At 72.1% G+C, this 49,240-nt stretch carries 41 protein-coding genes and 1 pseudogene; 14 read left to right on the top strand and 28 right to left on the bottom strand.

Features of this window, described 5'->3' with window-relative positions:
- Positions 1 to 134: 134 nt before the first annotated feature.
- From ACTHLI_RS13445 to ACTHLI_RS13430, 4 genes are read left to right on the top strand one after another with little or no spacing between them, the layout of a single operon-like run.
- Positions 135 to 1,004 (top strand): ThuA domain-containing protein, encoded by an 870-nt coding sequence (locus ACTHLI_RS13445; RefSeq protein WP_440184596.1) that lies wholly within the window; start codon positions 135 to 137, stop codon positions 1,002 to 1,004.
- Positions 1,005 to 1,063: 59 nt separating this feature from the next.
- The gene (locus tag ACTHLI_RS13440) at positions 1,064 to 2,680 is read left to right on the top strand and encodes a DUF5597 domain-containing protein (RefSeq protein WP_440184593.1); all 1,617 of its coding nucleotides are present in this window, start codon (positions 1,064 to 1,066) and stop codon (positions 2,678 to 2,680) included.
- On the top strand, positions 2,677 to 3,459 hold the full coding sequence (locus ACTHLI_RS13435) for an SDR family NAD(P)-dependent oxidoreductase (RefSeq protein ID WP_440184591.1): 783 nt from the start codon (positions 2,677 to 2,679) through the stop codon (positions 3,457 to 3,459). Before ACTHLI_RS13440 ends, ACTHLI_RS13435 begins: the two co-directional genes overlap by 4 nt.
- A complete protein-coding gene (locus ACTHLI_RS13430) occupies positions 3,449 to 4,465 on the top strand; it encodes a Gfo/Idh/MocA family protein (RefSeq protein WP_440184588.1) in 1,017 nt (338 codons plus the stop codon). Before ACTHLI_RS13435 ends, ACTHLI_RS13430 begins: the two co-directional genes overlap by 11 nt.
- A gap of 20 nt (positions 4,466 to 4,485) precedes the next feature.
- Here the strand turns inward: ACTHLI_RS13430 and ACTHLI_RS13425 are convergent, their stop codons facing one another.
- The gene (locus ACTHLI_RS13425; protein WP_440184585.1) at positions 4,486 to 5,745 is read right to left on the bottom strand and encodes a four-carbon acid sugar kinase family protein; all 1,260 of its coding nucleotides are present in this window, start codon (positions 5,743 to 5,745) and stop codon (positions 4,486 to 4,488) included.
- A gap of 104 nt (positions 5,746 to 5,849) precedes the next feature.
- Here ACTHLI_RS13425 and denD point away from each other — a divergent pair, with 104 nt between their 5' ends.
- Together denD and ACTHLI_RS13415 are read left to right on the top strand one after the other, a co-directional pair.
- Complete coding sequence (denD, locus tag ACTHLI_RS13420; RefSeq protein ID WP_440184582.1) at positions 5,850 to 6,860, top strand: D-erythronate dehydrogenase; 1,011 nt, start codon at positions 5,850 to 5,852, stop codon at positions 6,858 to 6,860.
- The gene (locus ACTHLI_RS13415; RefSeq protein WP_440184580.1) at positions 6,857 to 7,750 is read left to right on the top strand and encodes an NAD(P)-dependent oxidoreductase; all 894 of its coding nucleotides are present in this window, start codon (positions 6,857 to 6,859) and stop codon (positions 7,748 to 7,750) included. Before denD ends, ACTHLI_RS13415 begins: the two co-directional genes overlap by 4 nt.
- On the opposite strand, the gene ACTHLI_RS13410 is transcribed toward ACTHLI_RS13415, so the two are convergent.
- Complete coding sequence (locus tag ACTHLI_RS13410) at positions 7,744 to 8,604, bottom strand: helix-turn-helix transcriptional regulator (RefSeq protein ID WP_440184577.1); 861 nt, start codon at positions 8,602 to 8,604, stop codon at positions 7,744 to 7,746. The two genes, ACTHLI_RS13415 and ACTHLI_RS13410, sit on opposite strands and share 7 nt — an antisense overlap.
- Positions 8,605 to 8,691: 87 nt before the next feature.
- Between ACTHLI_RS13410 and ACTHLI_RS13405 the strand changes: the two genes are divergently transcribed.
- Complete coding sequence (locus tag ACTHLI_RS13405; protein ID WP_440184574.1) at positions 8,692 to 9,372, top strand: SDR family NAD(P)-dependent oxidoreductase; 681 nt, start codon at positions 8,692 to 8,694, stop codon at positions 9,370 to 9,372.
- Between the two features lie 13 nt (positions 9,373 to 9,385).
- Here the strand turns inward: ACTHLI_RS13405 and ACTHLI_RS13400 are convergent, their stop codons facing one another.
- Positions 9,386 to 9,973: a hypothetical protein gene (locus tag ACTHLI_RS13400; protein ID WP_440184572.1), complete on the bottom strand. Its 588-nt coding sequence runs from the start codon at positions 9,971 to 9,973 to the stop codon at positions 9,386 to 9,388.
- Between ACTHLI_RS13400 and ACTHLI_RS13395 the strand changes: the two genes are divergently transcribed.
- The 3 genes from ACTHLI_RS13395 to ACTHLI_RS13385 all read left to right on the top strand — a co-directional run bounded on the left by ACTHLI_RS13395 (position 9,963) and on the right by ACTHLI_RS13385 (position 11,669).
- Positions 9,963 to 10,190 carry a hypothetical protein gene (locus ACTHLI_RS13395; protein WP_440184569.1) on the top strand — a complete coding sequence of 76 codons (228 nt, stop codon included), beginning with the start codon at positions 9,963 to 9,965 and terminating at the stop codon, positions 10,188 to 10,190. The genes ACTHLI_RS13400 and ACTHLI_RS13395 overlap by 11 nt on opposite strands.
- 94 nt (positions 10,191 to 10,284) lie before the next feature.
- Positions 10,285 to 11,088, top strand: a complete 804-nt coding sequence (locus ACTHLI_RS13390) for a hypothetical protein (RefSeq protein ID WP_440184566.1) — start codon at positions 10,285 to 10,287, stop codon at positions 11,086 to 11,088.
- Positions 11,085 to 11,669: a hypothetical protein gene (locus ACTHLI_RS13385; RefSeq protein WP_440184563.1), complete on the top strand. Its 585-nt coding sequence runs from the start codon at positions 11,085 to 11,087 to the stop codon at positions 11,667 to 11,669. Before ACTHLI_RS13390 ends, ACTHLI_RS13385 begins: the two co-directional genes overlap by 4 nt.
- A 49-nt stretch (positions 11,670 to 11,718) precedes the next feature.
- Here ACTHLI_RS13385 and ACTHLI_RS13380 read toward each other — a convergent pair whose 3' ends face one another.
- The 5 genes from ACTHLI_RS13380 to speB all read right to left on the bottom strand — a co-directional run bounded on the left by ACTHLI_RS13380 (position 11,719) and on the right by speB (position 17,204).
- Entirely contained in the window at positions 11,719 to 12,960 is a 1,242-nt protein-coding gene (locus tag ACTHLI_RS13380) for an MFS transporter (RefSeq protein ID WP_440184561.1), read from the bottom strand.
- A gap of 96 nt (positions 12,961 to 13,056) precedes the next feature.
- On the bottom strand, positions 13,057 to 14,502 hold the full coding sequence (locus tag ACTHLI_RS13375; protein WP_440184559.1) for a purine-cytosine permease family protein: 1,446 nt from the start codon (positions 14,500 to 14,502) through the stop codon (positions 13,057 to 13,059).
- Positions 14,502 to 14,810, bottom strand: a complete 309-nt coding sequence (locus tag ACTHLI_RS13370) for a cupin (protein ID WP_440184556.1) — start codon at positions 14,808 to 14,810, stop codon at positions 14,502 to 14,504. The genes ACTHLI_RS13375 and ACTHLI_RS13370 overlap by 1 nt, the downstream gene beginning before the upstream one ends.
- Positions 14,807 to 16,165 carry an amidase gene (locus tag ACTHLI_RS13365; RefSeq protein ID WP_440184554.1) on the bottom strand — a complete coding sequence of 453 codons (1,359 nt, stop codon included), beginning with the start codon at positions 16,163 to 16,165 and terminating at the stop codon, positions 14,807 to 14,809. Before ACTHLI_RS13365 ends, ACTHLI_RS13370 begins: the two co-directional genes overlap by 4 nt.
- A 70-nt stretch (positions 16,166 to 16,235) precedes the next feature.
- On the bottom strand, positions 16,236 to 17,204 hold the full coding sequence (gene speB / locus ACTHLI_RS13360; RefSeq protein WP_440184551.1) for an agmatinase: 969 nt from the start codon (positions 17,202 to 17,204) through the stop codon (positions 16,236 to 16,238).
- A gap of 93 nt (positions 17,205 to 17,297) precedes the next feature.
- On the opposite strand from speB, the gene ACTHLI_RS13355 reads away from it, so the two are divergent.
- Complete coding sequence (locus ACTHLI_RS13355) at positions 17,298 to 17,882, top strand: helix-turn-helix domain-containing protein (protein WP_440184548.1); 585 nt, start codon at positions 17,298 to 17,300, stop codon at positions 17,880 to 17,882.
- Between the two features lie 54 nt (positions 17,883 to 17,936).
- On the opposite strand, the gene ACTHLI_RS13350 is transcribed toward ACTHLI_RS13355, so the two are convergent.
- Both ACTHLI_RS13350 and ACTHLI_RS13345 read right to left on the bottom strand, forming a co-directional pair.
- The gene (locus ACTHLI_RS13350) at positions 17,937 to 19,013 is read right to left on the bottom strand and encodes an FUSC family protein (protein ID WP_440184546.1); all 1,077 of its coding nucleotides are present in this window, start codon (positions 19,011 to 19,013) and stop codon (positions 17,937 to 17,939) included.
- Between the two features lie 143 nt (positions 19,014 to 19,156).
- Positions 19,157 to 19,933 (bottom strand): alpha/beta fold hydrolase, encoded by a 777-nt coding sequence (locus ACTHLI_RS13345; RefSeq protein WP_440184543.1) that lies wholly within the window; start codon positions 19,931 to 19,933, stop codon positions 19,157 to 19,159.
- Between the two features lie 94 nt (positions 19,934 to 20,027).
- Between ACTHLI_RS13345 and ACTHLI_RS13340 the strand changes: the two genes are divergently transcribed.
- Both ACTHLI_RS13340 and ACTHLI_RS13335 read left to right on the top strand, forming a co-directional pair.
- A complete protein-coding gene (locus ACTHLI_RS13340) occupies positions 20,028 to 20,864 on the top strand; it encodes a helix-turn-helix domain-containing protein (protein WP_440184540.1) in 837 nt (278 codons plus the stop codon).
- 172 nt (positions 20,865 to 21,036) lie between these two features.
- Complete coding sequence (locus tag ACTHLI_RS13335; RefSeq protein ID WP_440184538.1) at positions 21,037 to 22,095, top strand: polyprenyl synthetase family protein; 1,059 nt, start codon at positions 21,037 to 21,039, stop codon at positions 22,093 to 22,095.
- A 36-nt stretch (positions 22,096 to 22,131) separates the two neighbouring features.
- Here the strand turns inward: ACTHLI_RS13335 and ACTHLI_RS13330 are convergent, their stop codons facing one another.
- From ACTHLI_RS13330 to ACTHLI_RS13245, 18 genes and pseudogenes are all read right to left on the bottom strand, one after another.
- The gene (locus ACTHLI_RS13330; RefSeq protein ID WP_440184535.1) at positions 22,132 to 22,437 is read right to left on the bottom strand and encodes a Dabb family protein; all 306 of its coding nucleotides are present in this window, start codon (positions 22,435 to 22,437) and stop codon (positions 22,132 to 22,134) included.
- A 108-nt stretch (positions 22,438 to 22,545) separates the two neighbouring features.
- Entirely contained in the window at positions 22,546 to 23,397 is an 852-nt protein-coding gene (locus ACTHLI_RS13325) for an NAD-dependent epimerase/dehydratase family protein (protein WP_440184533.1), read from the bottom strand.
- An 88-nt stretch (positions 23,398 to 23,485) separates the two neighbouring features.
- Positions 23,486 to 24,865 (bottom strand): annotated as a pseudogene (locus ACTHLI_RS13320) (alpha-L-fucosidase); the annotation flags it as partial.
- A 12-nt stretch (positions 24,866 to 24,877) separates the two neighbouring features.
- Positions 24,878 to 25,039: a hypothetical protein gene (locus tag ACTHLI_RS13315; protein WP_440184531.1), complete on the bottom strand. Its 162-nt coding sequence runs from the start codon at positions 25,037 to 25,039 to the stop codon at positions 24,878 to 24,880.
- Positions 25,036 to 27,042, bottom strand: coding sequence for a beta-galactosidase (locus ACTHLI_RS13310; RefSeq protein WP_440184529.1), 2,007 nt, complete (start codon positions 27,040 to 27,042; stop codon positions 25,036 to 25,038). The genes ACTHLI_RS13315 and ACTHLI_RS13310 overlap by 4 nt, the downstream gene beginning before the upstream one ends.
- Positions 27,043 to 27,256: 214 nt before the next feature.
- Positions 27,257 to 29,587, bottom strand: coding sequence for an alpha-xylosidase (yicI, locus tag ACTHLI_RS13305; RefSeq protein WP_440184527.1), 2,331 nt, complete (start codon positions 29,585 to 29,587; stop codon positions 27,257 to 27,259).
- Positions 29,588 to 29,702: 115 nt separating this feature from the next.
- Positions 29,703 to 30,335: a DUF624 domain-containing protein gene (locus ACTHLI_RS13300; protein WP_440184524.1), complete on the bottom strand. Its 633-nt coding sequence runs from the start codon at positions 30,333 to 30,335 to the stop codon at positions 29,703 to 29,705.
- Between the two features lie 72 nt (positions 30,336 to 30,407).
- The gene (locus ACTHLI_RS13295; protein WP_440184520.1) at positions 30,408 to 32,204 is read right to left on the bottom strand and encodes an ABC transporter substrate-binding protein; all 1,797 of its coding nucleotides are present in this window, start codon (positions 32,202 to 32,204) and stop codon (positions 30,408 to 30,410) included.
- A gap of 43 nt (positions 32,205 to 32,247) precedes the next feature.
- Positions 32,248 to 33,183: a carbohydrate ABC transporter permease gene (locus ACTHLI_RS13290; protein ID WP_440184517.1), complete on the bottom strand. Its 936-nt coding sequence runs from the start codon at positions 33,181 to 33,183 to the stop codon at positions 32,248 to 32,250.
- A gap of 9 nt (positions 33,184 to 33,192) precedes the next feature.
- The gene (locus ACTHLI_RS13285) at positions 33,193 to 34,203 is read right to left on the bottom strand and encodes an ABC transporter permease (protein WP_440184514.1); all 1,011 of its coding nucleotides are present in this window, start codon (positions 34,201 to 34,203) and stop codon (positions 33,193 to 33,195) included.
- 299 nt (positions 34,204 to 34,502) lie between these two features.
- The gene (locus tag ACTHLI_RS13280) at positions 34,503 to 35,522 is read right to left on the bottom strand and encodes a LacI family DNA-binding transcriptional regulator (protein ID WP_440184512.1); all 1,020 of its coding nucleotides are present in this window, start codon (positions 35,520 to 35,522) and stop codon (positions 34,503 to 34,505) included.
- Between the two features lie 113 nt (positions 35,523 to 35,635).
- Complete coding sequence (locus tag ACTHLI_RS13275) at positions 35,636 to 36,520, bottom strand: oxygenase MpaB family protein (protein WP_440184510.1); 885 nt, start codon at positions 36,518 to 36,520, stop codon at positions 35,636 to 35,638.
- Between the two features lie 58 nt (positions 36,521 to 36,578).
- Complete coding sequence (locus tag ACTHLI_RS13270) at positions 36,579 to 38,276, bottom strand: MFS transporter (RefSeq protein WP_440184508.1); 1,698 nt, start codon at positions 38,274 to 38,276, stop codon at positions 36,579 to 36,581.
- A 187-nt stretch (positions 38,277 to 38,463) separates the two neighbouring features.
- On the bottom strand, positions 38,464 to 39,126 hold the full coding sequence (locus ACTHLI_RS13265) for a flavin reductase family protein (protein ID WP_440184505.1): 663 nt from the start codon (positions 39,124 to 39,126) through the stop codon (positions 38,464 to 38,466).
- Positions 39,127 to 39,667: 541 nt separating this feature from the next.
- A complete protein-coding gene (locus tag ACTHLI_RS13260; protein WP_440184502.1) occupies positions 39,668 to 39,994 on the bottom strand; it encodes an alpha-L-rhamnosidase N-terminal domain-containing protein in 327 nt (108 codons plus the stop codon).
- Between the two features lie 109 nt (positions 39,995 to 40,103).
- The gene (locus tag ACTHLI_RS13255; RefSeq protein ID WP_440184499.1) at positions 40,104 to 41,531 is read right to left on the bottom strand and encodes an NAD-dependent epimerase/dehydratase family protein; all 1,428 of its coding nucleotides are present in this window, start codon (positions 41,529 to 41,531) and stop codon (positions 40,104 to 40,106) included.
- Complete coding sequence (locus ACTHLI_RS13250) at positions 41,528 to 46,648, bottom strand: family 78 glycoside hydrolase catalytic domain (protein ID WP_440184495.1); 5,121 nt, start codon at positions 46,646 to 46,648, stop codon at positions 41,528 to 41,530. The genes ACTHLI_RS13255 and ACTHLI_RS13250 overlap by 4 nt, the downstream gene beginning before the upstream one ends.
- A gap of 23 nt (positions 46,649 to 46,671) precedes the next feature.
- Positions 46,672 to 48,021, bottom strand: coding sequence for an MFS transporter (locus ACTHLI_RS13245; protein WP_440184492.1), 1,350 nt, complete (start codon positions 48,019 to 48,021; stop codon positions 46,672 to 46,674).
- A gap of 99 nt (positions 48,022 to 48,120) precedes the next feature.
- Between ACTHLI_RS13245 and ACTHLI_RS13240 the strand changes: the two genes are divergently transcribed.
- Positions 48,121 to 49,101, top strand: coding sequence for a LacI family DNA-binding transcriptional regulator (locus ACTHLI_RS13240; RefSeq protein ID WP_440184490.1), 981 nt, complete (start codon positions 48,121 to 48,123; stop codon positions 49,099 to 49,101).
- Positions 49,102 to 49,240 lie beyond the last annotated feature (139 nt).

Below are 49,240 nucleotides of genomic sequence, written 5' to 3'. Positions count from 1 at the left end.
CATCGATGCCGCGCGGGTGGGGCCGGGCGCCGACTCATCCGATCCCGCGATATTTGCACGGAATCGACAGAAATGACTAGGGTCGGAGCAGCATCGGCGAAGGCGCCGCTGCGTGGCGAGGAGAGGCGGTCCGCATGGCCGACACCCTGGACGTGCTCATCCTGTCCGGGCACATGACCCGCGAGCACGACAACGAGTTCCGCAGCTTCCGCCAGCACAACATCTGGCTGACGACACTGCTCGAGGACACGGGCCGCTTCCGCGTGCGGGTCATCGAGGACCCGCGCGGACTCGGCGCGGAGATCATCGACAAGTACGACGTCGTGGTCGTGGTCTTCGAGGGCCGGGACGGGTACTTCGACACGGCGGTCGGCTTCGGCCCGGAGACCGACGCGGCGCTGCTCCGATTCGTGCACCAGCGCGGCAAGGGCATGGTGTGGTTCCACGGCTCCGCCGCCCAGGAGGACGACTGGGGCTACCCGGAGGAGTACAACGTCATGCGGGGCGCGAAGCTGAGCGTGCCGACCGGCCTCCGACCCCGCCCGTGGGGCGAGGCGCAGCTCGAAACGGTCGAGCCGCGCCACCCGATCACGGAGGGCATCAGCGACCGCTGGACGGTCACCGGCGACGACATCCTCACCGGGGTGGAGCTGTACGAGGGCACCCGGGTGCTGCTCACCACCTTCGACGACCTCGAGTCGTACGAGCGGGCCCCCACGTACCCGATGCCGCACTACCCCGTCGCGGTGCCCGACGAGGGGCTCGCAGCGCTGCCGGGGATGAACACCGACCAGCCGATCGCCTGGATCAACCAGTACGGCGCGGGTCGCTGCTTCACGATCACGATCGGCCACGACATCGACACGTTCCGCCGGATCGAGTTCATCCGGATGTTCCCGCGCGGGGTCGAGTGGGCGGCGACCGGAGCGGTCACGCTCAGCGGCCCGGATCGACGCGGGGAGCGACGCTTCCTCCCCTGGCCGTACTACAACCGCGAGGGCTGATCGCCGTTCGATCCCATCGCCCGAAGCCCCGATTGCCACCGAAGCGGAGAAGCAGAACCATGGTCGACCCCGCCGCCGGCGCACGTCCGATACCCCGAATCGAACGCAGCGCGCACGGCTTCCAGTTCATCGTCGACGAGCGCCCGACCCTTCTGCTCGGTGGCCAGCTGCACAACTCGACGCCGACGGACGTGACGCTGCCGGACGTGCTCGGTCGAGTCCGGGCATTGCATGCTTCGGTCGTCATCGGCTCGGCGAGCTGGTCGCTGGTCGAACCGACCGAGGGACGATTCGACTTCTCCTCCGTCGACCGCGAGCTGGAGGCCGCGCGGAGAGCGGGACTGCGGCTGGTGCTCATCTGGTTCGGGGCGTTCAAGAACGCGACCTCGACCTACGCTCCCACCTGGGTGCGCGCTGACCCTGCCCGGTTCCCGCGCGCCGTCGTGCGCGGCGGGCGGAAGGAGGCCTTCACCCATGGCCACGCGACGTCGAAGCCCGTGCTCTCGGTGTTCTCCGAGTCGCTGCGCGCCGCAGATCAGCGCGCCTTCGTCTCGCTGATGGACCATCTGCGAACCGCCGACCCTCAGCACACCGTCCTGATGGTGCAGGTCGAGAACGAGGTCGGTCTGCTCCGGGACTCCCGCGACCGCTCGGAGACGGCAGACGCGGCGTGGAGCGGTCCCGTACCGGACGCGATCGCGAGGCTGGTCCTGGAGCAGCATCCCGACCTCCTGCGGGCAGGCGCGACCCACCGCTCCGGCACCTGGGCTGAGCTGCTCGCCGAGAGCTGGGAAGCCGATGAGCTGTTCATGGCATGGCATTTCGGGACCTATCTCGACCGCCTCGCCGTCGCGGGGAAGGCCTCGAAACCGCTCCCGATGTTCGCGAACGCGTGGCTCGGGCCGCAGCCCGGCCAGCCGGAGGCAGGGGACTACCCGAGCGGGGGCCCGACGGCAAGAGTGCTCGACGTCTGGAAGCTTGCGGCGCCGAATCTGGACTTCCTCTCCCCCGACGTCTACATCGACGACGGGAAGGCGGCGATCAGCGCGTATCGACGCGCCGACAACGCCCTCTTCGTGCCGGAGTCGCGCGTCGCGACGGGCAACCTCTTCTGGGCCCTCGGTCTCGGGGCATTCGGCTTCTCGATGTTCGGCGTCGACGACATCCGCGCCGACAGCCGGCTGGGGCTCGCGTACGGACTTCTCGACGGAATGGCCGACGTGGTGATCGCCGCCCAGGCCGAGGGACGCATCGCCGGGATCCTGCTGGAGGAGGACGAGCGCCAGGACCTCGAGTTCGGCAGCCTGCGAGTGGTCGTCCAGGGGGCGCGCGCGCTCCTCCAGCGAATGCTCCTCGATGCGGGTGTGCAGGCGCCGCCGGCGCACGCGTCGGCGCCGAGCGAGACGGGGCGCGGCATCCCCGCGCCCGCAGACACGCGGGCGTTCGGCCTGCTGATCGAGCAGGGGCCCGACGAGTTCATCGTCGTCGGCCAGAACCTCGCGGTCGACTTCGCCGTCGAGGCGGGCGCGGTGGAGATCGATGCTGTCGAGGCGGGGTATTTCAGCGACGGGACCTGGACGTGCACACGGGTCGTGAACGGCGACGAACGCCTTGCAATCGTGCCGCTCGACGAGGTCGGCGTCGCTCGAGTCCGTCTCCTGCGGCTGTCGACGTGACCGCACGACGGCTCGATGGCCGGGTGGTGGTCGTCACCGGAGCGGCGAGCGGAATGGGACTGGCCGACGCGCGGCTCGCGGCCGACGAGGGGGCCATCGTCTGGGCGACCGACGTCGTCGAGTCAGCAGCGGCCGACGACGACCGCATCACGAGCCGCCGGCTCGATGTCACCGACCCGCTCGGGTGGGAGCGGCTCGCCGCCGAGATCCGGGATCGGGACGGGCGCGTCGACGGACTGGTGAACAACGCGGGCATCGCATCGCGCGACCGCCTTCCCGACGTCGTGCTGAGCGCATGGCACCGCACGCTCGAGGTGAACGTGACCGGCCCCCTGCTCGGGATGCAGGCGCTGCGTCCGCTGATGCATCCCGGTGCATCGATCGTGAACATCGTCTCCATCGCCGCCCTCGGCGGTCACGCCGCGGCCGCGTACACGACGAGCAAATGGGCGCTGCGTGGCCTGTCCCGGGTCGCGGCGCTCGAGTTCGGCGAAGCCGGCATCCGGGTCAACGCCGTCTTCCCCGGACTCGTCGACACCCCGCTCATGGACTCCGCATCACCCGCGTTCGCGGCGGCGGCGATCGCGGAGACACCGCTCGGTCGCTCGGGCGCACCGGCGGACATCGCGCCGTTGGTGGTCTACCTCCTCTCGGAGGAGTCCGCGTTCATCACCGGCGCGGAGATCGCCGCCGACGGCGGTCTCACGAGCCACGTGTCGCACAAGCGCATCGCCGATGCGATCCGACCCACGAGCGAGGAGCACCTCGATGAGCCCTGATCCCGACTCCTCAGGCGGACCCGGACTCCGGATCGGCATCCTCGGCGCGGCCGGGATCGCCGAACGGGCGATGGTCGAACCCGCGCGGGCGCAGCGCGGGGTGCGCGTCCAGGTGATCGGATCGCGGGATCCGGCGCGCGCCCGCACGCTGGCGGACCGGCTCGACGTCCCGGACGCGGGCGACTACGACACCGTCCTGCACCATCCCGACGTCGACCTCGTCTACATCGCTATCCCGCCGACGTTCCACGCCGAGTGGGCCGTTCGCGCGCTCGAGGCGGGGAAGCACGTGCTGTGCGAGAAGCCGCTCTCGGCGAACGGGACGACTGCGGCCCTGATCGCCGAGACGGCTGATGCGACCGGCAGGCGCGCCTTCGTCGGGTTCCACTACCGATTGCACTCGTTCACGCAGCACCTGCTGACGCACCTCGCCTCCGGCGCACTCGGCTCCGTCGAGCGGGTGGACATCGACTTCAGCATCCCCCACTTCGTCGTGAAGCCGGGGAACATCCGGCTGGACGGCGACCTCGGGGGTGGCGCGTTCATGGACGTCGGGTGCTACGCGATCGATCTGCTGCGCGCTGCCTGGGGCGAGCCCGCGGTCGTGTCGGCGACCGCGATCGTGTCCGACGACGACCCGCGCATCGATCTGCAGACCGACGTGGATCTGGCGCTCCCGGGCGGCGTCCCGGCACGGGTGCGGGCGTCGTTCATCGGCGACGACACCGGCAGCATGACGCTGCGGGTCACCGGATCCGAGGCCGAGCTCGACGCCACCAGCGTGATCGTTCCGCAGTGGGGCGCCGCGCTGCGCATCATCTCGCCCGCGGGGCTGCTGCTGGAGGAGCGGGCGGCGCCGGGCGAGAACAGCTACGCCCGGCAGCTCGCGCACATCGCCGAGGCGCTGCGCGACGACGCACCCAGCATCCTCGACGCCGCGCGGGGCGTCGGGACCATGCGGATCGTGGACGACGTCTACCGGGCGGCCGGGCTGCAGCCCCGCTGAGCACCGACCCGGCGGCCCGCTCACCCACGGTGGATCGCGGCCACCACGTCGAGGAGGGTGGCGGGTCCGCCGACGTTGCCCGGCACGACGACCGTCGTCGGGGCGGTACCCGGCTCGACGTCGAGATCCCAGACCGACACCCCGGCGAGCACCTGTCCCCGCACCCGCGCCCGGGCGGCGTGCAGCGCGTCGGTCGCGATCGCCGCCGAGGTGATCCCGCCCTTCGTGACGACCACGTCGACCTCCCGAGCGACCGCAGCGGTCGCGCGGACGAGCGCCGCCATCACGCGCTCGCCGTGCTGCAGCGTGTCGTCCTCGGCTCGGCGCACCCGCTCGGACTGGAGCACGACGACGCGGCTCCTGCCGAGGGCCGCGCGGACCTCCGGCACCGCCGCGGCCGCAGCCGCCTCCGGGTCCAGCAGGGCGGCGGCCGTCGGGATCGTCACGGCCTCGACGACACCGCCCGCCGCACCGAGCGCGGCGAGCTGCGCCGTGGAGGCGGCGGTGTGGGAGCCGCACACGACGAGGACGGCCCGGTCGGTCTCGGCGATCGGGCGGCCGAGGAGCCCGTCGCTCGCGACACCCGCGAGGACCGCGGCGAGCGGCGCCGCGCTCCGCACCACGACCCGGCGCCCCCGCCGCCGCGCCTCCGCGAGCCCTGCGGCCACGAGGACGACGTCGTCGTCCGTCTCGACGTCCGGGGTGACGAAGGCGCCGACCGCTGCGCGCACGAGCGCGTCCGCGACCGCCGTCCCGCTCGTGGTCCGCACCGCGTCGAGGACGACGGGCACGGCCTCCCGCCCACCCCGCTCGGCGACGAAGCCGGCGAGGGAGGAGCTCGTGTACCCGAAGACCGGGTCCCGGGCGAACTCCGTCTCCCCCACCGGCACCTGCACCCCGTCGACCACGAGCCGGTGGACCCCGTCGACGGTCGTGCGGCCGCCCTGCGGGAACGCGGGCACGAACAGCACCGCGGCGTCGTCGCCGACGAACACGTCCGTCTCCGCGAACACGTGCCCGCGGAGCGTCGAGTCGCCGCGGAGCACCACCTGCACCTCCGGATCCACCTCCCGGCGCACCCGGTCGATCTCGCCGCGGACCCGGTCGCAGAGCGCGACGGCGTCCGCCTCGCTCACGGCCCGCGAGTTGGTCTGCAGGTAGACCGAGTCCGTGCGGCGGAGGGTGTCGACGAGCAGGTCGCCGTCCCAGACGAGCAGCACGTCCACCCCGGTCGCGGACTGCGTGCCGGTCGGATCGTCGTCGAGCACGACCGTCTTCATGGGCGACCTCCTCCGTCGCGGCGCCGCTCGTCCGCGGGCACGGACCGGATCGCCGTCGACGATCAGATCATCCCGCTACGGTCGGCGGGAACGAGAGGACGGACATGGCGGTCCACGATCCAGCGCCCGGCGTGCGCGTCGTCGTCACCGGAGGCGCGGGCTTCCTCGGCACGATGCTCGTCGAGCGCCTGCTGCAGGAGCCGTCGCAGACGTTCGGCGGGTCCCGGGCCCGCGTCGCCGAGATCGTGGTGCTGGACCTGCAGCCCCCGCTGCCGCGCATCGCCGATGATCCCCGGGTCCGCGTGCTGATCGGGCCGCTCGAGGCGTCGCTCGCCGCGGTGCCGGACGCGGATGTCGTCTTCCACCTGGCCGGGGTCGTGAGCGGCGCGGCGGAGGCGGACTTCGACCTCGGGATGCGCACGAACCTCGAGGGCACGCGGGCCGTGCTCGAGTGGGCGCGCGCCATGCGCGTCCCGCCGCTGCTCGTCTTCGCGAGCTCGCTCGCGGTGTTCGGCAGCGATCCCGCGATCGGCCCGATCGGGGAGGTCGACGACGACACGATGCCGCGCCCGCAGTCGAGCTACGGCACGCAGAAGCTGATCGGCGAGCTCCTCGTCGCGGACTGCACACGGAAGGGGTTCGTGCGCGGCCGGAGCGTCCGCCTGATGACCGTGTCGGTGCGGCCGGGGAAAGCGAACGCGGCCGCGTCGAGCTTCCTCTCCGGCATCATCCGCGAGCCGATCGCGGGTCTCCCGTCCCGATGCCCCGTGCCGCCGGACACCCCGGTCGCGCTCTCGTCGCCCGCGCGGACCATCGAGGGTGTCCTCGCCGCAGCAGCGGCGGACGAGGCGACCTGGGGCAGCCGGACCGCGATGAACCTCCCCGCGCTCGCCACGACGCCGCGCGAGATGGCAGCCGCCCTCGACCGCGCGGTGGAAGGCGGACCCAGCCGCTTGATCGAGTGGAGCGTGGACCCGGAGGTCGAGCGGATCGTCGCGAGCTGGCCAGCCCGCATCCGCACCGATCGCGCCGCCGCGATGGGGCTCACCCCCGACGGCTCCTTCGACGACGTCGTCGCCCAGTACCTGACGACGCTCGCCGGAGCGACACGATGAGCGCCCCGGTCCCGGTGGCCTGGATCGGCCTCGGCGCGATGGGCATGCCGATGGCGTCCCACCTGGTGCGGAGCGGGTTCCCGGTGGTCGGGTACGACCCGGCGCCGACCCTCCGGTTCCCGGAGGACGTGTCGATCCGCACCGCCGCGAGCCCGGCCGCCGCGGCCGACGGCGCCTCGATCGTGGTCGTGATGGTCGCCACGCCTGCCCAGGCGGAGGCCGCACTGCTCGGATCGGACGGCGTGCTCGCCGGTCTGCGGGAGGGCGCGACCGTGGTCGTCACGGCGACGATCGGCCCGGAGTCCGCCACGGCGCTCGCGACGGCCGTCGCGGAGGCGGGCGGGGCGTTCGTCGACGCACCGGTCTCCGGCGGCGTCGCCCGGGCCGGCAGCGGCGAGCTGCTCGTGATGGTCGGTGCCGACGAGGCGGCGTTCGGCGCCGCACGGCCGGTCCTCGACGCGCTCGGGGCGACCGTGCATCACGTCGGCCCGAGGCCGGGCGACGGCCAGCGCATGAAGCTCGTGAACCAGCTGCTCTGCGGCGTCCACATCGCCGTCGCCGCGGAGGCGCTCGCGTACGCGGAACGGCTGGGCATCGATCCGGCTGCGGCGCTCGAGGTGCTCGGCGGCGGCGCGGCCGCCTCGTTCATGCTCGGCGACCGCGGGCCTCGCATGGTCTCCGGCGAATTCGAGCCCCCGCGGAGCGCGGTCGACATCTTCGTGAAGGACCTCGGCCTGGTGCTCGACGCCGACCCGGACGCCGCGCTGCCGCTCGCCCGCGCCGCGCGCGGCCGGTTCGTGCAGGCCGCCGACGCAGGGATGGGACGGCTCGACGACTCGTCCCTGATCCGGCTCCCGGACCCAGGGAGGCGAGAGGGGGCTCCTCAGTAAGCAGCCGGTGCCGGCGCAGCGGGCCGCGTGTCGAGCCCCGTCCCGGCGACGCGCAGCAGGTCGAGCTTCGAGGCGTCCTCCGAGCCGGGCGCGGCCGTGTACACGACGATCCGCAGGTCCGCGCCCGGGACGGCCAGCACGTCGCAGTCGAGCGTGATCGGCCCGACGGGCGTCCGCGTCGCGGTCTTCCGGCTCGATCGGTGCTGCGCCACGTGCGCCTCACCCCACCGGGCGCTGAAGTCGGACGAGGTCGCGCGCAGCCGCGCCACCAGGGTCCGGAGGCGCCGGTCGGCGGGGTAGCGCCCGACCGCACCGCGGAGGTCGGCGGCGAGGTCACGCGCGAACTCCTCCTCATGCCGTTCGTCGAACCGCATCCGTTCGTGGCCCGCAGTGAAGTGCTGCCACGCCACGTTCCGCTCGGCGGGCGGCTTCGCGGCCGGGTCGCCTCCGATCGCCGCCCACAACGGGTTCCACTGCAGCACGTCCCACGCCGCGGAGAACACGGCCATCGGCACGTCTCCGAGCCGGTCCATGATCCGCTGCACCCCGGCGGGCACATGCAGCGGAACCTCGCTCGGGCCGGGCACGGCGGCACCGCCGACCCGGAACAGGTGCGCGCGCTCCTCGTCGGAGAGGCGGAGGGCCCGCGCGAGCGCACCGAGCAGCTGCGCCGACGGATGCACGGCCCTGCCCTGCTCGAGCCGCACCACGTACTCGACGCTCACGCCCGCGAGCGCGGCCAGTTCCTCGCGGCGCAGCCCGGGTGCACGACGGCCGGGCCCGGCGGGCAGCCCCGCCTCCTCCGGACGCATGCGGTCGCGCCACGACCGCAGCACCGTTGCGAGCTCGTCCACGCCACCATGCTGCACCCGGCAGAGCCCGCGGGAGTGGTACCGGCAGTGCCTACCCTGCGCACGGCCTCGGGCCGCAGGCTCGCATTCATGACCACGACACTCATCACCGGGGCGAACAAGAGCCTCGGCCTCGAGACCGCTCGCCGGCTGATCGACGCCGGCCACACCGTCCTCGCCGCCATGCGCGACCCCGACAAGGGAGACGCCGTGCGGGCGCTCGGTGCCGAGGTCGTCCAGCTCGACGTGACCGACCAGGCCTCCGTCGACGCCGCATTCGCGGGCCTGGCCCGGCTCGACGTGCTCGTGAACAACGCCGGCGTGCTCGGTACGTCGTTCGGCGTCGACGACCTCGATGCGGCCGCGATGGCGTCCGTGTTCGACACGAACGTGCTCGGCATCGTGCGCGTGACGCAGGCGGCACTCCCGCTGCTGCGCCGCTCCGGGAACCCCGTGATCGTGAACGTCGCCTCCGGAGTCGGGTGGCCCCGCTTCCTGACCACGCCCGGCCGCGACGAGCACCCGGTCAGGAGCATCCCGTACGCCTCCTCGAAGGCGGCCGTGATCGCGCTCACGGTGCAGTACGCGAAGAACCTGCCGGGCATGCGCGTCAACGTCTCCGATCCCGGGTACACGGCGACCGACTTCAACGGGCACGGCGGCCATCAGACGGTCACGGAGGGCACCGATGCGACCGTCGCACTCGCGACGATCGGGCCCGACGGGCCGACCGGGGAGTTCCACGACCGGTCGGGGCGCATCGCCTTCTGACCGGCGACCCGGGTCAGCGGCCGGACGAGCCCACGACGGGCACCGATGCGCAGGTGGAGTCGCGGGCGATCCGCAGCGTCGCGCTGCCGCTGGGCGCGGACGGGTCGACCGTCGTGGTCGGTCCGTTCGTCGCCGTCCGGCCGTCGGCGGAGACGGTCACGCGGGTGAAGGTCACCCGGAACCGATCCGCCCCCGTGCCGGTCGGTCGGGCGTCGTACCCGCCGAGCTGCAGGGCCCCGTCCTGCTCGCGGCAGCCGACGCCCGTGCCGTTGCCGCGCAGGTCCTCCTGATCGAACGTGTACTGGGCGCCCTGCGCGTTCTGCACCGGCGCGAGCGCGCACGTCGAACCGGAGCGCTGCAGGGAGTAGAGCCGCGCACCCCGGCCGTCCGCGAGGGCCATCACCGTCGCGCCTCCGGCGATCCTGGCCGCCCAGCCGGTGTGCGCACCGGGGCCGGCGAGCGGATCGCGGACGGTGAGCACCGCGCCGGACGCGGTGCTGATGCCGAACCGGTTCTCGCCGGCTGAGTAGAAGATGCGGTCGTCGCGACCGTCGCCGTCGAGATCGCCGTCGATCGCCGATTCGGCGCCCGTGGGGACCACGACATCGTTCGGCGCGCATCCCGCCGGCGTCGCGGTCGAGGTCGGGCTCGAGGAGGGTGAGGCGCTCACGCTCGGGGCGGTCGGGGACGACGGGGCGATCGACGCCACGGTGGTGGTCGGGGCCGGCGTCGTCGTCGCGGTGCATCCGCTCATCAGGAGGACGGCGAGCAGCGGCAGCGCGAGCACCTTCGTCGATCCGGTCACCGGCGGAACCTAGCGACCGGACCCGGGAGCGACACGGGAGGCATCGGATCCCGTCCGATGCCGGGCTGGACGTCGGCGTCGACGCGGTGTGGTGGCACGCTGAACAGGTGGCACCGCCTCCTCACCCGTCGGGACCGACGCCGATGACGGCGGCGCACGATCCGGGGTGCGAGGTCTGCCGCACCAGCTGGCAGCGCCGCGCGACGGTCTGCGACCAGTACGGTTTCTCCCGCAGCCGCCGCACCCTCCTGTACCGGTGCGCCGTGTGCGATACGCGCTGGGAGGCGACCGTCCAGCAGCTCCTCCCGCTCGAGGGCCCGTTCCCCGACGACCGGGAGCCCGCCACCGCCGTCGACCTCGGCCCCGCGCTGGCGGATCAGGCGAGCCGCGTCCGCCCGTCCCCGCCCGAAGCGCTGCCGAGCGCCGTCCGCGTCGGCCCGATCGCCTCCCGCACCGTCGAAGGCGGCCGCATCGTCGTCCCCTTCGCGCAGCGCATCCCCGGCTCCTGGGTCGGCACGCCGCTCGACAGCTTCATCGCCCCGCTGGCGGCCATCGCCCTCGCGCTCGACGCGCTGCTGCCGGACGTCGATGTGCACGTCGGCCGGTCCTACCGGTTCGACGCCGTGACCTACCGCGACCGGCTGGGCGGCCTGCACACCGGGTACGGTCTCGCGCTCGCCGACCGACCGAGCACCGCGGCGTTCGAGCGCCTGGTCCTCCCCCCGGTGCGGCGCTCCCCCGCCGACCCGCCGGACCCGATCGCGCTCCGCGTGGACGAGGGGTCGCTGGTCAGGATGGGCCTCGGCGTCGATGCGCCCACCCACGGCCTCTTCAACGTCGTGGCGTTCGGCCTCCACGCCGCCCCGACCCCGGATCCGCCGGCGGTCGACGACGCGGTCGTGTTCCGATGATCGCCGGATCGTGGCGGAGCCTTCGCAGGCGGACGCTCGTCCGGCCCGGCGTCCCCCTGCCCGATCGTCTCCACCTGCTGGTCGCCGAGGACGGGTCGCCGATCACGACCTCCGGCGACCACGGCAGCCGCGAGTACACCGCGTACAGCGTCCGGTCGATGGCGGGCGGCCCGACCTCGGTGCGGCGCACGTCCGAGCTCCGCCGCCTCGAGACGGGGATGGACCTCGTCTGGGTCGATCCCGGCACGCCGTCGGGCGCCGGCCTGCCCCTCACGTTCGAACCCGGCCGGCGGCGCCCGCGCCCGCGCCCGCGCCCGCGCGGCAGCGGAGTCACCACCATCGACGCGCACCGCCTCCCGCCGGTGCTGTGGCGGCTGCGGATGCTGGCCGCCCTGGATTCGGCCGATCGGGCGGTCCAGCTCCTCGAGCGGCCGGGTCGTGGGGCTCCGACGATCGTGCTGTCGCGGGACCCGGCACATGCCAGGACCGAGATCGCCGCCGCGCTCGAGGGCCTCCCCCACCCGACGATCGTGTTCCGTCCGCCGGGCGACGACCTCGGCGTGCCGGCCCGCACCTCCTGACCCGATGCCGGTGGGAGGGGTCTCGTGCGACCGGGCCGGCTGCGCCGGCTCAGCCGGCGGCCTCGGCCTGCGGCTGCCCCACTGCGCCCCGTGCGCCGGCCGGTCGCCGGAACGCCGGAGCGCAGAGGAACGCGACGACCATCATCGCGACGAGCACCCAGAAGCTGCCGAGGAGGCCCACGCCCTGCGCGAGGAATCCGATGACCGGAGGGCCGCCGAGACCGGCGGCGTAGCCGATCGACGCGACCACGTTGATCCGGGCGGCGACGTTCCCGCCGCCCTCGCCGGCCGCGGACATGCCGAGCGGGAAGCCCATCGAGACGCCGACGGAGAGCAGGAGGACGCCGAGCAGCACGAGTGCGGGGACGTTCGAGAGGATGAACAGGAGCAGCCCGACGGTGCCGACGGCGGTCGTCAGGCGGATCGTCGCGACCCGGCCGAGCCGGTCGACGACGGGTCCGCCGAAGATTCGCGAGGCCGCCTCCCCGATCGCGAACGCCGTGAAGAACAGCGCCGCCACCGTGGGCGTGAACCCGTGGTCGCGCTGCACCGCGAGGGTGAGCCAGTTGTTCGCCGAGGTCTCGCTGAGGTCGACGCCGAGCATGACGACGCCGATCAGCAGGAGGCGCACCTCGGTCCAGCCGCGCAGCCACTCGCCGATGCGGGCGCGGATGCTCCGGTCCACGGAGGGCAGCGGCTCCGTGGTGCCGGACGGCACCGCGAGCACGACGTACGTGCCGATCGCGGCGATCAGCAGGGCCTCCCACGCGAACTGCCCGGTCGGGCTCAAGCCGATCGCGGCGCTCCCTGCGCCGATGCCGGAGCCGATCACCGCCCCCACCGACCAGGCGGCGTGGAGGAAGGGCATGAGGCTCCGGCCGGCGATCCGTTCGAGCGCCGCGCCCTCGACGTTGATCGAGACGTCCATCACGGCGGTCGCGAACCCGATGAGCAGGAACGCGATGGCGATCACGGCGAGCGACCCGATCGCCACGCCGGCCGCCACCGCGGCCATCATCACGGCGATGGTCGCCAGCGACATGCCGACCGTGCGGCGACCGCCGAGCCGGTTCGTGATGGGCGCCGATGCGAGCAGCCCCGCGACCGAGCCGACGGCGCTGCCGGCGAAGACCGCGCCGAGCTGTCCCGTCGTCACCTGCAGCTGCTGCGCGATCGCGGGCAGGCGCGGACCCCACGCGGAGATCGTGATGCCGCCGACGATGTACGCGCCGAGGAGCCCGTTCCGCCACCGGGTCAGTCGACGCGCGTCGAGCGCGGTGGATGAGGGCACAGCACCACGGTACGGAGCCAGGGGTGAGCGTTCACGCCGCCGTGCCGACGGTGGGCGCGAGACGGTCTCGACCGCCCCGCGCCCTCGCCGCCGCGGTCACCACACCGCGCCGTCTCCCTCCAGTTCCCGCTGGCTGCGCTCGCGGGCCTCCTCCTCAGCGCGGCGATCCAGTCCGCGCGAGAACAGCAGGTACAAGCCGCCGGCGACGATGAGCCCGACGGCGAACGAGAGATCCGCACCCCCGAGGAGGTTCGCGACCGGACCGACGAACAGGTCGGTCAGGGCGAAGAACGGGATCATCGCGACGAAGCCGATGCTGTAGGCGAGGAGACCGCGCCACGACCAGCGGCCGTAGATGCCCTTCGGGTTGAAGATCTCCGTGATCGCGTACCGGCCGTGCCGCACCGCGTAGAAGTCCACGAGGTTCACGGCTGTCCACGGCACGAGGAAGTAGAGCATCAGCAGGACGAAGTTGTTGAAGCTGCCCAGGTAGTCGTCCGGGATCGCCAGCGCGGCGATCACGGTGATGAGCCCGACCACGACGAGGCCGATGACCCGCGGCCGCACCGTCGCGCGGACGGGTTTGAACGCGTCGAGCCCGGAGACGCTCGTCAGCATCGCCCCGTACGCGTTGACGCCCATGATCGAGATCAGTGCCAACGTGGAGACGAGCACCACGATGGTCCCGAAGCCCGGGAACAGGTTGTCGCCCACCTGCTTGATGGACGAGATCGCGTCGACCTTCGGGATGCGGCTCGCGAGCAGGCCGCCGAGCCCCATCAGCCACACCGCCGAGCCGGCCGCCCCGAGATACGTGAAGAAGATGAGCTTCGGCGCCGACGACGACGCCGGGAGGTAGCGGGAGTAGTCGGACACGTAGACCGCGTAGCTGATGTTGTAGCCCGCGGCGAGCGAGAACTCGACGAGGAAGCCGGTCAGATCCCATCCGCCGGCATGCCCCGCCGCGGGCGCGGGCAGCGTCGTGAAGGCCAGCACCGTGGTGATCGCGAACGCGATGAGCAGCAGGTAGGTGAGCCAGCGCTGGACGAAGTGGAGCAGGTCGTGCCCGATGACCGCGATCACGATCGACAGGGCCGTGAGGACGGGGTACCAGAACCACTTCGGATCCGGCAGCACGAGGCCGATGCCCTGCGTCGCGAGGATGACGTCGAACACCATGAAGCCGATGTAGACGAACACGGTCGCGAGGAACGGCACGATGACGCCGCGGCTGCCGAACTGGGCACGCGACTGGATCATCTGGGGCAGCCCCATGCGCGGGCCCTGGTTCGCGTGGAAGGCCATGAAGAAGGTGCCGAACCCGGCCCCGAGGACGACCGCGAGGAACGTGAAGCCCGCGGACAGCCCGACCTCGGGCCCGATGAATCCGATCACCATCGTGGGCAGCACGAAATTGCCGGTGAACCAGAACGGTGCCTGATGCCAGAGCTTGCCGCGCCGCTCCGACCAGGGCACGTAGTCGATCGAGTGCCGTTCGATCACGGGTCCGGCTGCGCTGCCGGACGACGTCTTCGTGGACATCACATGCTCCTCGGTTGTGTGGGTTCCTGCGAGAGGAACTCGATCTCGATGAAGGAATAGGGGTGCTCGCCGTTGACGAGCTCGTGCTCGGCTCCCGCCGGACGTCGATAGGGCTGCCCTGCGGCCACGGCCGATGTGGCCGACCCGCCGGCGTCGACCACCACGAACTCCCCGTCCGTCAGAGGGACGACGAGGGAGTCGCAGGTGTGCCGGTGCCTCGGGATGCGATCACCCGGGCCCAGCTCGTACCGGGTGACCCGGATGCGCCCGTCGTCGATCTGGACGGTGGCGCGTGCGATGCCGCTCATGCGAGCACCTCGTACCCGGGCGCGACCCGGCGCCAAGGGAACGCGCGCTCCCAGTCGGCAGCGATCCGCAGCAGGCCCCGGTCCGCCCAGCGGGGCATCGTCACCTGGAGACCGAACGGCATGCCGTCCGGAAGCAGGGCGCCGGGAAGCGAGACGGCCGGCAGGCCGGTCACGTTCTGGACCGCGGTCGAGTAGACCTCGGGCCCCAGCAGGCCCGCGGGCGCGTTCCCGCGCCGGCCGTCCGGCGACCACCCCACGTCCGCCACCGTGGGCGTGACGAGCGCGGCCGTTCCTCCGAGCAGCTCATCGAGTCGAGCTGCCGCCGCGAACCGGCGTCGCCTCGCGGCGAGGTAGTCGTCCTTCGTCACGGCGAGCCCCTGCAGGAGGAACTCCCGCGCGCTCGGGTGCAGGTCGCCGCCGTCTGAGGCGAGCCGCGCCGAGCCGAACCTCGCGGCGTGCTCGGCCGAAGCGAGGACGAACCAGTCCTCGTCCGGGCTCCAGCCGGGGAAGAAGTCGGTCGGTTCGCGGTGCTCGACCGGTACGTCGAGCACCGCGGCGAGCCGCTCGACGTCGGCGTGGAACGCGAGGGCGACGGCGGTGGGCAGAGGGCCGAGGTCATCGGTCCGGTCGGCGACGATGAGCCGGTCAGGCCGCTGCGCCGGCGGCAGCGGTGTCGGCAGCGCCGTTGGGTCGCCGTCGACGGGTCCGGCGAGCACGTCCAGCAGCAGCTCGAGGTCATCGGCGCACGTCGCCATGAGGCCGTCGGTGGAGAAGTCGATCCAGTCGGGCGCCCCGCGGCGTCCGATCACGCCGTTGGTCGGCTTGAAGCCGAGCAGACCGCAGAACGCGGCAGGGATCCTGACCGAGCCGCCCCCGTCCGTGCCGGTCGCGATCGCGGCGAGCCCCGCGGCGAGCGCGGCGCCCGATCCGCCGCTCGACCCACCGGGCGATCGATCGGTGTTCCACGGATTCGTGGTCGGGCCGAACACGAGGTTGTCGGTGAAGCCCTCGATGCAGAACTCCGGCACGTTCGTCTTGCCGACGACGATCGCGCCGGCAGCGCGCAGCCTCCCGACCGCCACACCGTCGGTGACGGCGGGTGCGGCGCCCGCGAACCAGCGGGACCCGTGGGTCGTGACCATCCCGCGGACGTCGTCGTTGTCCTTCGCGAGGACGGGGAGACCGGCGAGCGGTCCCGGGTCGATGCCGCGACGGACGGCCTCGTCGACCGCGTCGGCCTCCGTGCGCGCCTCGTCGGCGCGCTCGGCGACGACCGCGTTCAGCGTCCGGTGCCCGTCGATGCGGCGCAGCGAACGCTCGACGAGGTCACGTGCGCGCAGTTCACCGGAGCGCACTCGCGCGGCAAGGGTTCGGAGCGCGTGGGGGTCGCTGTCGGGGGACGTCATCGTCTCGGTGCGCGGGCGCTCAGGAGGCGGGAACCATCGAGGTGAGCAGCTCATACGCGACGTGCGAGGCGGCGATCCCCGTGAGCTGGGCGTGGTCGTACGCCGGCGCGACCTCCACGACGTCTGCACCGACGCTCCGGTGCTGCCGCAGACCGCGCAGGAACTCGAGCAGCTCCCGGCTCGTCAGACCGCCGGCCTCGGGGGTGCCCGTCCCCGGGGCGTGCGCGGGGTCGAGCACGTCGATGTCGACCGAGACGTAGACCGGTCGATCCCCGAGCCGGTCGTGCATGCGCTGCAGAGCCACGGCCATGCCGGCGCGCTCGACCTCGTGCGACCCGATGACCGCGAACCCGAGTCGGTCGTCGTCGGCCAGGTCGTCCCGGTCGTAGAGGGGGCCGCGGATGCCGATGTGCAGGCAACCGGTCCGGTCGAGCAGTCCCTCCTCCGACGCCCGCCGGAAGGGCGTCCCATGTGTGATGGGTGCGTCGAAGTAGGTGTCCCAGGTGTCGAGATGCGCATCGAAGTGCACGACCGCGACCGGTCCGTGCCGCTTGGCCGTGCTGCGCAGGAGCGGCAACGCGATCGTGTGGTCGCCACCGAGGGTGAGGAGCCGCGCACCTCCGGCGGTGAGCTCGTCGGCGCGCTCCTCGATCTCCCGGACCGCGTCGTCGATGCTGAAGGGGTTGACCGCGATGTCCCCGGCATCGGCGACCTGCATGCGCGCGAACGGGGAGGTGTCCTGCACCGGGTTGTAGGGGCGGAGCAGGCGCGACGACTCGCGGATGTGCGCCGGACCGAACCGCGCGCCCGGCCGATAGCTGACGCCGGTGTCGAAGGGGATCCCCACGACGGCGACGTCCGCTCGCGCGACCTCCTCGATGCGAGGCAGCAGCGCGAAAGTGGCGAAGCCCGCGTACCGAGGGGTGCGGCTGGAGTCTCGTGGTCCGACCGTCACGCGTTCGACCTCCTCGTCGTCCGATGCGTTCACGGTACAAGCAGGTTGTCCGCCATGCAACGGATGATGCCTGCGGCGCGTCGCCACGCGCGCCCGGAGCGAGCGGCGCCTCCTAGAATCCGGCGCGTGCGAGCGTTGAACCCGGCCCCCGACGGCGCTCCGGTGCCACTCGGGCCGAGGCTGCGCGCCACGCGACTCGCGCAGGGGATCACGTTGGCGCAGATGGCGGAGGCCACGGGATTCAACAAAGGGTTCATCAGCCGTGTGGAGCGCGATGAGACCTCGCCGAGCGTCGCGACGCTGCTGGCCCTGTGCCAGGCGCTCTCCCTGCCGATCGGGTCACTGTTCGAGCCGCCCGAGCACGAGGTCGTCCGGTTCCGCGACGCCCCGAAGATCAACTTCGGCGGCTCGCTCGCCGACGAGCGGCTGCTCACACCTCGATCGGAGTCGCGCGTGCAGCTGCTGCGATCCACGCTCGAACCGGGCGCCTCCGGCGGCAAGGACTTCTACACGATCGCCTGCGAGGTCGAGGTCCTGCACGTCCTCGAGGGCGGGATCACCGTGCGCTTCCCGCAGCACGACGTGGAGCTGGGATCGGGGGATTCGCTCTCCCTCGCGGGACGCGAACCGCACACCTGGGTGAACGCCAGCGGCGGCCGGTCCGTCGTCCTGTGGACCATCGTGCCGGCCGCCTGGAGCGGATCGCGCTGACGCCGCCGGGACGTCGTCACGACGTCGCCCGGGCGATACGTCGACGCGAGCCGCTCAGCTCCCCGTGCCGAGCAGCTCCTCGCGGACGCGCCGGATGTCCTCGAGCAGCGACCCGATCAGGACCCAGTGCTCGGAGTTCGGCCGGATCACGGGGATCGGCGCCGTGAGCGCCGGCGCGTGCCCCTCGTCGGGCCGCGCCCCGTCGGGCTCCCCTCCCCGCGACCGGTCGCCTGCGACGGACGCCGCGCCCGTCCGCGCGCCGAGTGCGCGCACGTCGATCGCGATCCGGGCGAGCTCCGTCGCGATCCGCCCGACGACCGGGTCGGCGGCGAGCCCCGGAGCCGTGTTGTCGCGGGCCGCCCGAGTCATGCCGATCGCTCGCGTCACCAGGGTCTGCAGGTGTCCGACGACGGCCGCGTGCTGCGCGAGCACCGCCTGCTGCCGACCGCCTCGCGGGTTCATCGTGAGCGACTCCCGCCCGGCGGCGATCGCGGCGTCCGCGCGCGCCTGCCGCTGCCGGAGCGTGCGCGCCTCGACGAGCGCCTCGGTCCAGCGGTCCCGACCCCAGTCCTCCGTGAGGCCGACCGCGAGGTGCTCGAACGCGTCCGCGACCGCGTCCGCGAGCTCGACGACGGCGACGTGCGCGGGTCCGACCAGCACCGGAGGGACGATGAGCGCGTTCACGATCAGGGCGACCGCCGCCCCGATCAGGGTCTCGATGATCCGGTCCACCGAGTAGGCGGGGCTCACCGCTCCGGCCGTCAGTACGAGCATCCCGCTGATGCCCACCTGCGTGGCCGACGTCGGCGTGAGGCGCAGCGTCCACGCGAGCGTGATCGCGAGGACGATCACCAGCAGGACGACCCAGGTCCCGTTCCCGAGCAGCAGATGCAGACCGGTCGCGAGCAGCACGCCGAGGATGACGCCCGCGCTGCGCTCGAGCCCCTTCACGAACGACTGGTTGATGCTGGGCTGCACGACGAGCAGCGCCGCGATCGCCGCGAACGTCGGGAACGGGCCCCGGAGGATCGCGGCGCACAGCAGCACCGCGCTCACGACCGCGACGGCGGTCTTCACGACCTGGAGGAGCGGCGAGCGACTCGAGGTGACGAGGCGCGCGACCGGGTTCACGCTCGCCACGATAGGAGTGCCGACGCCTCCGGCCGCCCCTCGACGAGCGGGTCGTCGACTGCACGGCTCGTCACGGTGACACGCGGTCTCGCGACGATCGGGGTACGGGACACCGACGCGGCGTCCCGCACCCCGGCATGTCGTCACGCGAGCGACGCGACGAACTCCTCGACGAGCGCGGCGAGCGCCTCCGGTGCCTCGAGCGGGACGAGGTGGCCGCTGCCGCCGACGACGGTCATCCGCGTATCGGCGAGGTAGGGCAGGAGCCCCTCGCGGAGCACCTCGACCGGCTCGACGACGTCGTGCTCCGCGCCGACCACGAGCGCCGGGACGGCGATACGACCGGCGGCCTCCCGGATGTCCTCGGCGATGCCGACCAGCGGCCAGACGGTCCGGGCCTCCGGCGCCGAGGCGAGCGAGTCCTCGAGGATCTGGGTCCGGAGGTCCTCCGACAACGGGAGCGCGGTGAGGATCTCGTCGCGGGCGTGCGCGACGGTCTCCGCCGAGTCGTAGGCGTGCGACAGCCCCTCCTGGTACTCCGGCGTGATCGCGGCGGCGGGCATCGACGGGCCGGAGGCGACGAGCACCAGCCCCACGAGGCCCTCCGGGCGCGACGCGCCGACGAGCTGCGCGACCTTGCCGCCCATGGAGTGCCCGACGAGCACGTACTCCTGCAGCCCGAGGTGGTCGATCACCGCGAGCACGTCGGTCGCGAGCTGCGTCAGCCCGAACGGCCCGTCGAGCTGTCGCGAACGGCTCCAGCCTCGGAGGTCGAGCGCCACGGCCGCGCGGTCGGGCAGCCGCTCGAGCATCGGCGCCCACGTGCGCGCCGACCCGCCCCAGTAGTGCAGGAGGACGAGGGTCGGTCCCGCTCCCTTCCGACGGTCGAAGACGGGGAGCTGCTGGGTGATGGTGGACACGGGTGTTCCCTTCCGACGGTTCGGGGCTCTCCCGATCCGCTGTCGAGGCCAACGCCTGAGTGCCCGGAGCGGTTGCGACGATTCCGGACCGCCGATGGTCGAAACTGGACAGGTGCAGACGATCCGGCAGCTGAGCTACCGGCACCCGGGCGACGCTGTGCTCGCCGTGGAGACGCTGACCTTCGCCCGTCTGCGGGAGCTCGACCGAGGGACGACACAGCGTGCGGACTTCCACGTGCTCGCGTTCGTCGAGGCCGGGTCCGCCGCGGTGATGCTCGACTTCCGGGAGCAGCCGCTCGAGGCCCGCGATGCGGTGTGGATCGGCCCTGGGGTGGTGCACCGCTGGTCCGGGCTCGGCGGCGTCGAGGGCCGTCTCGTCCTCTTCCGGCCGGAGGCGCCCGTGACGAGCGCGACCCGCGCCCTCGCCGCGATGCCCGGTGTCACCGCGCACTGGCGACCGCCGACGGACGCGCGGTTCGACGCGGCGCTCGCGCACCTGGTGCTCGAATCGGCACCGGACGAGGACCCGGGCACGACGCCGGAGGTGCTCGGCTGCCTGCTGTCCGTCGTGCTCGAGCGCATGGGCGCACCGGAGCCCGGCGCGCTCACGAGCGACGGGCTGTTCGCCGCGTTCCGGCACGCGGTGGAGCGCGACCTGGACCACCGCCACGGCGTCGACCACTACGCCCGCCTGCTCGGGTACGCGCCGCGCACGCTCGCCCGGGCGGCGCTCGCCGCCACCGGGCGCACGGCGAAGGCCTACCTCGATGATCGCCTCACGCTCGAGGCGAAGCGCCTGCTCGCCCACGAGGGGCTCACGGCCTCCCAGTGCGCATCGCGCCTCGGGTTCTCCGACCCCTCCGCGTTCTCCACCTTCTTCCTCCGCACCGCGGGCGTCCGCCCGGGTGAGTGGGTCGGCGGCCAGCGCTGATCCGAGGCCGCGTCCGCACCCTCGGAGGCGCGCCTTCGCCGCCTCCGGATCCTCGGCGATCACCCCCGCGCCGCGCGATGCCCCTCGAGGGGCGCCCCCTCTTCCTGACAGTGAGCCGAGGGTCGTCATGCACTTCGGTGATGGAAGCTTCTCCGATCGGGACACTGCAGCGGTGACGATCACTTCGGCAGCACCCGCACGGACCGGTGACCTCGATGCGGTGCGGGAGGCGATCCGTCGGCACATCGCGACGGCCGCGGACTCGACACCGGCGGCCGCGGTGCTCTGGCGGGAGATCGGCCGCATCGCACTCGGCGGCAAGATGGTGCGCCCGGGGCTGCTGCAGCTCGCGCACCGGGGCCTCGGAGGGCGCCCGTCCGCCTCCGAGGCGCGCGTCGCCGCCGGCTTCGAGCTGCTTCACACCGGGTTCCTCATCCATGACGACGTCATCGATCGCGACTGGGTGCGTCGAGGCGAGCCGAACCTTGCTGCGGTCTTCCGCGCCCGCGCGCTGGAGCGCGGACGCCGGCGGGAGGTGGCCGATCGTGCGGGCGCGAGCGCCGCGATCATCGCGGGCGATCTCGCGATCGCCGCGGCGGTCGACCTGATCAGCACGGGGCCCGACAGCGGGCCGCAGCGCGAGGCGCTCGCCGACATCGCCCAGTCGGCCGTCGGCGCCACGGCCGCCGGCGAGCTGATGGACGTGGAGCTCGCGTCCGCCGGTGGCGCGGACGCCGACATCGACGTCGGCACCGTGCTCGCGATGTACGAGGCCAAGACCGGCGTCTACTCGTTCTCCGCGCCGCTGGAGGCCGGTGCCGTCCTCGCAGGCGCCGAGCCCGGTGTCCGCGACGCACTGCGTCGCGCAGGCCTCGCGATTGGGGTCGCCTACCAGATCGTCGACGACCTGCTGGGGATCTTCGGCGACCCCTCCCGAACCGGCAAGTCGGTCGTGAGCGATGCGCGGGAGGAGAAGACGACCGTGCTGGCCGCGATGCTGGCAGAGCAGACCGAGCAGGAGCGCCTCGTCTCCGAGGACGAACCCGCCACTCCCGAGGAGGCGGCTGCGCGGCTGCGCGACCTGTACGAGCGGAACGGGATCCGCGTCAGAGCGGTCGACCTCGCGCGCGCCAAGTCGCAGGAGGCGGTCCAGCACCTGCTCGCCCTGCCGGCCGCGCTGCAGGGCGACCTGTCCGCGGTGATCGACGATCTCGGGACCCGCCTGGCGTGACCGACGCGCGCGAGCGCGGCTGCCGCCCGGTGCCGCTCAGCGCGCGGGCAGGTCGAACACGACCAGCCGATCGGCGTGCTGGCGGAGGAAGGCTCCGACGACCTGGTGCTCGGGATGCGGCAGGTAGGCGCGCAGCGCGGCCTCGTCCTCGAACCGGACGACGAGCGCCCAGTCGAACCCGCCTTCCAGCCCCTCCGGGCTGACGCTGACCCCCCGCTCTACCTGCAGCACGCCCGGGATGCCGGGCAGGTGGCGATCGACGAGAGCCTCGGCGTCCGCACCGGCGGTCGCTCGGGACGCTGGGCGCCAGGTGATCAGGACGATGTGGATGATGCCGTTCACCGGCACCATCCTGCTGCTCCATCGCCCGTCGTGATCACGGCCGATCGTGCGCGAGGGTGAGCATCCCGCCCTCTTCGGTCTCGAGGCGAGCCGGAGAGGACCCGTCGCTCAGCGCGCGAGCTCCTCCAGCAGCGTCGGTCGGGTCGGGGCCCAACCGCCGATGCTCCTGGCCTTCGCGCCCGACGCCTGCTGGTCGAGGAGCAGCGCCTCCGCGAACCCGTCGCCGAGGCTCGCCTTCGCCGCCTCCGGATCCCCGGCGACCACGCCCGCTCCCCCGGCGAGCGCTGCCGACATCTCCCCCACGGTCGGGTTGACGCCGCTCACCCCGAGCACCCCACCATGGGCGGACCCGTCGGACACGACCGCGACGTAGAGCGCGGCGAGGTCGTCGACGTGGACGGTGGTCCAGTGCTGCCGCCCGCTGCCGAGCGTCGTGAGTGCTCCCCCGTCGCCCCGCGGCTGCCCCGCGAGCACCTGCGGGATGCCGGCACCGCCGTCGCCGTAGACGATGCCGGGGTGCAGCACCGTGAGGACGAGGTCCGCCGCCTCGAGCGAGGCGATCACCCCGAGCCGCCAGGCCGTGATCGCGGGTGCGCTGTAGAGGTGCTCCTCCGTGAGGTCGTCGCCGGAGCCGTAGACCCAGACGCCGCCGGTGTGGACGTACGGCTTGCCCGTGCCGCCGAGCGCCTGCACGGCGGCGTCCGCGACGCGCCGGTCGAAGCCCTCCGCGTCGTCCCCCGCCGCCGCCAGGTGGATGACGGCGTCACCCTGCGCGAACGCCTCGGCGATGGCCGAGACGTCACCGAAGTCGATCAGCGCGCCGGTCGCGCCCGCGGCCTCGACCGTGCGGCGGGCCTCCTCGCTGCGCACGAGTGCGGTCACGCGGTCGCCTCTGGCGACCAGCTGCGGGAGGACGGCGGATCCGATGAGCCCGGTGGCTCCGGTGAGGACGACATGCATGCCGTCAGGCTCCCATCCGCTTCCTGCGCCGGAGCGGGGTGGCAGGGCAGGGCGCCCGGTCCGGGACGCCTCCTGCGGACGTCCCGGCTCAGACCCACATGCCGTAGAGGAAGTCGGTGCGCTCGGCAGGAGGGTCCGCCGCGAGCTCCACCCGCACGACCGGGCCGCCGTCGAGCCCGCGCAGCCCGCTCGGGATCGTCACCTCGAGGTGGTCGTCGGTCAGCCGCCATTCGACGGGGTCCGTCCACCCGAGCACCCGGACATCGGTGATCGGGCGCCCGAGCAGACCGGCTCCTGGCGCGAAGCTGCGCACCCGCAACCGCCCGTCGGACGGCGCGGCCAGCGCGATCGCGTACACGTAGTAATGGCCCACCGCGGTCCTCGTCGTGAAGCGCAGATCGGCAGCGGTGCAGCCGGAGCGACCCTCGGTGAACGCACCGGACGCCGCTCTCGTGGGCCCTTCGCCGAAGGTGACCCACGGCGCCGTGCCGTAGACGGCCTCGCCGTTGCGCGCCAGCCAGTCGCCGACGCGCTCGAGCACGCGAATCTCGTCCTCGGCGATCGTGCCATCCGCCCGCGGGCCGACGTTGAGAAGCAGGTTGCCGTTCTTGGACACGACGTCCGCGAGCTCGGCGAGCACCTCGCCGGCCTCCTTGTACTCCTGCCCCTCGACCCAGCTCCACGAGGTCCGCGCCACGGAGGTGTCGACCTGCCAGACCTCGGGCTGGATCCCGCCGAGCGTGCCGCGCTCGATGTCGGGCACCGCGGCGCCGGGTGCGAAGGCGCTCCACTTGGCGTTGATGACGACCTCGCGGCCCCACTGCGCGGCGCGGTTGTAGTAGTACGCGGCGGCGCGCCGGAGGTAGGGCTCGAACGAGGGCTCCTCGATCCCGGTGTCGAAGTAGAGGATCTGCGGGCGGTAGCGGTCGATGATCTCGACGGTGCGCAGCAGCCAGTCCTCGAGGAAGCGCTCCGTCGGGCTGATCTCCGTCCGCGACGCCGGCCCGTACAGGTCGGCCCACGCAGGATCGCGCACGTCCGACTCGAACATGGTCCCGCCGTTCATGAAGAACCAGTGCTCCGCGCGGTGGGTCGACGCGCCGCGGACCATCCACTGCGCGTCGACGGCGGCGAGCAGATCGCCGAAGACATCGCGCTGCGGTCCGATCAGCGGCGCCTTCCAGCGTGACCGCGCGGTGTCGTACAGCGTGTAGCCGTCGTGGTGTTCCGCGACGGGGACGACGAACTGCGCCCCCGCTCTGCGGAACAGCGCCGCCCAGGCCGAGGGATCGAAGCGCTCCATCCGGAAGTGCGGGATCAGGTCCTTGTACCCGAACCGGTCCTGCGGACCGTAGGTCGCCCGGTGGTGCTCGAACGCCCTGCTGCCCTGGCGGTACATCGTCCGCGGGTACCACTCGTTGTCGAAGGCGGGGACGGCGTACGCGCCCCAGTGCAGCAAGATCCCGAAGCGCGCCTCGCGTTACCAGCGCGGTACGCGGTGGGATGCCAGCGACTCCCAGGTCGCGTCGAAGGGGCCTGCTGCGACGACGGCGGCGACGGCGGCGAGCGCCGCCCGGTCGTCCGAGACGTCGACGGGCTCGGGCAGCGAGGACGGGTCGAGGGGCTCGAGGGGTGCGGTCATCGCACTGACCCCCCTTCGCGCACGACGATGACGACGCCTGGAGCGAGCGAGACGGTGCCGTCGAGCGCCGCGCCGTCCGGGACCGAGACCCCGTGCAGCTCGACCTCCCGCTCCGCCTCGGTGTGGTTGATGGCCACCAGGTAGCGGGCATCGCCCGCAGCGCGCCGGATCACCTCGACGCCGTCTCCCGCTCCCGGGACCTCAGGAGGGAGGCCGGCTTCGTCGAGGACACCGCGGAGGAGGGTGTCGAGGTCGACTCCGTCGAGCTCCGTCGCCAGGTAGTAGGCGGACCCGGCACCGAGCCGCCGCCGGGTGACGGCCGGCGATCCACGGAGCGCGCCCTCGGCGAACGCGGCGACGGGTTCGGCGTCGGCGAGGCGGACCTCCTCCGACCAGACGGCGCCGGACATGCCGTTGTCGAGCGCGATGCGCTCCTCGGCGCCGAGCGGGTGCAGCTCGGTCACGCGGATGCCCAGCAGCGACGCGAGCCGGCCGCTGTACCCGCCGAGCACGACGTGGAGGTCGCGGTCGAACGAGCCCGAGAAGTACCAGACCACCACCGTCCCGCCCCGCCGCACCCACTCCTCGACGCGTGCGGCCTCGTCCTCCGAGACCGGCAGCTGGCTGGGCAGGAGCAGCACCCGGTAGCGGTCGAGATCGTGGTCGAGTCGCACGAAGTCGGCGACCCGGCCGGCTCTCCACACCGCGCGGTGCGCCGCGTGCACAGGGCGGAGGAAGTCGATCCGCTCGCTCGGGAGGGCGCGCGTCTCCGCCGCCCACCAGGCATCGGCATCCCAGGTGATCGCGATCGACGAGCGCACGACGGGACCCTCGACCGGTGGCTCGGCGAGCTCGCCCAGCGCCGCGAGCCGCTTCCCGACCTCGACGACCTCACGGAACGCCGGGGTGTCGGCACCGGCGTGCGGCACCATCCCGGAGTGGAAGAACTCGGCGCCGGCGACCGGTGCGCGCCACTGGAACGTGAGCGCGCCGACCGAGCCGTGCGCGACGTGCTGGAGGCTCGTCCGGAGGTAGTCGCCGGGGCGCCGGGCCCGCATGCGACCGCCCGCGGGCATCCACGTGGACGCCTGCTCCATCAGCAACCAGGGCGCTCCGCCGCCGAGCGACCGGGCGAGGTCGCCGCCGAACGCGGCCTGCGCCGCTCCATCCTCACCGTCCTCGTCGACGTAGTGGTCGATGGCGACGATGTCGCACGCCGCGCCGACGGCCCACGGGTCGTCGTGGAGCCAGGTCGGGAGGATCAGGTTCGTCGTGACGGGGAGCCCGCGCGAGCCGGCGCGCACCACGGCCGCCTGCTCCTCGAAGCATTCGAGCAGCAGCTCGGCGGTGCAGCGCTTGAAGTCGAGCAGCTGGGTCGGGTTGGGCAGGTACTGGGTGGCGCGCGGCGGGAGGATCTCCTCCCAGTCGCCGTAGCCCTGCGACCAGAAGGCCGTCAGCCACGCGGCGTTCAGGGACTCGAGCGTGCCGTAGCGCCGGCGCAACCAGGCCCGGAACGCCACGGCGACGTGCTCGCCGAATCCCACCGTCCCGTACTCGTTGTGCACGTGCCAGCCGATGAGCGCCGGGTGGTCGCCGAAGCGGTCCAAGAGCACCTGCGCGATCCGCGCGGCCGCGCGGCGGTACGCCGGCGCCGCCGGGTCGTACGTGTCGCGGCTGCCGTGGACGAGACGCACCCCTTCCGCGGTGACCGGGAGGGCGTCGGGGTGCGCGCGACTGAACCAGGGAGGCGGTGACGCGGTGGGCGTGGCGAGGATCGCCCCGACCCCCGCGGCGTGGAGCAGGTCGAGGACGTCGCCGAGCCAGTCGAGCGTGTAGCGGCCCTCCGCGGGCTCGAGCGAGGACCAGGAGAACACGCCCAGCACGACCGTGTTGACCTCGGCCTCCACCATGAGCGCGACGTCCTCGGCCCAGACCGACCGGTCCCACTGCTCCGGGTTGTAGTCGCCGCCGAAGCGGAGCGCCCCGCTTCCCAGCCCGGTCATCGGATGCTCCTCGGTGAGTCGGCCTCGATCGGGCAAAGTGCGAGCTCGAGCGCCGTGATCGCCGGAGCCGCGCACGCCCCCTCGCGGACGCGCTGCACCTGCCGCGCGCGACCGTCGGGGAAGCGGTGCAGCGTGCGGGCTCGCCAGAGCCCCGGTCGCACCTCGGCGACGTGGACCACCCCGTGCGCACCGACGGGGATCCGAGGACGTGCCATCACCGCACTCCCACCAGATCCGCCCGGCCTGCCTCCGGCGCGATCGCCCCGCCTCCTACGGCTCTCGCCGACCAGTCCGCAGGTCCATCGGCGGTGACGACCACACCGTCCGCGCGGCGCCTGACGTCGAACCGCACCTCACCGTCGACGGTGAGGGCGCGCACGTGCCGGTCCCCGCCGCCCGGGTAGACCTCGACGACGAGCTGCTCGCTGTCCGCGGCCGCTCCCTCGGGGAGGCGCAGGAGTACCGCCCCGTCGCGCACGTAGACCGGGAGGCTGTCGAAGCCGTGGCGCTCGCGACGCCAGCCGCCGCCCGTCACCCGCTCCCCGGTCAGGAGGGACGTCCAGCCGCCCTCGGGCAGGTAGAAGTCCACGTCGCCGTCCGCGGTGAACACGGGCGCGACGAGGATGTCGGGTCCGAGCAGGTACTGGCGGTCGAGGTGGGCGACGGCCGGGTCGTCCGGGTAGGCCAGCGCCATGGGCCGCATGATCGGCGTGCCGCGTTCGTTCGCCCGGCGGCCGGCCGCCCGCAGGTAGGGCAGCAGCGACTGCTTCAGCGTCGCGAAGCGCCTCGTGACGGACACCGCGCTCTGCGGGTCGGCCTCGTCGCGCCCTTCGATCGCGTCGAACTCCCACGGGATGCGGTAGCCCGTGGAGCCGTGGAAGCGGCTGTGGCTGGACAGCATGCCGAACGCCGTCCAGCGCTTGAAGACCCCGGGGTCCGGCGAGCCCTCGAAGCCGCCGATGTCGTGACTCCAGTAGGCGAAGCCCGACATCGCCAGGGAGAGACCGCCGCGGAGGGTCTCGGCCATCGACGCATAGGTCGACGTCGAGTCGCCGCCCCAGTGCACGGGCAGCGCCTGGCCGCCGACCGTCGCCGATCGGGCGAACACGACTGCCTCGCCGTTGCCGCGCTCCTCCTGGAGCACGCTGAACACGGCCTCGTTGTAGAGCTGCGTGTAGCGGTTGTGCATGGCCAGCGGCGACGACCCGTCGGCCCAGACGACGTCGACCGGGATGCGCTCGCCGAAGTCGGTCTTGAACGCATCGACGCCCTGCCGGACGAGTCGGCGGAGGTGTTCCTGGAACCACGCCGTCGCAGCGGCACTCGTGAAGTCGACGAGCGACATGCCGGCCTGCCACAGGTCCCACTGCCAGATCGAGCCGTCGGGCCGGCGCACGAGATGCCCCAGCCGCGCCGCCTCGTCCCACAGCGGCGACGCCTCGGCGATGTAGGGGTTGATCCACACGCAGACCTGCAACCCGCGGTCGTGCAGACGCTCGAGCATGCCGACGGGGTCCGGGAAGACCTCGGGATCCCACTCGAAGTCGACCCAGCGGAACTCCCGCATCCAGAAGCAGTCGAAGTGGAAGACCGACAGCGGCAGATCCCGCTCGCGCATCCCGTCGACGAACCGGTTGACGGTCGCCTCGTCGTAATCGGTCGTGAAGCTCGTGGAGAGCCAGGTGCCGTACGACCACGCGGGCACCTCCGCCGGGCGCCCGGTCAGGGCGGTGTACCGGTCGAGCACCTCCTCGGGATCGGGACCGTCGATGATCAGGAACTCGACCTGCGACCCCGGCACCGACCACTGCGTCCGCTGCACCGCTTCCGAGCCGATCTCGTAGGACACGTGGCCCGCGTCGTTGACGAGGACGCCGTACCCGCGGCTCGAGAGGTGGAACGGGACGTTCTTGTACGCCTGCTCGGACGAGGTGCCGCCGTCGGCGTTCCAGATCTCGACCGTCTGCCCGTTCTTCGCGAACGGGCCGAAGCGCTCCCCCAGGCCGTAGATCGACTCCCCGACCGCGAGGTCGAGCTGCACGACCGTGTGCACCTCCGACTGCAGGGACACGACCTGCTCGCCCGCCGTGCCGGTGACCCCGATGCCGACCCGGGAGTCCGGCGCGAGGGTGGCCCGCGCGACCGACTTGTGCCCGAGCGCCGTCAGGTCACGGCCGTCGCGGCGGAAGGCGATGCGGAAGGGCGCGCCGTGCTCGACCCTCGCCTCCAGGTCACCCGACACCAGCACGGTGGCACCGTCCTCGCTCCGCACCGTGCCGACCGAGGGCAGCTCGGGAAGCGGGAACCGCCGGTCCTCGAGGTCCCCGCGGCGATGGCTGATGCGGACCCGGATGATCCCATCCGCCGGGCTGTCGAGCACGAGGGTCACGACCGGCCGGTTGAGCGTGTCCCCGCGGTGCCGGACGACCGCGCTGGGGGCGAGCACGTGGATGCTCCCGTCGACGACGTCGACCCTCCTGACCTCGGCCGCGTGCAGCAGCTCGACCCCGGGGCGCGTCTGCCAGAAACCGTCGGTGAATCGCATGGACATCCTCTCGGCCACGTCGGACGGGCCTGTGCTGTGAAAACGTTGTCATTCTGTCAAGCGGGACCGGTCCACCGTCGGACCCCGGGGTCCGGGCGCGGCGCCGATCAGCGCATCAGTGCCGGGCGAAGGCGCCGTGGAGCAGGAAGCCGAGCAGGTACGCCCCGACCGAGAACCCGATCGAGAGCAGCACGATCACGAACGGCGGGAACACGACGGCGAGCGACACGGCGGTGACCGGTACGAGGACGATCACCGTGGTCCGCCACGGCTCGGCCGCGGGCAGGAGCAGCGCGTTCCTGATCGTCCGCCCGGTCGTCTGATCGAATCGGCCGACCATCGCCGCGCCCCACACGAAGGCGGCGAACAGGTAGGCCGTTCCGATCGCCGCGAGCACGGGCACCACGATCGCGAACGGACCGCCCTGGAACGCCCAGAACAACCCGGCGAACGCGAGCACCCCGGCGGGGAGCAGCAGGGCGAGCAGCAGCAGCGTGCCCGACCGCAGGCACCCACGCAGCTCGCGCAGGTACTCGCCGACGAGCCCCCCACCCTCGTCCTCGGAGTACCGGAGGGTTACGGAGAACAGGGCGCTGGTCGCCGCGCCGATCGTGACGATCGGGACGCACGCGAGCAGATGGACGACGTTCAGCACCACGAAGGCCCCGAACGCGCCGAGCCCCCTGAGCATCCGCCCGCTCGCGTCCTGCTCCACCGTCAGCGCACCGCCTCCCCCTGCTGCCTGCACCGTACGCGGTCCCCCGAGCCCGCGTCGCCGGACGGGCTCGAGCCGGCCCGGTTCCCGTCCGGCGACCACGGATCAGCCGAACTTCTTGACGATGGCGACGCGCGCGTCGTTCTGGGCCTTCGCGTGCTCCATGTCCACCGCGAGCACCTTCTCGTACCCGAGGCCCTTCGCCGTCGACTGCATGTCCTTCAACTGCGACTCGAAGTCGGCGTCGCTCGTCGCCATGGCCATGCGCCACGACGCCTGGACGATGACGGACTTGATCTGGTTGCGCAGCGTCTGGATCTCGGCGGTGTCCTGCGGCGCGACGTAGCCGGAGCCCGCGCCGACCGAGAGCTGACCGTGCGACTGCAGGTAGTCGATCGTGGTCTTCGCGCCGCCCATCCGGCCCGACCAGTCCTGGGTCAGCGCGTTGGAGGTCTCCTTCAGGTAGCTCGGCCATTCGGTCACGAGGAACGGCTGCCCGGTGGCGGGGTCCTCGTCGACGGCCGTGACGAGGGTGACGTTGAGCGCGGACACGCCCTTCGCGTACGTACCGGTGCCCCAGCCCGAGGGCACCTGCTGGGTGGAGCCGCCGAGCATCGCGTTCTTGCCGAACGCGGTGAGCTCCGGGTCGCCCTTCTTCGGGAGCTCCCACGTGAGCCCCTTCGGGCCCGGCGCCGAGCCGGTCTGGCTGCCGTTCGCGTAGACGCCCTCGGCGGAGTAGAGCCAGTCGATGAACGCCGCCATGCGCTGCGGGTCCTGCGCCTTGACGCCGATGCCGATCGAGTTGGAGCTGCTGCCGAGCGGCTGCGCGCCGTACGAGAAGATCTTCGCGTCCTTGAGGTCGAGCATCTCGAACCCGCGACCCGCGTTCATGTTGGCGTCGGTGTTGTAGGCCGGCTTGCAGACCCACGGCCAGAAGCAGTACAGGACCTGACCGTTCTGGAACTTCGCGTTCTGCGTCGAGAAGTTCTGGGTGGGCGAGTCCGGATCCATGAGGCCCAGCTGCGAGCCCTTGTGGAAGAAGCGCAGCGCTCGGACGTAGTGCGACCCCGAGTCGATGAGGCTCTCGTAGGAGGAGCCGTCCGCGGCCGCGAGCACGAAGCCCATCTCGTCGAACCCGTAGTAGCAGGCCGGCTGCTTCGCGGCCGTCATCATGTTGCCGTCCCAGTCCTTGAACAGGGAGAACGCGTAGGTCGGCTTGCCGTTCGGCGCCTTCGGTGCCGCCTTCTGCATCTCCTGGAACACCGGCAGCAGGTCCTCGAGGGTGTTCACCTGCGGGTACCCGACCTTGCCGTAGAGGTCCCAGCGGACGTACGGCCCGAAGGTCGGGTCGGCTCCCTCCGACGGCTGCGAGGGCTTGCGGCTCGACACCGAGCTCGGGAAGGCGACCTTGCCCTTCATGCCCTGGTTGGTGAAGGCCACCGCCGCGTCGTACTTCTTCGCGCTCGACATGTTCTTGTAGAAGGACGAGGCGTCGTAGAGCAGGCCGCCCTTCGCCGCCTGGGTCAGGTGCTGCGCCGACCCGAGCACGACGAGGTCGCCGAGGTCGCCGGCCGCGGACCGGGTGTTGAACAGGGTCTCGCCACCGCCCGCGACGTTGGGCGCGATGACGTTCAGCTTGATGTTGAACTTCTTCTGCACCAGGGCGGCGAACCACCCCGTCTGCAACCCCTGGTAGTTGGCGAGGTCGTCGAACACGGTGACCGTGATCGGCTTGCTCCATTTCGTCGGGAACGCGCCGGTGGGCCCTGCGTTCTGCTGCGAGGTGCCGGAGATCAGCGAGCACCCGGACAACGACATGACACCGAGCGAGACGCCGGCCCCCATGGCTCCGATGAGGAACTGGCGGCGCTTGATCATGCTGCTTCCGTCGGACTGCTTCATTGCTTTCCTTTCACTGTGCACGGTGCGATTGCATTCCGCTCGATCAGCCCTTGACGGCGCCGAGCATGATTCCTTTGACGAAGAACCGCTGACAAAGGGGGTAGACGAAGATGATGGGCAGGACAACCACGACCGCCACGGTCACCTGGATGGATGTCGCGGTCTGCCCGGCCGCCGCCGAGGCGACGGCGCTGAGGCTGCCGCCGTTCGTGTTCTGCGCGGCTTGCGCCAGGCTGTTCGCCTGATTGATGAACGAATAGAGCAGGTACTGGAGCGTGTAGAGGCTCTGATCGGTGACGTAGATCAGCGTGTCCTGGAACATGTTCCATTGCGCGACCGCGGAGAAGATCGCGACCGTGGCGAGGATCGGCAGCATGTTCGGCAGATAGATCCGGCGGAACACCTGGAGGATGTTCGCCCCGTCGATCTCGGCCGCCTCCTGCATCGACTGCGGCATCGATTCGACGAACGTCTTGACCAGGATGATGTTGAACGGCTGCACCAGGTACGGGATGACGTAGACCCAGAAGTTGTTCGTCAGCCCGATCGCCTTGATGATCAGGAACACCGGGATCAGGCCGGCGCTGAAGTACATCGTGATCAGGGTGAACCGGTACCAGAACACCCGGCCCCACATGCGCTGCTGCGTGAACATGAAGCCGAGAAACGCGGACACGAGCACCGTGCCGAGTGTGCCGAGCACGGTGCGAGCGATGCTGACCGCAGCCGCGAGACCGAGCCCTGGCAGCTGGAAGACCTGCGGATAGTTCGACAGGTGGAACCCGAGCGGCACGAAGCGCACGTCCCCGAGGGCCGACAGGTTGTTGCTGCTGATCGAATTGATGATCAGGTAGTAGAAGGGATAGGCGCAGATCAGTGCGAAGAGCCCGAAGACCGTGTAGACGACCACCGAGAAGAGGCGATCCTGCGGGGTCTTCACGATGGGGCGCGCCGTCGGGCGCAGCGGAATTCCTGCCATGACGGATCCCTAGATGATCGAAGCGCCGCGGACGCGCTTGGCGATGACGTTGACGACGACGAGGAGGATGAGCGAGATCACGCTCTTCAACATGCCGATCGCGGTGGCGAGCGACAGGTTGTTGCCGGTGAGGCCGACGTTGTACACGTACAGGTCGAGGACCTGGATGTACTTCTCGTTGAACGCGTTCTGGAAGACGTAGTACTGCTCGATGCCGTTGTTCAGCAGGTTGGCGACCGACAGCATCAGCAGCACGACGTAGGTCGGCATGAGCTGCGGCACGGTGATGTGCCGCATGATCTGGAATCGTCCGGCGCCGTCGACCCTCGCCGATTCGTAGAGCGCCGGATCGATGCCCGTGATCGCCGCCAGGTAGATGATCGCGCCCCAGCCGAGCGTCTTCCACAGGCTCCAGAGCAGCATCGTCAGCCAGACGTGCGAGCTCGAGTCGAGGAAGTGGATGGGCGCCGTGATGAGCCCCGCGTCCTGGAGCACGCCGTTCACGAGACCCGAGCTCGAGAACATCGAGAACGCGATCATGAAGACGAGCACCCAGGAGATGAAGTTCGGCAGGGTGGTCAGCGTCTGAACCAGGTTGCGGAACCACGGCGCGCGGACCTCGTTGAGGAAGATCGCGAAGATCACCGGCAGCACCGACGTCGCGATCCCGAGGAAGCTCATCGCGAGCGTGTTGAGCAGCACCTGGCCGATCTGCGCGATCTGGGTCGGTGAGCCGACCATCAGCTGGAACCACTGCAGCCCGACGAAGGGGCTGCCGGCCAGACCGAGCGCGGGCTGGTAGTCGTACAGCGAGAACAGCCACCCGTACAGCGGCAGGTACGAGAAGACGAACACCAGCACCATGAAGGGGACGATGCAGAGGAACATCCGCACCGACTTCTTCGACTTCCGTCGCCCCCGGACAGATCCGCCTCGCGCACGGGGAACCTGTCCGCGTTGAGCCGGTTCGGTCGCGACCGTCTCGACGACGGTCTCGGTCAGCACCTGCTGCGTGCTCATGCGGCGTGGCCGATGCGGCTCGACCGGTCTCCGGGTCGCGATGTCGTGCGCCTCATACCCACCTCCTCGTAGGAACGACCCGATCGCAGCACGATCCCGAGAAGTGGGAGATCAGGCTCGCCGAGAAGCGATGGCAACGTTAATGGCAACGCTAACATTTGTCGACAAGCGGTCCGCGACACGCCGGAGTCGCGCCTTCGCCTCCTGGGTCACGAGCCGCGGCAACGCGGGAGCCCCCGCTCCTCGCCTGCCGGACGCGGCGATCAGGATGGCCAGGAGCCGCGCGGTGGCGCGTGCGATCAGCGCGCCAGTGCCGCCGTGCTCGACCGCTCGATGAGCATCGGCGGGATCAGGTGGTGCGCGGGCTCCGCCCCCGCGATCTCGTCGAGGAGCACCCGGGTCGCCTGCTCGCCGAGCGCCTGGAAGTCCTGCCTGACCGTGGTCAGCGACGGCACCAGGTACTGGGCCCCGGCGATGTCGTCGAACCCGACGATCGAGACGTCCGCGGGCACGCGCACGTCGAGCTCTGCGAAGGCCGCCAGGGCGCCCATCGCCATCTGGTCGTTGCCGGCGAAGATCGCCGTGGGACGCTCGCCGGAGGCCCACAGCTGCTTGACGGCCAGGTAGCCGCTGGCCGCGGTGAAATCGCCGTCCATGAGCACCGGCACGGCGCGGTCGGAGGTCGCCATCTCCGTCCGCCAGCCGTCGATCCGGGCATGGGCGTCGTAGACACCCGGCCGACCCGCGATGTGCGCGACGTGCGTGTGCCCGAGATCCAGCAGGTGTCGGGTGGCGAGGCGGGCACCGAGCACCTGATCCAGCTCGATCGATGCCAGACGAGGGTTCGCGACACCGCCGTACGTGACGATCGACACGGGGACCGGGGGCGCGAAGTCGTCGAGGAACTCCTCGACCGCCGGACGATCGGCGATGATCACGATGCCCTCGACCTGCTGCTCGGTCAGCCGCCCGATCGCCTCCGCGAGCCGATCCGGTTCGGGACCCTGCGAGCTCGCCATCGAGATCCAGTACCCGTCGTTCCGGGCGACCCGCTCGACCCCGAGCAGCGTCCTCGGCAGCTCGAACAGCTCCCAGCCCGCGATGATCAGGCCGAGGGTCGTCGAACGCCCCATCCGCAGGTTCCGCGCGGCGTCGTTCCGCCGGTAGCCGAGCTCGGCGACCGCCGCCTCGACACGCCTCCGGGTCTCCGGCCGCACGGTGTCCGGGTCGTTCAGCACCCGCGAGACGGTGATGTGGGCCACACCGGCCGCCTTCGCCACGTCCACCATGCTCGGCGGGCGCTTGATGACGTCGCTCATCCTGCTCCTCGTCCACGAGCCCGGCAGCTCAGTGCCATTCTGGCCCCTCGGGAATCCGCGAGCGGCACATCGCGGGGCCGAGCCGCACAGGTGCTGCTCTCAGCGCCAGTGCCTCACGTCGCCGCCTCGTTCCGCTGCCGTCCCTGCCGGGCGGTCGGCGCCTCGCCGAGCAGATGAGCGCTCGCCCGAACGACGGCGCGCGTCGCGGCGTCCGACAGGGGGCCGGGGCGCCGCAGCCCGAGCATCCGACGCGCACGGTCCGGCAGGGTCGCGACCGAGCCCGCGAAGATCGCGGGATAGGCCGGCCGGAGGAGCGTCGGCAGCGGCGGACGTCGGATCACCTCGACCGCTTCGCGCACCCGCGCGTCGACGCGCAGGACGCCCGACTCCCAGAACGCGTCGAGCCGCTGCTCGAGCTCCCGGACGTTCCGGGGCGGAGCCTCCACGCCCATCAGCTCGCCGGCGAGCGCCCACTGCGCGACGTAGGCGTCCGCGCCGCCGGGGATCGGTCTCTCGCCGTACCGCAGGTGGGCGCGGAGGAACGAGTCCATGAACGCGATGTGGACCCAGGCTGCGAGGTCGGCGTCATCCGCGGCGTACGCGACCCGATCGCCGTTCCTGTCCACGTACGTGCCGCGGACCCGCTCGTGCAGGCGTTGCACCGCCTGGGACGCCGCTCGGGCCTGGTCGGCCCTCCCGTAGGTGACCGTCGTGATCCATCGGATCGTCCCCTGCAGACGTCCGAGCGGATCCTCCCGGTAGCGGGACCAGTCGTGGACCCCCGCCATCGGCCCGGGATGCAACGCCTGCATGAGGAGCGCCCGCGGTCCCGCGACCAGCGTCGTCGCATCGCGGTGCACCTCCCAGGCCGCGCTGCCGACCGGGAACAGGCCCGGTCCGCTCCCCCGGCCCAGCTCCCGGACCCACTCCGGCTCCCCGGTCGGATCGCCGGAGAGGACGTCGAAGAGCTGCGCGCGGAACGGACCGGTGACACCCACGCGATGAGCGTCCCGCACCCGAGCCGCGCGGCACCCCAGCGCCGGCGCGAGCCGCCTCCTACCGCTCGAGGGACTCCTCCACGAGCTGCGTGTTGCGCGTGGCGCCGCCGAGAGCGACCGCGGCGAGGACCGCCGCGATGAGGGCGGAGACGCCGCAGATGACGTACCCGAACGCGTACGCGTGGTCGAGTGCGGCGAACGCGACGCCCTTGAGCGGGTTGAACGGCACGGTCTGCCCGCTCGGCAGCGTGACGGTCGCCGGCACCGCGTTCGCACCGAGCGGACCGGAGTTGACGCCGCCGACCGCGGCCTCGAGCTCCGCACGCTGCGCGCCGGTCGCCTTCGCGGGCGCCGCGTTGAAGGCCGCGAGGGCTGCGCTGAGCGTCGGGCTCGCCGCGAGCTTCGCGTGGATCTCGGCCGCCGCCTGCGAGAGCGCGATGGACCCGATGACCGCCGGCCCCAGGGTGAAACCGAAGTCGCGCAGCAGGCTCGTCGTGCCGCTCGCCATGCCGGACAGGCGGTTCGGCACCGTGTTGACCGCGACCCCGGTGATCGCGTGGAGGCCGAGAGCGAAGCCGACGCCGACGATGCCGAGCGGGACCGCAATGAGGCCCACCGACATCGTGGAGGCGGGGACCGCCGCCGCCCACAGATCTCCCACGGCGATGAGGGCGAAGCCCGCCGCCATGATCCACCGCGGGTTGTACCGCTCCATCAGCCTGGAGATGAGCGGGGCGAGCAGCAGGGTCATGCCGTTCAGGAGCACGAACGCGATCGCGGTGACGAGCGGCGAGAAGCCCTGGATGGCCGAGATGCGGATGCTCGTCGTGTACGCGGTCGCCAGGTACGCGAACATCCCGAACACGGTCGAGATCGCCGCGACGGCGAACGCCCGGTTCTTGAACAGGTCGAGTCGGAGCAGGGGCGCCTTCGAGCGCTGCTCCGCGCGGAGGAACAGGATGAACACGACGACCGCGACGATGAACCCGATCACGACATCGGGGCTGCCCCACCCGCTCGTCGACCCCTGGATCACCGCGTAGAGGAGCGCGAAGAGGGCGATCGCGATGGTGATCTGACCGGGCCAGTCGAGGGACCGCCCCTCCGGGGCCGACGAGTCCTTCGCGAGGAGGAGCGAGAGGACCGCGCTGGCGACGCCGAGGACGACGCACGCGAGGAAGCCCCAGCGCCAGCTGGTGTACGCGCCGCTGCCGAACGGGAACTGCGCGAGGAAGCCGCCGATCACCGGCGACGCGAACGCGCCGACCGCGAGCGCGGCCGCCCAGAACGAGATCGCGCGTGCCCGGTCGCGCGGAGTGTGGGTTCCCGCGGCGACCATCGCCAACGTCGTCGGCATGAGCGCCGCCGCGCCGAGTCCCGTCAGCACCTGGCCGATCAACAGGATGGCGACGCGCAGGTCCGTGGGGCCGGAGAGCGGCGTCAGCATGCCGATCAGCTCGCCCAGGGCGAGGACTGCGGCGCCGCCGACCAGCAGCCGCTTCCGCCCGAAGAGGTCGCCGAGCACGCCGAACGTCAGCTCGAACAGGGTGACCGGCACCAGGAAGGCGTCGGAGATCCACGTCAGCTGCGACGCGCTCGTCCCCAGATCCTGCTGGAAGAGGCCGTTCAGCACGGCGGGCATCGCGAGCGCGAGCTGCGCCAGGAGGATCCCGAAAGCGGCCGCGACGAGCGTGCCGCGATCGAGTCGGTAGAGCGGTGCAGTCGTGGACTGCGACCGGGTTGCTGCAAAGGACATGTCCGAGCCTTCCTCGTTGAAGGTGGCGATCTGCGCCTCCGGCATCGTGGCACAACTGCGACGCGAATCCCAGGAAACCTGATATCGAATCTTCACGCGTGTCGGAGGCCCAGCCGGCACGCCGGCGGCGCAGGGGCCTCGGTCCTGCGGGCGGACCCCGGGTCGCCGAGAGGCGGGGCACCGGACCTCACCCGGCGTCGATCGGTGGGTCCTCCTCCGCGGTCGGGCTGGACGGAAGCCAGCCGAGCTCCGTGCCGCGGGAGAAGAAGTGACGGAAGCTGTAGACCAGCGGGTCCCACCGGGTCGGGTCGATGTGGTCGGTTCCGGGCTTCAGGATCGCCGGGTCGGCGTGCACGCGGAGCACCTCCGCCTCGACCATGGCGTAGCTCCGGTCGAGCCCCGGTGTGATCCGGCGGACGCGGGCCTCGAACTGCAGCGCGCACTCGAGCACGCGCGGCGGCGCGACGAGGTCCGAGAGCTGCGGGGTGAGGCCCGCTTCCGCGAACTTGTCGGGCGTGTGCCGATAGCGCGCGGCCTTCGCCGGCGGTACCGGATCACGTCCGGTGACGTAGGCGAGCCGCGCGACCGCGCGCCAGAGGTCGCCGGACGGGAAGCCGAGGGTCAACTCGTCCCGGTCGAGCAGGTTGGCGATCGTCTGCCCCTCCGCCTCCAGCCCGAGCACCAGCATCTGACCGAGCGCCCAGTAGGACGACGCGGGTGCGAGGTTCGGCGTCCCGTCCGGGTTCGTGGTGGCGACGAGATAGGCGGGTGTGCCGACGTACAGCACGCTCGGAGTCACGACGACGTGCGGCTCGGACGCGGGCACCGGCTGCTCGGGCGAATCGGCCACGGTTCCTCCTGGTACCCGCGAAGCGGACGCACGGGTGCCCCAATCCTGGCGGGACTCGCCGCGGGGACGACCGGCCTACCCTCGGGAGGGACGAGATCGGGAGGAGCGCACGGGATGAGCGGCGGTGACGCGGTGTGCCCGATCGCCGGCGCCGTGCACGCCGAGGCGCAGGGCGGCGATTCCCCCTGCTGGCTCTCCGAGCTCTGTCCCGCCTGCGGTGCGCTGACGGAGGACCCCGCCGCAACCTGCTGGCGATGCGGCCTGCCTCCGTCGGCCCGGACCTGACCGGGCGCGCCCACTTCCACGTCCCCGGCTCGCACGGGCGCTCGCGCGGCGCCGCTCGACGGTGGGCCGCGATCCGCAGTGGGCGGGTCGGTCGCGAGCACAGCGTGCTCGTCCGCTCGAGCATGCGTCCGTCGGAGGTCCGCGGTCTGGCCGTCCATGACGGTCGGCGGCGACGATCGCTCCGACCCCGACACGCCAGGAGGGGTCGATGACGACCGAGACCGCCGCGGATCGCTCCCGATCAGGAGGGCGGCGATCACGGCCGGCTCGCTGCCGAAGCCGTCCGGGATCCGATGCGTCCGCGGGACCAGCCGTCGCTGAGGACGAGCCGAACGGTGTTCGTCCCGGCGCGCAGCAGGGAAGCGATGTCGTGGTCCTGCGCGTGGAGCGTCCGGCGGTGGCTGGTGATCCCCGGGGTCAGCTCGAGGTCACTCGCGCGCACGCCGTAGATGAAGGCCTCGTTGACCCCGCGGCGTGGTGATGCAGAGCCCCGCGACAGCGGGAACCGTGTCCAGCTCCAGGTCGCGGAGGAACCCGGAGGCGGCCCGCTGCCCGGCCGGCGGTACCGGACCGAGCGCTGCAACTCGCGAGGCGTCCACGAGCCGATCCTGCGGGCAGCCGATCCGACGACGACGGTGGTCGTGAGGCCTCCTCCGGGGCGGAGCGATCCGCACTCAGCCGACTGCGTGCGGTCACGCGTCGATCAGCTGTGCCAGGAACGGGTTGCGTTCCGCCTGCTCCCGGTACTGGTCGGGACGGGTGACGCACTGCGGGCACCAGTGGCCGCCGGTCAGTATGAGCCGGGGGCTCGCGGTGAACTCGTGACCGACTGCGCAGCGCCACCGGACGGGGACCGCGGCGGTCCCCGGCGGGACGTCGTCGAGCAGGCGGCCGCCGCGGAAGCGGGCGGCGTCGCCGAGCAGCGCGGTGTCCCAGTGGTCGCTCGGCACGGTCTCGTCGTAGCCGTGGTCGAGCAGGCTCGGCACCCTGCTGGGCGTCGGCGCCTCGAACGTGTCCCAGCCGCCGATGGCCCGCCATGCCTCGAGTGAACCGAAGTGCGCGGCGATGTGCCGTTCGTCGCCGGTCTTGATCGCGTGCATGGTGCCTCGTGGCTGCTCCGCCAGCGGCTTCATCACGAAGCGTCGGACGAGCCACGCGGGCACCTTCCCGGCCGACCGCACGCTGCGCGGCAGCGCGGCGACGGCACGAGCCAGAGCGCCCTCGAAGGTGTCGTGCCGGAACGGGACGAGGTCGTGGAGGCGGTCGCTGTCGGTGCACCACTGGCCGTGGAAGTTGCGGGTCGCGAACCAGTTCCGCTCGTACCAGCGTCGGATGTCGCGCACGCCGAGTGCGCCGGCGATGGCCTGCTGCAGCTGCCAGTTGGTGAGGCGCCATTCCTCGCCGCCGCCGATGTCGTAGATCCCGCCCCAGAACTCCTCGGGCAGGTCCGGATCGCAGATGCCGACGAGCAGGCGGGCGGAGTCCTCGGCGGTCACCCACTCCATGACCCCGCCGAGGACGGAGTGGGTCATGATCGGGTCGCGGATCTCGAGCATCCCGGGGTGGAAGATCCCCGTCTGGCGCAGGGACGCCCACCGGGGCAACCCGGAGTCGACGAGGATCCGCTCCGCGACCACCTTGGTCTGGCCGTACTCGTCGAACTCGGAGACGCGGATCGGATCCCCGACCCGTCCCCAGTGGTGCGGCGGGTTGCGGTTCCCGGTCTCCGCGACGGTCCCGATGCCGACGACGCCGACGCTCGCGGGGTCCGGCAGTGCCCGCACCGCGGCGACGATGTTCCGGATGCTCTCGATGTTGACCCTGCGTGCGAGCTCCGGCTTCGCGTCCGCCAGGGGCGAGACGACGGCGCCCACGTGGAGCACGAGGTCGATCTCCCGCACCGCTGCGGCGACCGCCTCCGGATCGGTCAGATCGCCCCAGACCACGGACAGGTTCTCCATGTCCGCGAAGCCGGCCAGGACCGCGCGGTCCTGCTCCGAGGGCAGCGAGAACGCGGTGACCTGGATGCGATCCGCGTGCTCGCGGAACGCCCGAAGGGTCGCACGGCCCCAGTTGCCGGTCGCGCCGGTCAGGAGGACCCGAGTACGGGCGTCGCTCATGCGCCGAACTGCTTGGAGAGCATCCCGGCTGCAGCGGCCTCGCTGAGCCCGATGAGCTGCTCGAGCGCCTCATCCGGGATGCCGACCATCGGCATCCGCGCGAACTGGGCCATCGGCATGGACCCGATCATCTTGAGCGCGTCGAGGTTGGACTCCATGTCCGCGCGCTGCTCCGGGGACGCCCCCTGGAGCATGCCCTCGAGCAGAGCAGGGCCGACGGCGGGGTGGTCGAACCACTGCTGCACCGTGGAGTCGAGCGTCAGGGGATCCGGCCGCTCCGAATCGCCCTCGAGGACGACGGCGGCCGAAGCCGCGATGTCGGCCGCCGAGCGTCCGACCTCGACGACGTACTCACCCGCCGCGACCTTCCACCGCTGTTTCGCGACGTCCCAGAAGGCGAAAGCGCGACGCTCGAGCTCGACGTCGATCTGCTGCGACTCCCCCGCCTCCAGGTGCAGGACACGAAACGCCCGCAGCTCTCGGACCGGGCGGCGGACCGGCGCGTTGCGCGGCGAGACGTAGAGCTGCACGACTTCGGTGCCGGCGACGGCTCCCGTGTTCGTCACCTCGAGGCGCACGTGCACCGTGTCGGGGCCGGTGGCCGTGACGGCCGGGTCGCTGACTGCGAATGAGGTGTAGGACAGCCCGTGCCCGAAGGGGTAGCGGACCTCGCGATCGACGGTCGAGTAGTACCGGTACCCGACGAAGAGGCCCTCCGCGTACCGGGCGATCTCGTTCTCTCCGGGGAAGGTGAGGTAGGAGGGCGTGTCCGCGAGGCGCATCGGGATGGTCTCCGCGAGTCGGCCTGACGGGTTGCTGCGACCGGTGAGCACGTCGGCGATCGCGCCGCCCGCGGCTTGCCCGAGTGCGAACCCCTCGAGGATCGCGTCGACCCGGTCGTGCCACGGCTCGAGGGAGACGACCCCGCCGTTCTGCAGCACGACCACGGTGCGCGGTGCGACATCGGCGACGGCAGAGATCAGGGCCACGTGCGCCGCCGGCAGCTCGAGGTCGGTGCGGTCGAAGCCTTCGGACTGCTCGGACTCGTAGAGCCCGACGAAGACGACGGCGATGTCCGCCTCCTGTGCGACTTCGACCGCCTGCGCCCGGAGCGCGTCCTGGTCGGCGTCCGCGGCCCGGGCGTACCCGGGGGCGTAGGTCACACGGTCGGCACCGAGCTGCTGGCGGAGCTCCGCGAGCGGCTCGTCCACCCGAGTCGCGTTCACATGCGAGCTCCCGCCGCCCTGGAACTGCGGGTCGACGGCCAGCGCGCCGAGCACGGCGACGCGCGGCTCGCGCTGGAGCGGGAGGGTGCCGCGCTCGTTGCGCAGCAGGACGATCGACCGCGCCGCGGCGCGGCGGGCCAGCGCGTGGTGCGCATCGACGTCGATCAGCGCGGCGGGACCGGCCGGGCGGGTGCGCTCGGCGAGTCGCCGGATCCGCGCGGCCGCGGCCTCCACCGCGACGCCGTCGATGCGGCGGTCGCGGACCGCGGAGAGGATCGTCGCGGTGGAGGTCTCGCTCGGACCGGGCATCTCGAGGTCGAGGCCGGCGGCGAGGGCCTCGACGCGGTCCTTGATCGCGCCCCAGTCGGAGACGACGACGCCGTCGAAGCCCCACTCCTCGCGCAGCAGGCCGGTCAGCAGCGGACGGCTCTCGGAGCAGAAGAGCCCGTTCACCGCGTTGTAGGCGCTCATCACGGTCGCCGGGGACGCGGTCGTGACGACGTGCTCGAACGCCGGCAGGTACAGCTCGCGCAGCGTGCGCTCGTCGACCTGCGCGTCGACGCGCATCCGGTCGGTCTCCTGGTTGTTGACCGCGAAGTGCTTCAGCGACGCACCGACGCCGGTCGACTGCACGCCCCGGACCCAGGCCGCACCGAGCTCGCCGGCGACGCGCGGGTCCTCCGAGAAGTACTCGAAGTTGCGGCCGCCGAGCGGGGAGCGCTTGATGTTCACGCCCGGTCCGAGCAGCACGTCGACACCGTGCGAGCGGGCCTCGCGGCCGAGTGCGACGCCGACCTCCTCGACGAGCTCCGGGTCCCAGCTCGACGCGATCGCCGACGCCGTCGGGAAGCAGGTCGCGGGCAGGCTGTCGTTGATGCCCAGGTGATCGGACGCCTGGTCCTGCCGTCGTACGCCGTGCGGACCGTCCGTCAGCACCAGCGAGCGGACGCCGGCGACCGCCCGGGTGGACCAGAAGTCCGCCCCGGTGAGCAGCGCCGCGCCATCCGCGAGCGCGTCGTCGACAGCGGCCTCCTCGCGGGTCGTGACGTCCTCGGGCACCGGCTCCCCGGCGGACACCGCCGCGAAGCCGCGCTCCAGGTCGTGCAGGACCTCCTCCGTGTGCGGCAGCATCCCGGCGATCTGGCGCGGCGTGACCGAGTCCTGACCGCGGAGGCCGCCGGACATCTGCTCGGCCGCCTCCGGGACGTACTTCGTCACGACGCCCATCAGCACCGCCATCGCGGCGTCGTCCTCGATCAGCGTCCCGAGCGGGGTGTCGACGGTCACCTCGAGCCGCGTCACCGCGTCGACCTCGAACGGCTCCTCGAAGCGGTGGACACCAGCAGCGAGGTCCGCATGCAGGGCGCCGGACGGCAGCACGACCTCGCCGGTCGCGCCGACCGGCACCGTCACGGCGAGCTCGATGCTCCCGTCGGCGAGGCGCCACTCGACGGCGGCGTCGCCGTACGGCGTCGCGAGGTTCGATGCCGCCTCGACGAGCCCGCGACGCGGCGGCACCGGAGCGAATCGGATCCGGCGGTAGCCCGGCGCGGCCGGCGCGATGCCGGCCACCGTGCGGTGCAGCCAGTCCGCGACCGCGCCGAAGGCGTAGTGGTTGAAGCTGGTCATGCCACTCGGGTTGACCGTGCCGTCCGGGAGCAGCGAGTCCCACCGCTCCCAGATCGTGGTGGCGCCCTGCTTGACCTCGTACAGCCAGGACGGCGCCTTCTCCTGCAGCAGGAGCCGGTAGGCGGTCTCGACGTGGCCCGTCGCCGTGAGGGCGTCCATGATCACCGGGGTCCCGAGGAACCCGGTCGGGATCGTGTAGCCCGTGTCCCGAACGAGCTCGGCGAGGCGCTTCGCGGCACCCGCGCGCTCGAGGTCCCCCTCGAGCAGGTCGAACTGCAGTGCGATCGCGTAGGCGGTCGCGCTGTCCGACAGCAGACGCCCCGTCGCCGTCACGTACTCCCGCCGGAACGCCTCGCGCACCGCATCCGCAAGTGCCGTGTAGCGCTCCGCGTCCGCGTGCTCGCCGAGCACCGCCGCGGTGTCGGCCACGATGCGGCTCGACCGGGCGAAGTAGGCCGTGGCGACGATCTCCGGGTACGTCTTCGCCGCGTCCGGGCGCTCGGGCGGGGCGGTCGGGTCGAGCCAGTCGCCGAACTGGTACCCCGTGTTCCACAGGTGGTCGTCGCCCGCGAGCGCGGCGACCTGGTCCACCCAGTCGACCATGCTGCGGTACTGCCTGCGGAGGATGCCGGTGTCGCCGGTCCGCTCGTAGACGGTCCAGGGCACGACCGTGGCCGCGTCGGACCAGCCGGCCGTGGGGATGGCGGCGCCCATCGTCACCGCGGGGACCACCATCGGGACCCCGTCGAGACGACGCTGCTCGGCGGCGAGGTCCTGCATCCAGGACGCGAGGAACCCGCCCGAGGCGTACAGGAAGCTCGCGGTCGGGGCGAACACCTGGAGGTCGCCGGTCCAGCCGAGCCGCTCGTCGCGCTGGGGGCAGTCGGTCGGGACGTCGACGAAGTTGCCGCGCATGCCCCAGACCACGTTCTCGTGCAGCCGGTCGACCCGCGGGTCGGAGCTCGAGAACGTCCCGGTGCGCTCGAGGTCGCTGTGCAGCACCTCGGCGACGACGGACGCGGGGTCGAACTCGCCCGGCCATCCCTCGACGGAGGCGTAGCGGAAGCCGTGGAATGTGAACCGGGGCGCCCACTCCTCACCCTCGGCGGCGCCGCTCAATCGGTAGATATCGGTCGCCTTCGCCGTGCGCAACGGCTCGGTCGCGAGCTCGCCGTGCTCGAGCACCTCGGCGTGCCGGAGCGTGACGACGTCACCCTCCGCGCCGCGGACGCGGATCCGCAGACGCCCGACGAGGTTCTGCCCGAAGTCGAGGACGAGGGCGCCGCTCGGGCTGCGCTGCACGTCACGCACCGCGAGGGTCTCGACATGGCGGACGGGAGGCCCGTCGGGCGCGACCAGTGTCGCGAGCTCGCGCGTGCGCACGGCGGTGGAGGTCCACGTCGCCGCGTCGAAGCCCGCCGTCGACCAGCTCGGGTCGTACCGGGTCGCGTCGAAGGTCTCGCCGTCGTAGATGTCCGAGGCCTCGATCGCGCTCGGCGCCGCGGTCCAGTCGGTCGAGCTCGCGACCGTGACGACCGATCCGTCGGCGTACCGCACCTCCAGCTGTGCGAGGACGCCGAGGTCGGAGCCGTAGATGTCGCGGCGCCCGTCCCAGCCGAGCCGGCCGCGCCACCACCCGTCGCCGAGCCAGGCCCCGAGCACGTTCGCGCCGGGAGCGACGAGTGGCGTGACGTCGAAGGTCGCGTACCGGAGGCGCGCCTCGTACGCGGTCCACCCCGGCGTGAGCTCGTGGTCCCCGACCCGCGTGCCGTTGATCCACGGCTCGACGAGCCCGTGGGCGGTCGCATAGAGCCTCGCCTGCACGACCTCCCCGGCGGGGAGGTCGAACCCGGTCCGCAGGAGCGGCGATCGGGCGGCCGCAGCGTCGGTGCCGTCTTCCGGCCCGACCATCACGGCCGTCCACTCCCCCGCGTCGAGCAGCCCCGCCTCGACCGACGCCCAGGGGCTCGCCGTCGTCGTCCCGTCCTCGCCGCGCACCTCGATCCGGACCTCGCGCCGCTCGCGGGAGGCGAGCGGCGGGAACGGCCAGTCCACGAGCACCGACTCGGAACCGGCGAGCTCGACGCGGGTCGTCGTACCGGTGCCGTCGCGCTGCACGGCGACGAACGCGCGGCCCCGCCACCCGTTCGGCGCATCCCGGACGATCCAGCTCAGGCGCGGTGCTCGCTCGCCGATGCCGAGTGCCTCGCGGTGGTGCTCGAAGCGCGGCGCGTCGATGCGGGGCGAAGTGGGGTGCGACATGTGGACCTCTCGGGAATGCTGATTCAGCGGACGGCGCGGATACGGAGGACCGCGAGCGCCCCGCCGACCGTGATGACGGCTCCGGCGACGTAGAGCAACGTGTAGTTCTTGTCGGCACCGGAGACGCCGACGACGAGCAGCGCCGATGCGACCAGCGGCGCGACCGCCTGCGGGATCGAGGTGGCGAAGCCGGTGATGCCCATGTACCGCCCGGCCTCCGTCTCCTTCTCCGGCAGGACGTCCAGCAGCAGCGCCTGATCGATCGCGGCGAACGCACCGATTCCCACAGACGTGAGCAGGGACCCGACGACGAGCACCGGCAGCGTGGGCGCGAAGGCCATCACCATCGCGCCCGCGCCGAAGATGACCGCCGCAGCCAGCACGAAGACGCGCCGGCGATGCAGCCGGTCAGAGAGGAAGCCACCACCGATCGCTCCGAGCGTCGTGGCGAGAACACCGGCCCCACCCAGGGTCGCGACGATGCCTCCGATCGCAGCCACGCTGATCCCCAACTTCTGCGCGAAGAAGTAGGCCGTGAAGGTCGTGCTGAGCGTGATCCCGAAGTAGAAGGCGAATCGGCTGACCCAGTTCCAGGAGAAGTCCGGGAACCGCCGCGGGTTGTAGACGTAACGACCGAAGAGCGACCGGAGCGTCAGCGGCTCGGCGAAGGTGTTGCCGCGGCTGTCCTGCTCCTTGACGAGGAGCACGTACAGGAGGACGACCACGACGCCGACCGCGCCGGGGACGAGGAACATCGCGAGGTCCTGACCGCGCGTGAAGGCGCTGGCGATGATCACGCCGACCACGGGACCGACCTGCGTCGAGACGCCCGTGAGACCGGCGACCTTGCCGCGCTGCTCCTCCGGCAGCACGTCCGCGTTCATGTTCTGGAGTGCGGCGAGGGTCGTGCCCCACCCGGCCTGCGCCAGGACCCACCCCAGCCCGAGGACGAGCACGCTCGGCGCGAGCGCCATGACGACGAGCGAGAGCACGCCGATCAGCATTCCGGCGAGCATGAACGGACGCCGTCGTCCCAGACGGGACCGGGTCCGGTCGCTGAGGGTGCCGACCAACGGGGACGTGAGCAGGACCCAGAACGCGCCCGTACCGGTGATGAAGCCCAGGTACTCCTGATGCCCCGGCGCGAGCTCGCCGAGCCGCACCGCGAGCGAGATCGCGATCGGCGTGATGAAGGCGATGAAGACGGCGCCCTGCCCGAGTACCTGCAGCCAGATGTAGCGGCTACCGACCCGCGGCAACGCAGCGGCGGGCGCGGCGGTCAGCGTTTCGACCGGGCCTGCCGGCAGCGGAACTGCCGGGACCGTCGTCGCCGTGACCTCATCGGCGGACTCGCCGGGGAACGTGGGAGACACAGGAGACCTCATTGTCACTCGAATGTGCAACTAGCGCGCGCTAGCATCGGGGGGAACGCTAGCGTTTGGGACTAGAGCGCGCAAGCAGACGGAGCAGGCATGTCGCAGGAGCAGCTGGAGCGGCGGATCACCGCCGCCGATGTGGCGCGCCTGGCGGGCGTCTCGCGCGCGACCGTCGGGTTCGTGCTCAATGCGACCTCGGGGCAGACGATCTCGGCCGGGACACGGGCGCGAGTGATCGCCGCGGCGGATCGACTCGGATACCGCCCGCACCGCGCAGCTCGCGCTCTCGCATCGGGTCAGAGCAACATCGTCCTGCTCGTCCTGCCCGACTGGCCGATCGAGCACAGTCTCGGGTCGAACCTCGACGAGGCCTCGCTCGCACTCGACGAGGCCGGCTACAGCCTCGTCACCTGGACGCCCCATGCCGACGGCCGCGCCCGCCCGCTCTGGGAGACGCTGCAACCGGACGTCGTACTGGGACTGGTGCCGCTCACCGAGGAGCAGGAGATGGCGATCCGAGCGAGCGGCGCGCGGATCGCGGCGAATCCCCCAGCGCCGGAGGACACCTCGGACGCACTCCAGGTCGGCAGCGGTCCCGTGCTGCAGGTCCGCCACCTGCTGGAGCTCGGCCACGAGCGGCTCGTCTACGCCGACACCGCCGACCCGCGGCTCCGGTCCCTGTCGGACGAGCGGTACGAGCTCGCGCGAGCGACCGCGCTGGAGTGCGGCGTCGAACTCGAACGCCGACCGGTCGAAGCCGACCCGACCGGTCTCGTGACCGCATGGGTGCGGGACGGGACGACGGCGGTCGTCGCCTACAACGACGACATCGCCGCCCGGATCATCGGCGCGGCGACCCGCGCGGGGATCGCGGTACCCGAGAAGCTCGCCGTCGTCGGCCACGACGACGCGCCCATCGCCGCCCTCATGCTCCCGAGCATCTCGACCGTGCACGTGGACACGGCCGGCCTCGGGCGCTACCTCGCGGCCCTCGCGCTGCACACGGTGGAGGGCACCCCACTCCCCCCGCTCGACGTCGTCGGCAGGATCGCGCTCGTCAGGCGCGAGAGCAGCTGAACCCTCGCACCGGGTCCGGGGGGGGGGGGGGAGACGCGGCCCCCATCACGCCCCGTCCCACCAGGAACACGATGGCGGGCCCGTTCGGCCCGAGGGGTCGACGGGCGTGCGGCGATGATCGGCGGAGGGGGATCCCGGG

It is taken from the genome of Amnibacterium sp. (assembly GCF_051956055.1).
GTDB lineage: Bacteria > Actinomycetota > Actinomycetes > Actinomycetales > Microbacteriaceae > Amnibacterium.
Note: the sequence above shows the minus strand (reverse complement) of the source record. Positions and strands in the feature narration are given on the sequence as shown.

Excerpts from the sequence above, each read along its gene's own strand:
- ACTHLI_RS13445 (WP_440184596.1), top strand. The coding sequence starts at position 135 with ATGGCCGACACCCTGGACGTGCTCATCCTGTCCGGGCACATGACCCGC.
- ACTHLI_RS13440 (WP_440184593.1), top strand. The coding sequence starts at position 1,064 with ATGGTCGACCCCGCCGCCGGCGCACGTCCGATACCCCGAATCGAACGC.
- ACTHLI_RS13430 (WP_440184588.1), top strand. The coding sequence starts at position 3,449 with ATGAGCCCTGATCCCGACTCCTCAGGCGGACCCGGACTCCGGATCGGC.
- ACTHLI_RS13425 (WP_440184585.1), bottom strand. The coding sequence starts at position 5,745 with ATGAAGACGGTCGTGCTCGACGACGATCCGACCGGCACGCAGTCCGCG.
- denD (WP_440184582.1), top strand. The coding sequence starts at position 5,850 with ATGGCGGTCCACGATCCAGCGCCCGGCGTGCGCGTCGTCGTCACCGGA.
- ACTHLI_RS13415 (WP_440184580.1), top strand. The coding sequence starts at position 6,857 with ATGAGCGCCCCGGTCCCGGTGGCCTGGATCGGCCTCGGCGCGATGGGC.
- ACTHLI_RS13405 (WP_440184574.1), top strand. The coding sequence starts at position 8,692 with ATGACCACGACACTCATCACCGGGGCGAACAAGAGCCTCGGCCTCGAG.
- ACTHLI_RS13385 (WP_440184563.1), top strand. The coding sequence starts at position 11,085 with ATGATCGCCGGATCGTGGCGGAGCCTTCGCAGGCGGACGCTCGTCCGG.
- ACTHLI_RS13375 (WP_440184559.1), bottom strand. The coding sequence starts at position 14,502 with ATGTCCACGAAGACGTCGTCCGGCAGCGCAGCCGGACCCGTGATCGAA.
- ACTHLI_RS13370 (WP_440184556.1), bottom strand. The coding sequence starts at position 14,810 with ATGAGCGGCATCGCACGCGCCACCGTCCAGATCGACGACGGGCGCATC.
- ACTHLI_RS13340 (WP_440184540.1), top strand. The coding sequence starts at position 20,028 with ATGGTCGAAACTGGACAGGTGCAGACGATCCGGCAGCTGAGCTACCGG.
- ACTHLI_RS13325 (WP_440184533.1), bottom strand. The coding sequence starts at position 23,397 with ATGCATGTCGTCCTCACCGGAGCCACCGGGCTCATCGGATCCGCCGTC.
- ACTHLI_RS13315 (WP_440184531.1), bottom strand. The coding sequence starts at position 25,039 with ATGACCGCACCCCTCGAGCCCCTCGACCCGTCCTCGCTGCCCGAGCCC.
- ACTHLI_RS13310 (WP_440184529.1), bottom strand. The coding sequence starts at position 27,042 with ATGACCGGGCTGGGAAGCGGGGCGCTCCGCTTCGGCGGCGACTACAAC.
- yicI (WP_440184527.1), bottom strand. The coding sequence starts at position 29,587 with ATGCGATTCACCGACGGTTTCTGGCAGACGCGCCCCGGGGTCGAGCTG.
- ACTHLI_RS13295 (WP_440184520.1), bottom strand. The coding sequence starts at position 32,204 with ATGAAGCAGTCCGACGGAAGCAGCATGATCAAGCGCCGCCAGTTCCTC.
- ACTHLI_RS13290 (WP_440184517.1), bottom strand. The coding sequence starts at position 33,183 with ATGGCAGGAATTCCGCTGCGCCCGACGGCGCGCCCCATCGTGAAGACC.
- ACTHLI_RS13285 (WP_440184514.1), bottom strand. The coding sequence starts at position 34,203 with ATGAGCACGCAGCAGGTGCTGACCGAGACCGTCGTCGAGACGGTCGCG.
- ACTHLI_RS13280 (WP_440184512.1), bottom strand. The coding sequence starts at position 35,522 with ATGAGCGACGTCATCAAGCGCCCGCCGAGCATGGTGGACGTGGCGAAG.
- ACTHLI_RS13270 (WP_440184508.1), bottom strand. The coding sequence starts at position 38,276 with ATGTCCTTTGCAGCAACCCGGTCGCAGTCCACGACTGCACCGCTCTAC.
- ACTHLI_RS13255 (WP_440184499.1), bottom strand. The coding sequence starts at position 41,531 with ATGAGCGACGCCCGTACTCGGGTCCTCCTGACCGGCGCGACCGGCAAC.
- ACTHLI_RS13250 (WP_440184495.1), bottom strand. The coding sequence starts at position 46,648 with ATGTCGCACCCCACTTCGCCCCGCATCGACGCGCCGCGCTTCGAGCAC.
- ACTHLI_RS13240 (WP_440184490.1), top strand. The coding sequence starts at position 48,121 with ATGTCGCAGGAGCAGCTGGAGCGGCGGATCACCGCCGCCGATGTGGCG.